At 65.1% G+C, this 57,519-nt stretch carries 44 protein-coding genes, 3 tRNA genes and 2 pseudogenes (2 of these 49 only partly in view); 28 read left to right on the top strand and 21 right to left on the bottom strand.

Annotated elements, in window-relative coordinates; all coding sequences use genetic code 11:
• Nucleotides 1-314: the 3' portion of a winged helix-turn-helix domain-containing protein gene (locus H681_RS15695; RefSeq protein ID WP_015477859.1), read on the top strand. It extends 904 nt beyond the left edge of the window; the window shows 314 of its 1,218 coding nt (coding positions 905-1,218); its start codon lies off the left edge, out of view; it ends in the stop codon at nt 312-314.
• 35 nt (nt 315-349) lie between these two features.
• Here the strand turns inward: H681_RS15695 and H681_RS15690 are convergent, their stop codons facing one another.
• Nucleotides 350-1,696, bottom strand: coding sequence for a class II 3-deoxy-7-phosphoheptulonate synthase (locus H681_RS15690; RefSeq protein ID WP_015477858.1), 1,347 nt, complete (start codon nt 1,694-1,696; stop codon nt 350-352).
• Nucleotides 1,697-1,765: 69 nt separating this feature from the next.
• Nucleotides 1,766-3,097, bottom strand: a complete 1,332-nt coding sequence (locus H681_RS15685) for a flavin-containing monooxygenase (protein ID WP_015477857.1) — start codon at nt 3,095-3,097, stop codon at nt 1,766-1,768.
• 194 nt (nt 3,098-3,291) lie between these two features.
• Between H681_RS15685 and H681_RS15680 the strand changes: the two genes are divergently transcribed.
• Nucleotides 3,292-4,038, top strand: a complete 747-nt coding sequence (locus tag H681_RS15680; protein ID WP_015477856.1) for a spermidine synthase — start codon at nt 3,292-3,294, stop codon at nt 4,036-4,038.
• 15 nt (nt 4,039-4,053) lie between these two features.
• Here the strand turns inward: H681_RS15680 and H681_RS15675 are convergent, their stop codons facing one another.
• From H681_RS15675 to H681_RS15665, 3 genes are all read right to left on the bottom strand, one after another.
• Entirely contained in the window at nt 4,054-5,721 is a 1,668-nt protein-coding gene (locus tag H681_RS15675; RefSeq protein WP_015477855.1) for a ShlB/FhaC/HecB family hemolysin secretion/activation protein, read from the bottom strand.
• Between the two features lie 83 nt (nt 5,722-5,804).
• Entirely contained in the window at nt 5,805-7,436 is a 1,632-nt protein-coding gene (locus H681_RS15670; protein ID WP_015477854.1) for a collagen-like triple helix repeat-containing protein, read from the bottom strand.
• A gap of 256 nt (nt 7,437-7,692) precedes the next feature.
• A complete protein-coding gene (locus H681_RS15665) occupies nt 7,693-8,484 on the bottom strand; it encodes a crotonase/enoyl-CoA hydratase family protein (protein WP_015477853.1) in 792 nt (263 codons plus the stop codon).
• Between the two features lie 305 nt (nt 8,485-8,789).
• Between H681_RS15665 and H681_RS15660 the strand changes: the two are divergent.
• From H681_RS15660 to H681_RS15655, 3 genes and pseudogenes are all read left to right on the top strand, one after another.
• Nucleotides 8,790-10,513: pseudogene (locus H681_RS15660) on the top strand (DEAD/DEAH box helicase).
• 315 nt (nt 10,514-10,828) lie between these two features.
• Nucleotides 10,829-10,891 (top strand): annotated as a pseudogene (locus tag H681_RS27255) (ESPR-type extended signal peptide-containing protein); the annotation flags it as partial.
• Between the two features lie 639 nt (nt 10,892-11,530).
• Nucleotides 11,531-16,003, top strand: a complete 4,473-nt coding sequence (locus H681_RS15655) for an autotransporter outer membrane beta-barrel domain-containing protein (RefSeq protein ID WP_162140824.1) — start codon at nt 11,531-11,533, stop codon at nt 16,001-16,003.
• 254 nt (nt 16,004-16,257) lie between these two features.
• Here H681_RS15655 and H681_RS15650 read toward each other — a convergent pair whose 3' ends face one another.
• Nucleotides 16,258-17,028: a DODA-type extradiol aromatic ring-opening family dioxygenase gene (locus H681_RS15650; protein ID WP_015477850.1), complete on the bottom strand. Its 771-nt coding sequence runs from the start codon at nt 17,026-17,028 to the stop codon at nt 16,258-16,260.
• Nucleotides 17,029-17,200: 172 nt separating this feature from the next.
• On the opposite strand from H681_RS15650, the gene H681_RS15645 reads away from it, so the two are divergent.
• On the top strand, nt 17,201-17,857 hold the full coding sequence (locus tag H681_RS15645) for a thiopurine S-methyltransferase (RefSeq protein WP_015477849.1): 657 nt from the start codon (nt 17,201-17,203) through the stop codon (nt 17,855-17,857).
• 54 nt (nt 17,858-17,911) lie between these two features.
• Here the strand turns inward: H681_RS15645 and htpX are convergent, their stop codons facing one another.
• The 3 genes from htpX to H681_RS15630 form a co-directional block, all read right to left on the bottom strand.
• Entirely contained in the window at nt 17,912-18,787 is an 876-nt protein-coding gene (gene htpX / locus H681_RS15640; RefSeq protein ID WP_015477848.1) for a protease HtpX, read from the bottom strand.
• Between the two features lie 150 nt (nt 18,788-18,937).
• Entirely contained in the window at nt 18,938-19,390 is a 453-nt protein-coding gene (locus H681_RS15635; protein ID WP_015477847.1) for a hypothetical protein, read from the bottom strand.
• 28 nt (nt 19,391-19,418) lie between these two features.
• Nucleotides 19,419-20,630, bottom strand: a complete 1,212-nt coding sequence (locus tag H681_RS15630; protein ID WP_015477846.1) for a pyridoxal phosphate-dependent aminotransferase — start codon at nt 20,628-20,630, stop codon at nt 19,419-19,421.
• Between the two features lie 291 nt (nt 20,631-20,921).
• Here H681_RS15630 and msrB point away from each other — a divergent pair, with 291 nt between their 5' ends.
• The 3 genes from msrB to H681_RS15615 all read left to right on the top strand — a co-directional run bounded on the left by msrB (nt 20,922) and on the right by H681_RS15615 (nt 22,503).
• Nucleotides 20,922-21,317: a peptide-methionine (R)-S-oxide reductase MsrB gene (gene msrB, locus H681_RS15625; RefSeq protein ID WP_015477845.1), complete on the top strand. Its 396-nt coding sequence runs from the start codon at nt 20,922-20,924 to the stop codon at nt 21,315-21,317.
• Between the two features lie 233 nt (nt 21,318-21,550).
• Nucleotides 21,551-22,033: a glutathione peroxidase gene (locus H681_RS15620; RefSeq protein WP_015477844.1), complete on the top strand. Its 483-nt coding sequence runs from the start codon at nt 21,551-21,553 to the stop codon at nt 22,031-22,033.
• Entirely contained in the window at nt 22,033-22,503 is a 471-nt protein-coding gene (locus H681_RS15615; protein WP_015477843.1) for a MarR family winged helix-turn-helix transcriptional regulator, read from the top strand. Before H681_RS15620 ends, H681_RS15615 begins: the two co-directional genes overlap by 1 nt.
• A 2-nt stretch (nt 22,504-22,505) precedes the next feature.
• Here the strand turns inward: H681_RS15615 and H681_RS15610 are convergent, their stop codons facing one another.
• Nucleotides 22,506-24,827 carry an ATP-binding protein gene (locus H681_RS15610; RefSeq protein ID WP_015477842.1) on the bottom strand — a complete coding sequence of 774 codons (2,322 nt, stop codon included), beginning with the start codon at nt 24,825-24,827 and terminating at the stop codon, nt 22,506-22,508.
• Between the two features lie 111 nt (nt 24,828-24,938).
• Here H681_RS15610 and H681_RS15605 point away from each other — a divergent pair, with 111 nt between their 5' ends.
• Together H681_RS15605 and H681_RS15600 are read left to right on the top strand one after the other, a co-directional pair.
• Entirely contained in the window at nt 24,939-25,835 is an 897-nt protein-coding gene (locus H681_RS15605) for an ATP-binding protein (RefSeq protein WP_015477841.1), read from the top strand.
• The gene (locus H681_RS15600; protein WP_015477840.1) at nt 25,832-26,314 is read left to right on the top strand and encodes a GAF domain-containing protein; all 483 of its coding nucleotides are present in this window, start codon (nt 25,832-25,834) and stop codon (nt 26,312-26,314) included. Before H681_RS15605 ends, H681_RS15600 begins: the two co-directional genes overlap by 4 nt.
• 205 nt (nt 26,315-26,519) lie before the next feature.
• Here the strand turns inward: H681_RS15600 and H681_RS15595 are convergent, their stop codons facing one another.
• Both H681_RS15595 and H681_RS15590 read right to left on the bottom strand, forming a co-directional pair.
• Nucleotides 26,520-27,182, bottom strand: a complete 663-nt coding sequence (locus tag H681_RS15595; RefSeq protein WP_015477839.1) for a glutathione S-transferase family protein — start codon at nt 27,180-27,182, stop codon at nt 26,520-26,522.
• A 37-nt stretch (nt 27,183-27,219) separates the two neighbouring features.
• Nucleotides 27,220-27,993, bottom strand: a complete 774-nt coding sequence (locus H681_RS15590) for a hypothetical protein (RefSeq protein WP_015477838.1) — start codon at nt 27,991-27,993, stop codon at nt 27,220-27,222.
• A 216-nt stretch (nt 27,994-28,209) separates the two neighbouring features.
• On the opposite strand from H681_RS15590, the gene H681_RS15585 reads away from it, so the two are divergent.
• The 7 genes from H681_RS15585 to H681_RS15555 all read left to right on the top strand — a co-directional run bounded on the left by H681_RS15585 (nt 28,210) and on the right by H681_RS15555 (nt 34,776).
• A tRNA-Glu gene (locus H681_RS15585) sits at nt 28,210-28,285 on the top strand.
• A 2-nt stretch (nt 28,286-28,287) separates the two neighbouring features.
• Nucleotides 28,288-28,363, top strand: a tRNA-Gly gene (locus H681_RS15580).
• Nucleotides 28,364-28,449: 86 nt separating this feature from the next.
• Nucleotides 28,450-28,525: transfer RNA gene (locus tag H681_RS15575), tRNA-Gly, on the top strand.
• 308 nt (nt 28,526-28,833) lie between these two features.
• Nucleotides 28,834-30,642, top strand: coding sequence for a type I secretion system permease/ATPase (locus tag H681_RS15570; RefSeq protein WP_041712068.1), 1,809 nt, complete (start codon nt 28,834-28,836; stop codon nt 30,640-30,642).
• On the top strand, nt 30,623-31,936 hold the full coding sequence (locus tag H681_RS15565; RefSeq protein WP_015477836.1) for an HlyD family type I secretion periplasmic adaptor subunit: 1,314 nt from the start codon (nt 30,623-30,625) through the stop codon (nt 31,934-31,936). The genes H681_RS15570 and H681_RS15565 overlap by 20 nt, the downstream gene beginning before the upstream one ends.
• A gap of 2 nt (nt 31,937-31,938) precedes the next feature.
• Nucleotides 31,939-33,318 carry a TolC family outer membrane protein gene (locus H681_RS15560; protein ID WP_015477835.1) on the top strand — a complete coding sequence of 460 codons (1,380 nt, stop codon included), beginning with the start codon at nt 31,939-31,941 and terminating at the stop codon, nt 33,316-33,318.
• 702 nt (nt 33,319-34,020) lie between these two features.
• The gene (locus H681_RS15555) at nt 34,021-34,776 is read left to right on the top strand and encodes a response regulator transcription factor (protein WP_041712065.1); all 756 of its coding nucleotides are present in this window, start codon (nt 34,021-34,023) and stop codon (nt 34,774-34,776) included.
• 201 nt (nt 34,777-34,977) lie between these two features.
• Here the strand turns inward: H681_RS15555 and H681_RS15550 are convergent, their stop codons facing one another.
• The 4 genes from H681_RS15550 to H681_RS15535 all read right to left on the bottom strand — a co-directional run bounded on the left by H681_RS15550 (nt 34,978) and on the right by H681_RS15535 (nt 45,121).
• Complete coding sequence (locus H681_RS15550) at nt 34,978-41,373, bottom strand: DUF5801 repeats-in-toxin domain-containing protein (RefSeq protein WP_015477833.1); 6,396 nt, start codon at nt 41,371-41,373, stop codon at nt 34,978-34,980.
• 281 nt (nt 41,374-41,654) lie between these two features.
• Nucleotides 41,655-42,065, bottom strand: a complete 411-nt coding sequence (locus H681_RS15545) for a PA2817 family protein (RefSeq protein WP_015477832.1) — start codon at nt 42,063-42,065, stop codon at nt 41,655-41,657.
• A 72-nt stretch (nt 42,066-42,137) separates the two neighbouring features.
• Nucleotides 42,138-42,557 carry a PA2816 family glutamine-rich protein gene (locus tag H681_RS15540; RefSeq protein ID WP_015477831.1) on the bottom strand — a complete coding sequence of 140 codons (420 nt, stop codon included), beginning with the start codon at nt 42,555-42,557 and terminating at the stop codon, nt 42,138-42,140.
• A 128-nt stretch (nt 42,558-42,685) separates the two neighbouring features.
• On the bottom strand, nt 42,686-45,121 hold the full coding sequence (locus H681_RS15535) for an acyl-CoA dehydrogenase (RefSeq protein ID WP_015477830.1): 2,436 nt from the start codon (nt 45,119-45,121) through the stop codon (nt 42,686-42,688).
• Nucleotides 45,122-45,342: 221 nt separating this feature from the next.
• Between H681_RS15535 and H681_RS15530 the strand changes: the two genes are divergently transcribed.
• From H681_RS15530 to H681_RS15515, 4 genes are all read left to right on the top strand, one after another.
• Entirely contained in the window at nt 45,343-46,014 is a 672-nt protein-coding gene (locus tag H681_RS15530; RefSeq protein ID WP_015477829.1) for a transglutaminase-like domain-containing protein, read from the top strand.
• 116 nt (nt 46,015-46,130) lie between these two features.
• Nucleotides 46,131-46,748: a glutathione S-transferase gene (locus H681_RS15525; RefSeq protein WP_015477828.1), complete on the top strand. Its 618-nt coding sequence runs from the start codon at nt 46,131-46,133 to the stop codon at nt 46,746-46,748.
• A 106-nt stretch (nt 46,749-46,854) separates the two neighbouring features.
• Entirely contained in the window at nt 46,855-47,787 is a 933-nt protein-coding gene (locus H681_RS15520; RefSeq protein WP_015477827.1) for an ABC transporter ATP-binding protein, read from the top strand.
• Nucleotides 47,784-48,563 carry an ABC transporter permease gene (locus H681_RS15515; RefSeq protein ID WP_015477826.1) on the top strand — a complete coding sequence of 260 codons (780 nt, stop codon included), beginning with the start codon at nt 47,784-47,786 and terminating at the stop codon, nt 48,561-48,563. The genes H681_RS15520 and H681_RS15515 overlap by 4 nt, the downstream gene beginning before the upstream one ends.
• Nucleotides 48,564-48,737: 174 nt before the next feature.
• On the opposite strand, the gene H681_RS15510 is transcribed toward H681_RS15515, so the two are convergent.
• Nucleotides 48,738-50,054 (bottom strand): heavy metal sensor histidine kinase, encoded by a 1,317-nt coding sequence (locus tag H681_RS15510; protein WP_015477825.1) that lies wholly within the window; start codon nt 50,052-50,054, stop codon nt 48,738-48,740.
• Nucleotides 50,051-50,731, bottom strand: coding sequence for a heavy metal response regulator transcription factor (locus tag H681_RS15505; RefSeq protein ID WP_015477824.1), 681 nt, complete (start codon nt 50,729-50,731; stop codon nt 50,051-50,053). Before H681_RS15505 ends, H681_RS15510 begins: the two co-directional genes overlap by 4 nt.
• Nucleotides 50,732-50,847: 116 nt before the next feature.
• Between H681_RS15505 and H681_RS27060 the strand changes: the two genes are divergently transcribed.
• The 5 genes from H681_RS27060 to queF all read left to right on the top strand — a co-directional run bounded on the left by H681_RS27060 (nt 50,848) and on the right by queF (nt 55,228).
• Nucleotides 50,848-50,979, top strand: a complete 132-nt coding sequence (locus H681_RS27060; protein ID WP_269078244.1) for a co-regulatory protein PtrA N-terminal domain-containing protein — start codon at nt 50,848-50,850, stop codon at nt 50,977-50,979.
• Between the two features lie 172 nt (nt 50,980-51,151).
• Nucleotides 51,152-51,703 (top strand): copper-resistant cuproprotein CopI, encoded by a 552-nt coding sequence (gene copI, locus H681_RS15500; protein ID WP_015477823.1) that lies wholly within the window; start codon nt 51,152-51,154, stop codon nt 51,701-51,703.
• Between the two features lie 15 nt (nt 51,704-51,718).
• Nucleotides 51,719-53,437, top strand: coding sequence for a copper resistance system multicopper oxidase (locus tag H681_RS15495; RefSeq protein ID WP_041712063.1), 1,719 nt, complete (start codon nt 51,719-51,721; stop codon nt 53,435-53,437).
• Nucleotides 53,438-53,446: 9 nt separating this feature from the next.
• On the top strand, nt 53,447-54,154 hold the full coding sequence (locus H681_RS15490; RefSeq protein ID WP_015477821.1) for a copper resistance protein B: 708 nt from the start codon (nt 53,447-53,449) through the stop codon (nt 54,152-54,154).
• Between the two features lie 243 nt (nt 54,155-54,397).
• Nucleotides 54,398-55,228, top strand: a complete 831-nt coding sequence (gene queF, locus H681_RS15485; protein ID WP_015477820.1) for an NADPH-dependent 7-cyano-7-deazaguanine reductase QueF — start codon at nt 54,398-54,400, stop codon at nt 55,226-55,228.
• A 66-nt stretch (nt 55,229-55,294) separates the two neighbouring features.
• Here the strand turns inward: queF and H681_RS15480 are convergent, their stop codons facing one another.
• The 3 genes from H681_RS15480 to H681_RS15470 form a co-directional block, all read right to left on the bottom strand.
• Nucleotides 55,295-55,558, bottom strand: a complete 264-nt coding sequence (locus H681_RS15480; RefSeq protein ID WP_015477819.1) for a DUF4404 family protein — start codon at nt 55,556-55,558, stop codon at nt 55,295-55,297.
• 76 nt (nt 55,559-55,634) lie between these two features.
• Nucleotides 55,635-56,216: a phosphonate degradation HD-domain oxygenase gene (locus H681_RS15475; RefSeq protein ID WP_015477818.1), complete on the bottom strand. Its 582-nt coding sequence runs from the start codon at nt 56,214-56,216 to the stop codon at nt 55,635-55,637.
• On the bottom strand, nt 56,213-56,956 hold the full coding sequence (locus tag H681_RS15470) for a phosphatase (protein WP_015477817.1): 744 nt from the start codon (nt 56,954-56,956) through the stop codon (nt 56,213-56,215). Before H681_RS15470 ends, H681_RS15475 begins: the two co-directional genes overlap by 4 nt.
• Nucleotides 56,957-57,067: 111 nt before the next feature.
• On the opposite strand from H681_RS15470, the gene H681_RS15465 reads away from it, so the two are divergent.
• Nucleotides 57,068-57,519, top strand: the 5' portion of a protein-coding gene (locus H681_RS15465) for a UTRA domain-containing protein (protein WP_015477816.1). The gene runs 265 nt beyond the window's last position; 452 of the gene's 717 nt are visible here — the first part of the coding sequence; the start codon lies at nt 57,068-57,070; the stop codon falls past the right edge of the window.

The following is a 57,519-nucleotide window of genomic DNA, read 5'->3' as shown; positions in this document are numbered from 1 at the left end:
AGCGGTTGTTCGACTTCCGTTACCGCCTGGAGATCTACACGCCGCAGCACAAGCGCGTCTATGGCTACTACGTGCTGCCGTTCCTCTTCGGCGAGCGCCTGGTGGCGCGGGTGGACCTGCGCGCCGAGCGGGCCGGGGGGCAACTGGTGGTGCATGCGGTGCACGACGAAACGCCGGGACCGGACGAGGCCGCCTGGAGCATGTTGGCCGAACGACTGGACGAGATGGCTGACTGGCTGGGCTTGCAGCGGGTGACGGTGCATTGCCGGCGGCCGTCGGGCGTGCGTCTGAAGGCGTTGCTGCGGGCGCGTTGAGGAAGGGCGAGCGGAGGCCGCTCGCCGATATCGCTCTAGCGGCGCACCTGCTTCAGGGTTTCCGCGATGAGGAAGGCCAGTTCCAGGGATTGGTCGGCATTCAGGCGCGGATCGCAGTGGGTGTGGTAGCGATCGCTCAGCCCGGCCTCGGTGATGGGGCGGGCACCGCCGATGCATTCGGTGACGTTCTGCCCGGTCATCTCGATGTGGATGCCGCCGGCGTAGCTGCCTTCGGCCCGATGCACCTCGAAGAACTGCCGCACCTCGGTGAGCACGCGCGCGAAGTCGCGGGTCTTGTAGCCGCTGGAAGCCTTGATGGTGTTGCCGTGCATGGGGTCGGAACTCCACAGCACCTGCCTGCCTTCGCGCTGTACGGTCTGGATCAGGCGCGGCAGGCCGTCGCCGACCCTGTCGGCGCCCATCCGTACGATGAGGTTGAGGCGGCCGGGCTCGTTGTCCGGGTTGAGGAGGTCGATCAGGCGGATCAGCTCCTCGCTGTCCATGCTCGGGCCGATCTTCACGCCGATGGGGTTGCCAACGCCGCGCAGCATTTCCACATGGGCGCCATCGAGCTGGCGGGTGCGGTCGCCGATCCACAGCATGTGTGCCGAGCAGTCGTACCAGTCGCCGGTCAGGCTATCGCGGCGGATGAAGGCTTCCTCGTAGTTCAGCAGCAGCGCTTCGTGGGCGGTGAAGAAACTGGTTTCGCGCAACTGCGGCGCGGTGTCCAGGCCGCAGGCGCGCATGAAGGCGAGGGTTTCGTCGATGCGGTCGGCGAGCTGCTGGTAGCGCTCGGACAGCGCCGAGTTGGCGATGAAATCCAGGTTCCACTGGTGCACCTGGTGCAGGTCGGCGAAGCCGCCGCCAGCGAAGGCGCGCAGCAGGTTCAGCGAGGCGGTGGACTGGTGGTAGGCCTGCAGCAGGCGCTCGGGGTCCGGCACGCGGCTTTTCTCGTCGAAGCCGATGCCGTTGACGATGTCGCCGCGGTAGGCCGGCAGCGTCACGCCGTCGACGGTTTCCTCGCCGGAAGAGCGCGGCTTGGCGAACTGCCCGGCCATGCGCCCGACCTTCACCACCGGGCAGCCGGCGGCGAAGGTCATCACCACGGCCATCTGCAACAGCACCTTGAAGGTGTCGCGAATCTTCGCCGCGGAGAACTCGGCGAAGCTCTCGGCGCAGTCGCCGCCCTGCAGCAGGAAGGCGCGGCCGGCGGTGACTTCGGCGAACTGCCGACGCAGCTCGCGGGCCTCACCGGCGAACACCAGCGGGGGAAAGCCGGCCAGGGCGCGTTCGACGTCGCTCAGGCGCGCGCTGTCGGGGTAGGTGGGTTGTTGCTGGATCGGCTTGCTTCTCCAGCTGTCGGGACTCCAGGGCAGGCTCATCGGTGGCTCGTTCGCGGTTAGGGGCGGTGATCGCTCATGGTATCAGCTCGCCCTGTGCGCAGCGCGCCTTCAGTGTACCGGCAGCGGTGCGAGCGGCGCGGTGCCGGGCAGGTCGCGGCGCAGTTCGGCGATGTGCTCGCGTACGGTGCGGCGATAGCTGTCCTTGTCCACGTAATAGGCCATGCGTTCGAGCGGCAGGTACTGGTAGCCGCCGTCGATGCGTTGGCCGGCAAGCATCCGTTTCAATTGGCGGAAACGCTCGGCGACCGGGTTGCCCGCGGCCAACTGGCGGATGTAGAGCGCGACCAGTTCGGCCTGCTCGGCGCGCCCCTGCCAGCCAAGGCCCGAGGCCTCCAGCATGCCGAGCATGAACAGGTCGTCGTACTGCGGGTGGAAGGCGTTGAGGTACAGCTGCGGCGCGGCGCAGTCGTTGGGCCAGTTGAGCTGCGCGCGGTCGATGAAGGGGTAGTCCAGGCGGTAGCCGGTGGCGAGCAGGATCAGGTCGTAGTCCTGGCGTTCGCCATCGCTGAACACTACGCGTTGACCTTCCAGGCTACGTACGTCGCGGCGCGCGCGGATGTCGCCGTGGGCGAGGTGGTGCAGCACCAGCGAGTTCACCACCGGGTGCGATTCGTACAGGCGGTGGTCGGGATCGGGCAGTCCGTAGTCCGACGGACGACCGATCAGCAGGCGCAGCAGTGCCGCGTCGAGCCGTTGCTTGAGCGGACGCGGCAGGCGGACCAGGTTGCCGAAGGTGTCGATTGGCCGGCCCAGGCAGAACTTGGGCAGGAAGTGGTAGCCGCGACGCACCGAAAGGTCCACGGAGCGTGCGCGGTGCACGGCGTCCACTGCGATGTCGCAGGCGGAGTTGCCGCAGCCGACGATCAGCACGCGCTTGTCGGCGAAGCAATCGGCGTTGCGGTACTGGCTGGCATGGAGGATTTCGCCGCTGAAGTCGCCCGGCAGCTCTGGCTGGTTGGGTGTATGCAGGGCGCCGTTGGCGATCAGCACGCCGTCGAACAGTCCTTCGTGCACCGTGCCGTCGCGCTCGCAGCGCAGCCGCCAGCCGCGCTCCTGGCGGAGCAGGGCGGTGACCCGTGTATTGAAGCGGTAGTGGCTGCGCAGGCCGTAGTGCCGCGCGTAGGCATGGAAGTAGTGGAGCACCTGCGTGTGGTGCGGATAAGGGGGGACGTCCATGTCCATTGGAAACTCGTCGAACTGGGTCGTGCCCTTGGAGGAAATCAGGTGGGCGGAGTGGTACAGGGTGCTGTGGGGATTGCCGATGTCCCACAGACCACCGACATCGCCGTGCAGTTCGAAGCCAGTGAAGGGGATACCGTACTTCTGCAACTGGCGGGCGGCGGCGAGGCCGGCCGGACCCGCGCCGATAATGGCATACATGCTGGGTTGTGCCTCTTGGGCTGTTATTCTTGCGGCTTTCGGGCCTGGCAGTCGGTTCCTGGCTGCTCGGGTTGTCCATGCCTGTTTTTGAAGGATTATCACGTGCTTCAGCCCTCGCTGTTCAATGGCAAACCGCGCCGTCTGTGCATCCTGGCGGACCGCAATGTCACAGTCGCCTTCCGGGAGGAACGCGCATGAGCGAGGAACGCCTGATCGTCGAGGAGCGCGATGCGTTCGGGGTGATCCGGGTCGTGGAGAGCGGCGACTTCCGCTACCTGGAGTTCGGCGACGAGGTCGAGCAGAGCTGTGTGCTGATGCAGGATCCCTGCTGGCTGGAGTACGACTACTCGCGGGCCATGCTGCTCGGCGGGTTGTGCCATGCGCACCCGCGCCGTGCCCTGTTCCTGGGCTTCGGTGCCGGTAGCCTGACTCAGGCCTGCTTGAAGTACCTGCCGCTGGAGGAGGTGGAGGCCATCGAGCTGCGCCCGTCGATTCCCCGGCTGGCTCGCGAGCACCTGGGGCTGGGCGATGATCCGCGCCTGCACCTGCGCGTGGGGGACGCGGTGGAGGAGCTGGCGAACTGCGAGCCGGCGGACCTGATCTTCCTCGACCTCTATACCGACACCGGTCCCGCGCCTGCGCACATCGCCTGGGACTTCCTCGGCGCCTGCCGCGAGCGCCTGCGTCCCGGCGGCTGGCTGGTGATCAACCAGTGGAGCACCGACGATGGCCGTCCGCTGGGCGCCGCGCTGTTGCGCGGGCGCTTCCACCGTCATTACTGGGAGTGTCCGGTGCCGGAGGGCAACGTGATCGTCTTCGTGCCCGCCGAGCTGGACCAGGAGCTCAACCTGCGGGCCCTGAAGAAGCGCGTTGCGAGCCTGGAACCCAGGCTCGGTTATTCGCTGCGCGGTTACATCGACTCGCTGTGCCCGGCGCAGTGAACCGGGTGCGACTGCCTAGGGGATCTGATAGCTGAAGGCGAAGTTGAGGCGCGGACTGCGCTGGTTGTTGTCCAGTGCGCGATCGCCGAACGGCTTGGCCACCTCCATCGACACCAGGTAGTGCTTGCGGTTGGACAGGCGTATGCCGACGGCCGCCGAGCCGAGCTGGGCATTGGGCAGGCCATCCTGGGTGTAGTGGGTGCGGGCGGTGTCCACCACCAGGTAGGGCTGGATCTGGTTGAGCACCGCGCTCTGGCGCAGGAATGAGTAGTTCACCTCGTAGGCGGCGCCCCAGCCCTTGTCGCCGCTGGCCTGGTCGTCGGGGTAGCCGCGACCGAAGTTGTTGCCGCCATAGGTGACCTGTTCCGAGTCGGGCAGCACGTCATCGGTCCACTGGAAGCCGGCGCTGACGACGCCTTGCCAGCGTTCGCCGAACTGGTCCTGCTGGGCGCCGTAGCCGAGCACGCGGGTGAAGTCCTTGCGGATGGGTTTCTCGGTTTCCGCGCCCATTCCGTTCAATCCCTGGTAGACCGCCAGGCTCCCGGCGCGCACGCGCTTGCTGGCGAACTGCTGGACCACCGTGTCCACGCCGACGACTCGCAGCTTGCTCTTCTGTTCGACGCGGTAGGGGATGTTCGGGTAGACCAGGTCGTAGCGGCTGGTGTCGTTCACCGTGTAGCCCCGCACGTTCACGTCCCAGGTCAGGTCGCGGCGCAGCAGCACGGGAATCCCGAGGCCGGCGCTGATCCGCTCGTTCTGCCGCTTGCGCGCGAACTCCAGGCCGTCGGCCAGGCGCAGGTTGTCGTCCGGGCGCGAGTTGTACTTGCTGTAGCCGGCCTGCAATTGCAGGCCGTTGTCGCCCAGCAGTTGGCTGTAGTTCCAGGCGCGGTAGTGCTCCTCGTCGTCGCCCGGCGGGTAGAGGTAGTTGAATTGCAGTTGCTCGCCCCAGCCGAGCAGGGACATCACTTGTGCGTTGAACAGGCCGCGCTGTTCGCCACGGCGCGAGTCGAGGTTCATGCCGGTGTTGAAGCGCTTGCTCTGGCCGGCCAGTTCCAGCACCGCGCCGCCGTCATTGGTGGTGGGCGGTTTGAGTGCCATTGCCAGTTGCAGGCCCGGTACGCGGTTCATTAGTACGCTGAAGCGCTCGAAGCTCGCGCGGGTCAGCGGTCGCTCGCTTTTCAGGCGGGCGATCCAGCGGTCCACGCGGGCCTGGTGCGCGCCCAGGTCGCCATTGCCGCGCACTTCCCTGATGTGGCCCTCCACCAGCACGATGCGCGCGCCGCCGCCACGAAAGTCCTGGTTGGGCACGTAGGCGAAGGAAATGAAGAAGCCGTCGTTCTGGTAGCGCTGGGTGATGGCCTTGGCCGCCGCTACCAGTTCGCTGACCTGGATCGGCCGCTGGGTCAGGGGCTCCAGCAGCGGGCGCCAGGTGTTCAGCGGGTAGTGGCCGCCGCCGGCGATCTCGATGCGCTTGAGCTGGATGCGTTGCTGCAGTATCTGGCCGGGTTGCCGGGCCGACGGCGCGGGTGCGCTGACCTTGGGCGCCGTCGGGCGAAGTTCGCCGCCTGGCACGTTGGGGCGGGGCAGGGTCTGTTCGATATCGGACCCCGGGAGCTGGATCGGACGCTCCGCCCACGCGAAAGGACTGGCCAGCAACAGGGTGAGGGTGGCGAGTGTGCGCATCTGGCTCCTCCGTGAGTCCGACTTCAGCGATGGCCAGGAGCCGCTCGTGGCTCCTGGCTACTGCGGTGTGGGTGAGATCAGGGTTATTGCCGGGGAGCCCCGATGCCAACTCCAAGACCCGCGCCCAGGCCGCCGAGCGCGCCGCCAACCGTGCCGAGCAGACCGCCCTGGGTCGTGCCGCCGCTGGTGGTGCCGACACCTGCGCCTACCGCAACGCCCGCGCCCTGCTCGGAGGTGCCTGCGCCGACGCCGGCCCCCGCCACCAGACCGCCCGTACCGAGCGCGCTGGTGACGCCACCCACCGCGCCGGTCACGCCGTTGAGCAGCCCGCCCACCGGGTTGCTGCTGCCCGTCGCGCCGCCCAGGCTACCGGTGACACTGCCGACCGCGCCGGTCACGCCGCCGACCAGCCCGCCCACCGGGTTGCTGCCGCCCGTCGCGCCGCCCAGGCTGCCGGTGACACTGCCGACCGCGCCGGTCACGCCGCCGACCAGCCCGCCCACCGGGTTGCTGCCGCCTGTCGCACCGCCCAGGGCGCCAGTGACAGTACCCACGGTGCTGGTGACGCCGCCGATGAGCCCGCCGACCGGGTTGCTGCCCGTCGTGCTGCCGCTGACCAGGCCGCCCGCATCGGTGACCACCTGCCCCGTATTGCTGACGATTCCGCCGACCGGGGCCAGCGCCGGGCTCTGGGCGGAGAGCTGATCGCCAGTCTGGGTCACCGCCGTGCCGACAGTGGTCAGCAGGTTGTTCACTGGCGCGCCCAGGCCGGTGGTTGTGCCGATGGTCTTGGTGGTGTTCTCCACGGTGCCCAACAGGTTCGTGGTGGTGCCGCTGAGCTGGGTGGTCAACTGGCTCAGCGGACCGGTGGTGACTGCTCCGGTGAGGGAGTCGCCGAGCATGGTGATCTTGCCGCCGACGCCGTCTACTACGCCACCCAGTTGCCCGGTGACGCCGTTGAGCGGGGTATTGGTCAGCAACGGGCCGTCGCCGATGGCGGCCACGGTATCTCCGAGGCTGCTGACAGCCTCGCCGGTGTGGCTGACCAGGTTGGTTGGGCCGGCCAGGGTGGTGCCGATGGCGTTGGGATTGTTGGCCAGGTTGCCCAGGCCGTCGGTGATGCCGTCGCCGACGTGATCCACGCCTGCGGCAAGCTGCTGGATGACGCCGCCGGTACCGTCGGTTACGCCGCTGCCGAGCAGCGGGACGTCGACGTTCTGGACCACGCCGCCGACGGTGCCGAGGGTGCCGCCGACGCTGGACACCACCTCGCCCGTTTCGCTCAGGATATTGCTGGTGGTGAGGTTAGGGGTGGTAGTGCCGCCGCCGGTGCCGCCGTCTCCACCGCCGGTGCCGCCGTCTCCACCGCCGGTGCCTCCAGTGCCACCGCCCGTGCCGCCAGTTCCACCGGTACCACCGCCGGTACCGCCCGTGCCGCCAGTCCCACCGGTACCGCCGCCGGTGCCGCCGGTGCCACCGCCGGTGCCGCCCGTTCCACCGGTACCGCCGCCCGTTCCACCCGTGCCACCGGTACCGCCGTCAGTACCGCCGTCGCCGCTGCCTCCCGAGCCGCCGTCGCCGGAGCCCGCGCCGCCGTCCTGGCCGCTGTCGCTCGCGGAGCGATGATGACTACTGCCGCCATGACTGCTGCATCCCTGCAGCGACAGGGCAACGACCAGAAGAGAAAGTGCGAAGACGCGAATCGGGCCTGACATGCGAGTTCCTCCATGAAGGATTAGATCCAGCGGAGGCTCGAACGGTACTTCCGACGAGTCACTGCGCTGCGCTCGATGTCAGTTGTAGAGATTTGTTTTCAATCGCGTAATTGGAACTTGTATATAGTCGTTTTGTTGTTATCAACTTATTGATTATAAAGGATAATATTTTAACTTGAATGCTTGCTTCGAGTGTTCTTAATACCTTGGATATAGTGCTTTTGATGCGGGCTCTGGAGTGAACTTACACGTTCATTCATTTTGCGCTGAAGCGGGCCTCGCGCTTTTCCTGCATGGCCCTGAAGCCTTCCTGGGCGTCTTCGCTGGAGAGCAGGCGGCTGGCCGTTGCCGGCAACTCGCGCGCGGCGGCCAGTTCTCCCTCGTCCAGGCACTGGCGGGCCGATGCCAGGGTGGCGCGGATGCCCAGTGGCGCCTGGGCAGCGACCCGCTGGGCCATCCACAAGGCACGGGGCATCAGTTCCTCGGGCGCGGTGACTTCCTGCACCAGCCCCAGGCGGCAGGCTTCGTGTGCATCGAACTGGTCGCCGGTGAGCAGCCAGCGCATGGCGTTGCCCCAACCGGCTACCTGGGGCAGGCGCAAGGTCGCGCCGCCGAAGGGGAAGATGCCGCGCTGTACTTCCAGTTGGGCGAAGCGTGCGTTGCTGGCGCACAGGTTGATATCGGCGGCGAGCATCAACTCGATGCCGAGGGTGAAGCAGTAGCCTTGGGCGGCGACCAGCAACGGCTTGCTCAGTCGGGGCCCGCCGAAGGTGCCCCAGGGATCCACGGCGCCGCTGGGCAATTGCCAGCCCGCCCGGAAGGTGTCGCTGACATCGGCCAGGTCGAGCCCGGCGGTGAAGTGCTCGCCGTGGGCGAACACCAGGGCGCAGCGCAGCCGGTCGTCACGCTCGTATTCGCCCAGGGCGAGCACCAGTTGATTGAGCATGTCCAGGTCGAATGCGTTGCGCTTTTCTACCCGGTTCAGGCCGAGCAGCAGAACGTGGTCGCGGTGCTCTCGGGTGATGCGGGGCTCGCGGCTGGGCTTCATCGATGGCCTCCGGCGGGAAGGGGCCTGCTCGGTATAGTCGGCCTTGCCGAGCTCGTCCAGGTGGCGACCGTTCGCCGGGGCTTGTCTGAAAAGACGCACATGGCACAGGATTTTCCGGTATGATGCGCGCCGGCCAAGCTAAGGCCTCGTTTCGGACCCCGCATTTTTCCGCAGCTTTCACGCTCGGTCTGTGCGTCCGCTGTGCGGACTTCCTTGACGTATTCTTCCAATCTTCATTTCGCAAATCCCCGCTTCCAGCTGCCTGGGTGACTTCATTGTCGTACAGGGCATGCGCAGCTCGGCTCTTGGGTCTTTGCGGATGTATTTAGAGGCAAAACCCATGACCCAGGAAACCGGCGGCTTCGCCGCGCTCGGCATTCATCCCAATATCCTCGCGGCCATCGCCGCCGTCGGCTATGAAGAGCCGTCCCCGATCCAGGCCCAGTCGATCCCGGTGATCCTCGAAGGCCACGACATGATCGGCCAGGCCCAGACCGGTACCGGCAAGACCGCCGCCTTCGCGCTGCCGCTGCTGTCGAAGATCGAACCGAGCCGCCGCGTTCCGCAGGTGCTGGTACTGGTACCGACTCGCGAGCTGGCCCTGCAGGTCGCTACCGCGTGCGAAACCTACTCCAAGCAGATGCCGGGCGTTGGCGTCGTTGCCGTCTACGGTGGCGCGCCGATGGGCCCGCAGCTCAAGGCCCTGCGCCAGGGCGCCCAGGTCCTGGTGGCCACTCCGGGCCGCCTGTGCGACCACCTGCGTCGCGACGAGAACCTGCTCTCCACCGTCGAGCGCCTGGTCCTCGACGAAGCGGACGAAATGCTCAAGCTCGGCTTCATGGATGACCTCGAAGTGATCTTCGAGGCCATGCCGGCCAGCCGCCAGACCGTACTGTTCTCCGCGACCCTGCCGGCTTCGATCCGCAGCATCGCCGAACGTCACCTGAAAGAGCCCAAGCACGTCCGCATCGCCGCCAAGACCCAGACCGTCGCCCGCATCGAGCAGGTGCACCTGATGGTCCACGCCGACCAGAAGCCGGCCTCGATCCTGCGTCTGCTGGAAGTCGAGCAGTTCGACGCGCTGATCGGCTTCGTCCGTACCAAACAGGCCACCCTGGACATCGCCGAGCTGCTCGAGCGCCAGGGCTACCGTGCCGCCGCGCTGAACGGCGACATGCCGCAGGCCCAGCGTGAGCGCGTGATCGAGTCGCTGAAGGACGGCTCGCTGGACATCGTCATCGCCACCGACGTTGCCGCCCGTGGCCTCGACGTGGCGCGCATCACCCACGTACTGAACGTGGACATGCCGTACGACCCGGAATCCTACGTACACCGCATCGGCCGTACCGGCCGTGCCGGTCGTGAAGGTCGTGCGCTGCTGCTGGTGACCCCGCGCGAGCGCCGCATGCTGCAGGTGATCGAGCGTGTGACCGGTCAGAAGGTCGGCGAAGTTCGCCTGCCGGACGCCGACACCGTCCTTGAAGCCCGTCTGAACCGCCTGGCCACCGGCCTGCAGCCGCTGCTGGCCAACGCTGTTGCCAGCCGTGGCGCCGTGCGTGACGAGCTGTGCCGCCGCCTGGGTACCGACATGGACACCCTGGCTGCCGTGCTGCTGGCCAAGCTGACCGAAGGCAAGGCGCTGGACCTGGAATCGGTCCGCCGCGAGCAACCTCTGACTCCGGCCGCCCCGCGTGAGCGCAGCGACCGTTACGAGCGTGGCGATCGCGCCGAGCGCGGTGACCGTCCGGAACGCAGCGGCGAGCGTCGCCCGATGGCGCCGCCGTCGGAGGGCAAGTCCCGCTGCCGTACCGCCCTGGGCGCCCGCGATGGCGTGCAGGCGAAGAACCTGCTGGGCGCCATCCTCAACGAGGGCGGCCTGTCCCGCGAGGCCATCGGCCGCATCCAGATCCGCGAGACCTTCAGCCTGATCGAGCTGCCGGACGAGAACCTCGACCGTCTGCTGACCAAGCTCAAGGACACCCGCGTCGCCGGCAAGGCCCTGCGCCTGCGCCGTTACCGCGAAGACTGAGTCCCGCTTCCATGAAAAACCCCGCTGGTGCGGGGTTTTTTCTTTGTGCGTCATCGGTCCCTTTCGCATAACCCGGCCCAACCTGAGTTCGGGTTTCGTTGGTTGGGCTTCGTTGAATTCAGCCCAACCAACACCTGCAGGACACACTGCAGCAGCGTTTTCGGAATTGCAGAAATTTCCTACAGGTTCGCATCGTAATTACGGAAATGCCTGATATCTCCGTGTTTGTGACGCAAGCGACGATATGCCCGAATTTTCAGAAGGGGATTGCGTGATCTAGCAATCCCGCTCGTGGGCATATCGGGGTTTTGGTTCATGAACAGGGTTTATCGTGTCGTACGCAATGCGGCAACCGGCCAGTGGGTGGTTGCTTCCGAACTGGCTAAAGGCCACACCAAGTGTGCCAAGCACCCTGCGCTTCTCTCGTCATTATTGTTGTTGTCACTCAGCGCCGGCGACGCTTTCGCCAGCAACTGTGGGCTCAATATGGTGGCATCTGGCGGCACCTGCCAACTGCAGAACATCAACCCGGCCGACAACGATGGCCAATCTAGTGGCGCGCTCGCTAATGGTGGTGAGGCGCTTACGGTTAAGGGTCTGGCTACTGCTATTCGGTCAGGCATGTATGGTGGAGGGAGTCGTCCTCTCAGTGATTTCAATCCGAGCGCATCGAACTATGAGCGATTGAACCTGAGTGCCAAGTCGCAAGGTATTTCCACGCCAGACCCGGCAACAGGCGGCAAAATTATTGTGGCTACTTACACATCCAGTGGTATCAGTACCTCTGATTGGGGCCAGTATCCAGTCACGGGTGCCAGCAACATTGGCGACAACCAGTACATAGGTACGGTGCTGGCCACCGCACAGGGCGGCAGCGTGACGATGAACATCGGCGACGCAGCCGCGGCGCCATCGGCGGGTAGCAACAAGTTTGTGATGTATGCGAAAAACACTGTGCTCGGCCTCGCCGATGGTGCAGGAAGCACGTTGGAGTGGGCATCGCGCAATCACATCGAAATGAGTGGCATATACACGGCACCGGGAACCAGTACTTCGACCATCACCGCTACGGTGCCACTCTACGCCGGCAGCTTCACCGGGTTCGATGGGAGGAGCTATACCGTCACCAATGCCGCCGATTTGCGCGCCTACAACGATGTCCTGATCGATGCCCTGAAGTCGGGCAAGATCAGCTCGCAGGCCGGGTATGACGCAGCCTTCAATGCTGCGGTGACCTTTCAAAATAAGCCGATTCCATACACTCAGACGGTCGACCCGGATGACGATGTCGCGGTCAAGAGCGACTACACCCGCTCGCTGCGTGTACAAGGTGCGGGCGCGGAGGGCTATATCCGCGCAGGTGCGCAGATTGATCAGCGCGGGGCGGCTGTCGAAGCGCGAAATGGCGGCTACTTGGAGATAGAAAAGGGCGCGCAGCTATCGGGTCATTTCACCAGCCTGTACGTCAATACCGCTGGTACGGCAGTGAACAATGGCGTTATGTCGGGCGGGTATTTCGCCGAGAACGGCTGGGATACGACCAAGGCTGGCAACTACAGCAATACGGGCAAGTACGTCGAAGCCAACGTCGCCTGGATCACCAATGCCGGCAGTGAGTTCACCAGCAACGGCATCATGAACGTCGCAGGGTTCGATTACTCCAATAGTGCGGGCACCGAGCAATTCGCGGTCTACACCTCCAACAAGGCCACTGCGATCAACAACGGCATCATCAATGTCGGCGTGACCAACACCGCCCTGAACGGTTCGGTCATTGGCACCAAGGTAGCCGATGCCAGCTTCGTTAATAGCGAGCAGGGCGAGATTTATCTTGGCCGCGCCGCGCAGTACAACGTCGATACCCCTGAAGCCGTGGTTGATACCGCCAGCTCCATCGCGATGAGTGGTATCCGCGTGATCAACGATGGTCAGGTCGAGAACCAGGGGAAGATCACCATCGGAACGAAGGTGCAGAATGCCGATGGCATCTTCGTGAGTAGCCCGGGTAAGGCTGCCTCGACCGTGGTCAACAGCGGCACCATCAATATCAATGGTGCGGCCAGCGATTCTCCGATCGCCAACACCGGCATCCGGGCACGCGATACCGACTCCACCACTATCCGCAACTCCGGCACCATCAACGTCAATGGCGTGAACGGCATCGGTCTGAAGGCCGAGCGAGTGACCAGCACGGCGGCGACCATCACCAATACCGGCACGATCAATGTCAACGGCAGCACCGATCCTACTTCGGGTACGCGCAACTACGGCGCGTGGGCCGAGGGCAAGGGTGCCAAGGTGGTGATCGCCGGTGGTGCGGTTAACCTCGCCGGTGACGGCGCCATCGGCGTGCACGCACGCGGCAGCGGCAACATCACGGTGTCCGGCGGCACCGTCAATTTCGTCTCCGGTGCACAGCAACTCGGCTTCTTCGCTTACGGCACCGGCTCCTCGGTGGACATCAACAGCGCACCGGCCGCAGGGCTGAACGTATCCACCGATGGTTCGACGCTGTTCCGCATCGAGGATGGCGCCAAGGTCAACAACAGCGCCGGGGCCAAGTTGATCGCCTCGGGCAAGGACTCGACCGCGCTGCAGGTCACGGGCGTGGGCTCCACGGCCAACCTCGATGGCATGGACATCACCGTCTCCGGTGACGGCGCCACTGCGCTGAAAGTGGAGGGCGGGGCGACGGGGCAGATGTCGGGTGCAGCCAAACTGACCCTCAAGGACGGCGCCACGGCCGTGGTGGTGGACAACACCAAGTACGACCTGGCCGGCCAGGCGACCGGTTCGGCGCAATCGACCTTCACCAACAACGCCGCGGTCAACGTGCTCGACGCGCGCGACGTCACCGCGTTCGTGGTGAAGAACGGCGCCCGGCTGGTCAACACCGGCGATATTCACCTGTCCCACGGCACCGCCATCGAAGTGGCGGGCCCGGGTTCCACCGTGGTCGCCGATGCCAGCGGCAAGCGCGGCGCCATCACCGTGGACGACGGCAAGGCCGGCATCTACGTGCACGGCGGCGCCACACTGACCACGGCCGACACCATCACCGTCGACCACGGTGCCAGCGGCGTGCTGGTTGCCGAGGATGCCGGCCAGGTGGTCATCGCCCAGGACGCGCGTATTACCGGCAAGGGCTCCTCCTACGGCAACCTGATCACCAACCAGTCGGCGGCCGGCAATGTGCGGGTCGACGGTGCGACGCTGGAGATGCAGGGTTCCGGTGCGGCGCTGCTTTCGGAGCACAACCTCGACGCCGCCTCGCACGGCCACGTGATCGTCAGCAGCTATGTCGGCGGCAAGGGCATTGCTCTGTCAAACGCCGACGGCAGCCTTGTCGACGACAACCTGGAGCTGGGCCCGAACTGGCAGATAGACGTCACTGGCAATGGGGCGGGGGTGCATGCCAATACCCGCGGTGATCTGACCCTGGCGGGCACGCAGATACACATCAGCGGCCCGGGCAGGGGCGTGCAGGCCGATGCGGCCGGCACGGTGCGGATCGCCAGCGGCACCCAGATCAGCGCCTCGGATGCCGACGCCGTGCTGGTGGCCGGCAATCCGACGACCCTGATCAACGAAGGTAGCCTGCAGGCGGCCAACGCGAGCGCCACCGCTGTGCGCCTGGGTGCCGGCGACAGTGTCTTCGCCAATCTCAACGGCGGCCAGATCACCGGCGGCGTCGACCTGGGCGCGGGCAACGACTCGGCCCTGCTGGAAGACAGCGTGCTCGATGGCGCGCTGCTGGGCGGGGGCGGCGACGACCTGATCACCGTGCGCGGCAACGCCGTCACCCACGGCATGCTCGACGGCGGCCTGAGCGGTTTCGACACGCTGGTCTTCGATGGCCACGACTACACCGCCGATGCCGGCAACTCCGACCAGTTGCGCAACTTCGAGCAGTTCGACCTGATCAACGCCAGCCATCTCGAGCTGCGGCGCGACCTGGCGCTGGGCGATGGCGACAATGGCCAGGGTACCCTGGCCATCGATCCGACCAGCCTCCTCGCCATGAACACCGGCGCCTACACCCTCAAGGGCAACCTGGCCAACGCCGGCCTGGTCACCCTGAGCAACGGACAGCCGGGCAACACCCTGACCGTCGACGGCAACTACACCGGCCACGGTGGCACGCTGGAGATATCCACCGTGCTCGGCGACGATCGCTCGCCCACCGACAAGCTGGTGGTGAAGGGCGACACCGCGGGCAGCAGCTTCGTGAAGGTCAACGCCACCGCGGATACTGGCGCCTACACCCAGCAGGACGGCATCCAGGTGGTGCAGGTGGACGGAGCTTCCGCTGGCACCTTTACCCTGAAAAATCGCGTGGTGGCCGGTGCGCGGGAATACCTGCTGGTGCAGGGTGGCAAGAGCAACCCGGCCGATGGCGACTGGTACCTGCGCTCCGAAGCGCCGCCGCCGCCGCCGCCGCCGCCGCCTCCGCCGCCACCGCCGCCACCGCTGCCGCCGCCACCGCTGCCGCCGCCGCCGCCGCCGCCGCCGCCACCGCCGCCGCATCTCTACCGGCCGGAAGTCGGCGCCTACCTGGGCAATCAGTTGGCTGCCTTGGGCATGTTCCAGCACACCCTGCATGACCGCCTGGGTGAAGTGGACTTCACCGAGCGTCAGCGCAGCGAGGAGGGAGGCAAGGACCACCAGGCCGTCTGGACGCGCGTGGTCGGCCGCGGCTTCGACAGCTCGACCGGAGCGGATCAGGTGCACTCGACCACCCGTACCCAACTGATGCAGATCGGCGCGGAACTGGGCCAGTGGACACTGGATGACAGCCGCACCCACTTCGGCGTGATGGTCGGTGCGGGACAGGCCGACACCAATGTCAGCTCCAAGTTGATCGACGCCAAGTCCAAGGGCGCAGTGGATGGCTACAGCGTAGGGATTTATGGCACCTGGTTCGCCGACGCCTCCAGGCCCACTGGCCTATACGTCGACAGCTGGCTGCAGTACGGCTGGTACGACAACACCGTGCGCGGCGACGGCCTGGGCGAGGAACACTACAAATCGCACACCCTCTCGGCGTCGGTGGAAACCGGCTATGCCGTCGACATCGGCCACAGTGCCAAGAACGCCTGGTATCTGGAGCCGCAAGCGCAGGTGATCGTCAGCCAATACAAAGCGCCCAAGCACGTGGAAAGCAACGGCACCGAAGTAGAGGTCAATCAGGGCAACGGCGTTACCACCCGCCTGGGCGCCCGGGCCTTCACCCGCCCGCTGGACGCGAGCCAGAAGCGCATCCAGCCGTTCGTGGAGATGAACTGGTGGCACAACGGCGGCACCCAGTCCATGTCCTTCAACGGCGAGAACCAGAGCGCCAATCTGGCTTCGGATATATACGAACTGAAGATCGGTGCGCAGGCGGAGCTGGCCCAGGGGTGGACGGCCTGGGGACATGTCGGTGGCCAGCAGACCCGAGACGATCAGCATCAGGCGGAGGCGCAGATGGGGATCAAGTACAGCTGGTGATCTGCCTGGTTGTTTGCTGGACGTGGAATGCGATGTCCACCTGCGTCCGGAGCGGTTCCTGTAGGAGTCTCAGCTTGCTGGCGAAACGTTCGCGAGCAAGCTCGCTCCTACAGGTCTGGCATTCTGGCGATCCGTATGCACATTGGCGTGTCGCTTCCCCTCATCCTCTTGCGTGGGGCGCGCAGCCAGGGGCGGAGGGGAGCCCCAAACGCCAGAACCATCCGTAGGAGCGGGCTATGCCCGCGACAGCTCAATCAACCGAAGCGGTAGATGTCCATGCCCAGCGCGCCGAGGGTGAAGCCGGCGTGCTCCACGGTCATGGGCGCGCCGCCGGCGGCGCGTGCGAAGTACAGCGGCAGCAGGTGCTCATCGCTGGGGTGGTTGCGCATGGCCCAGGGCGCCTGCTGGCGATAGTCGAACAGGGCCGCGTCGTCATTGGCGGCCAGGCGTTCGGCCATCCAGTCGCGGAAGGCCTTGGCCCAGGGTTCGATGACGTCCGGCCCGGCGCGCCAGTCCAGCTCGCCGAGGTTGTGGGTAATGCTGCCCGAGCCGATCAGCAGAATGCCTTCCTTGCGCAGCGCACGCAGGGCCTTGCCGATACGATCCTGCATCGACGGGCCGAGGCGGCTGGGCAATGACAGCTGCACCAGCGGAATGTTCGCGTCCGGGTACATCAGGCTCAGCGGCACCCAGGCGCCGTGGTCCAGCGGGCGCTCGGCATCGAGGATGGCGGGCAAACTGTCTTCGGCGAGCAGCTCGACGACGCGCGCCGCCAGCTCCGGCGAGCCGGGGGCGGGGTACTGCACGGCATAGAGTTCCGCCGGGAAGCCGTAGAAGTCGTGCCAGGTCGCCGGCCGGGCGGCGGCGGTGACGCGCAGGTCCGGGGTTTCCCAGTGGGCGGAGACCACCAGGATCGCCTTCGGCGTCGGCAGCTCGCCGGCCAGGCGCTTGAGTGGAGCCTCGCTGGCGCCGGGGGCCAGGGCCAGCATGGGAGAACCGTGAGAGATGAACAGGGTAGGGAGCATGGTGAACCTCGCTACAGGGATACCGCTATGTTCGCCCCTGGACTGATCGATAACCAGTATGGGTTTTTGACGATTTCGATCGAATTTGTCGATATCCGCCGTGGGGTGGCTGGCGCGGGGCGGGCCGATTGCGGATCATGTGGGACAACGCTTCTGGAATCGGGTCTTTCCCATGCAACACGACTTCTGGCAGGCGCGCTGGGCGCGCAATGAAATCGGCTTCCATCAGAACGAGGTGAACTCCGGGCTTGCGCGTCACTGGCCGGCGTTGCGATTGCCCGAGGGGGCGCAGGTGCTGGTGCCGCTGTGTGGCAAGAGCCTGGACATGCTCTGGCTGGTGCAACAGGGGTACCGCGTGCTCGGTGTGGAGCTGGCGGAGCGCGCGGTACTCGACTTCTTCGCCGGGCTGGGCGTCGAACCCCAGGTGACCGAGGAGGGACAGGTTCGGCGCTATCGTCACGAGCGGCTGGAGATCCTCCAGGGGGATTTCTTCGACACCACCGCCGAGCAGTTGGGCGGGTGTGCAGCGCTGTATGATCGCGCCGCGTTGATCGCGCTGCCGCAGGATATGCGTCCGGACTACGTGGCTCATCTGCAACGCAATCTGCCGCCGCAGGTGCGCGGGCTGTTGGTGACGCTGGAGTACCCGCAGGCGGAAATGGACGGCCCGCCGTTCGCCGTCCTGGCCGATGAGGTACGCACGCATTTCGCCGAAGGCTGGCAACTGGTGGAGCGGGATCGCCTCGACGTGCTGGCGGAGAATCCCAAGTTCCTCAAGCGCGGCGTCAGCCGCTTGGACGAGGTGGTGTTCGACCTGCGACGCGGTTGAATCGCGGGCATGAAAAAGGGCGGCCCGAGGGTCGCCCTTTTTGCGTCTTGCGCCTTAGCGAGCCGCGGCGCGCAGGGCTTCGATGCGGTCTTCCAGCGGCGGGTGGCTCATGAACAGACCGGCCAGGCCGTGCTTGAGGCTGCCGTTGATGCCGAAGGCCTGCAGCGAGTCGGGCATCTGCACCGGCACGCCTTGTTCGGCGCGCAGGCGTTGCAGGGCGGCGATCATCGCGCCGCTGCCGGCCAGGTGGGCGCCGGCTTCGTCCGCGCGGTATTCGCGTTTGCGCGAGAACCACATGACGATGATGCTGGCGAGGATACCCAGGACCAGTTCGGCGAAGATGGTCGCGACGAAGTAACCGATGCCCGGGCCGTCTTCGTTCTTCAGGATGGCCTTGTCGACGAAGTTGCCGAAGATGCGCGCGAAGAACATCACGAAGGTGTTCACCACGCCCTGGATCAGCGCCAGGGTGACCATGTCGCCGTTGGCCACGTGGCCGATCTCGTGGGCCAGCACGGCTTTCACTTCCTCAGGGGAGAAGCGCTCCAGCAGGCCCTGGCTGACGGCGACCAGTGCGTCGTTCTTGTTCCAGCCGGTGGCGAAGGCGTTGGCTTCGTAGGCGGGGAAGATGCCCACTTCCGGCATCTTGATGCCGGCTTCGCGGGACAGTTCTTCCACGGTCTGCAGCAGCCACTGTTCATGACGGGTACGCGGTTGGCTGATGATCTCGGTGCCGGTGCTCATCTTCGCCATCCATTTGGAGATGAACAGCGAAACCAGGGAGCCGGCGAAGCCGAACACTGCACAGAAAACCAGCAGGCTGCCGTAATTCTGGCCCGTGAATCGGTCCACGCCGAGCAGTTTCAGGGTGATGCTGGCGATCACCAGAACTGCCAGGTTGGTGGCCAGGAACAACAGGATGCGCATCATGGCGTAAAGCTTCTCCTCACGGCTGGATTAGGGGAAAACCGCTTGGGAGCGCGGCTTTCCGGATCGCCGGGCACAGCAGGGCCCAGGATCGCTGAATAGTATGCGGGGTATATACGGTTGCCCCCGAGGTGATTCAACTCGGGGACTATTTCAAACTGTGTCGCTTGGGCGCCCGAGGTCACTTTCGAAGAGTAGACGGGTCAAGCGGGCGATGCGGTCACTGTGACGACTGGCGAGGGCTTCGCGCAGCTGGTTGGCCAGGGAAGCCTGGTCGCGGCGCACGCTGGGCGGCAGGTCGTCGCTGGGTCGTACCGCGTGGGGGACGATGCGGGTCAGGCGGAGGAAGGCTTTTTCGCTGAGTACGGCCTGGTCCAGCGCTTCGTAACGAATGGTTGCGTCGAAGCGCAGGTAGCCTTCCTCGGCCAGCCACAGCAACGCGCCCAGGCAACTCTGGTGGCGGGTGCTGGGCAGGCCGAACTCGTCGGGCTCTTCCCGGCCGATCAGGTCCTCGATGTAGAGGGCGATCTTGCGCGGGAAGGCCTGGTAGAGCATCAGCAGGCCGGAAGCGGCATCCTTGTAGAAGTCGTCGATCTGCAGGTCCATTTATGCGCTGGGATTCACTGGCGATGATTTATTGGCGGTAGGCTTTCAGGAAGTTGCCGATGCGTCCGATGGCCTGTTCCAGGTCATCGAGACGGGGCAGGGTAACCACCCGGAAGTGATCCGGCCAGGGCCAGTTGAAGGCGGTTCCCTGAACGATGAGCAGCTTCTCGGAAAGCAGCAGGTCGAGGACGAATTTCTCGTCGTTGTGGATCGGGCAGACCTTCGGGTCGATGCGCGGAAACGCATAGAGCGCGCCCATCGGTTTCACACAACTGACGCCGGGGATGTCGTTGAGCAGCTCCCAGGCGCGGTTGCGCTGTTCCAGCAGGCGCCCGCCGGGCAGGACCAGGTCGTTGATGCTCTGGTAGCCGCCCAGCGCAGTCTGGATCGCGTGCTGGCTCGGCACGTTGGCGCACAGGCGCATGTTGGCCAGGATATCCAGGCCCTCGATGTAGCTCTGCGCCTTGTGCTTGGGGCCGGAAATGGCGATCCAGCCGGAACGGAAGCCGGCCACGCGGTAGGACTTGGACAGGCCGTTGAAGGTCAGGCAGAGCACGTCGGGCGCCAGGGAGGCGGTGGAGATGTGCTGGGCCTCGTCGTAAAGGATCTTGTCGTAGATCTCGTCGGAGAAGATCACCAGGTTGTGCTGGCGCGCCAGTTCGACGATGTCCTGCAGCACTTCCTTCGAATAGACCGCGCCGGTCGGGTTGTTCGGGTTGATCAGCACCAGGGCCTTGGTGTTGCTGGTGATCTTCGCCTTCATGTCGGCGATGTCGGGGAACCAGCCGGCCTGCTCGTCGCACAGGTAGTGCACCGGCTTGCCGCCAGCCAGGGCCACGGAGGCGGTCCACAGCGGGTAGTCGGGCGCCGGGATCAGCACTTCGTCGCCGTTGTTGAGCAGCGCCTGCAGGGCCATCACGATCAGCTCGGACACGCCGTTGCCCAGGTAGATGTCCTCGATGCCGACGCCTTCCACCTGCTTCTGCTGGTAGTACTGCATGACCGCCTTGCGCGCGCTGAACAGGCCCTTGGAGTCGCTGTAGCCCTGGGCGGTCGGCAGGTTGCGGATGACGTCCTGAAGGATTTCGTCCGGCGCCTCGAAACCGAACGGCGCCGGGTTGCCGATGTTCAGCTTGAGGATGCGGTGGCCTTCCTCTTCCAGGCGCTTGGCGTGCTTGAGCACGGGCCCGCGAATGTCGTAGCAGACGTTGGCGAGCTTGTTCGATTTGGTGACCTGCATGATCTGGGATTCCAAAATAGTCCGCGGCCGGCGACTTGGCAGGCTGTAACGCGGGTGACAGACTGGCGTCAAATGATCGGTTCGGAAGTGCTTTTCCCTGGCGTCGACACTAAAAATCGACAGGAAAACAGTGGATTTCTCGAAAAAGTAGAGTTTTTAAGGCTTTTATATCGCGAGAATGTCTCTGTGCGGCAGATTCTGAACCTGACGTTAACCACGCGCATCATACGTGCGGCCCGATTCGCGGAAAAGAGCGGGATCGGGCATTTTTTCGTTTATGGAGGCAGATCGATGGAAAAGCTGGAAAAGCCCCTGGATTCCTGGCGTGACGAGCTCACCGACGAGCAGTTTCATATCTGCCGCCTGGGCGGTACCGAGCGCGCCTTCACCGGCGAATACCACGACACCAAGACTCCCGGCATCTACCACTGCGTGTGCTGCGGCACCGCGTTGTTCGACTCCGACGCCAAATACGACTCGGGCAGCGGCTGGCCAAGCTACTTCCAGCCGGTGAACGGCGAGGTGGTCAAGGAGCTGGAAGACTTCAGCCACGGCATGCAGCGCATCGAAGTGCGCTGCGGCAAGTGCGATGCGCACCTGGGCCACGTCTTTCCCGACGGCCCGCGGCCGACCGGGCTGCGCTACTGCATCAATTCGGCATCCTTGAAGCTGGTACCCAAGGAGTGACCCCAAGGCCCGCCACCGAGCGGGCCTGTTCTTGGGGCTCTTCGTAGGAGCGAGCTTGCTCGCGAACAGCCCAGCTCCGTTATCCCCGGGAACCTTGTTCGCGAGCAAGCTCGCTCCTGCAGGAGATCCCTGATGTGTCGCCATTCACTGGATGATTCGCGACCAATTGAATTGTGCACAATTCAATTGGTCACTATTCTTTGAGTTCCCACTTTCCGCCGGAGCCATTCACGATGAGCGACGCACTGCTGAACATTCCCGTGACCACCATCAAGGGCGAACGGAAAACCCTCGCCGATTTCGGCGGCAAGGCGCTGCTGGTGGTGAACACCGCCAGCCAGTGCGGCTTCACTCCGCAGTACCAGGGGCTGGAAACGCTGTGGCGCCGCTACAAGGACAAGGGCCTGGTGGTGCTTGGCTTTCCCTGCAACCAGTTCGGCAAGCAGGAGCCGGGCAATGAAGGGGAGATCTCGCAGTTCTGCGAGCTGAACTTCGGCGTCAGCTTCCCGCTGTTCAAGAAGATCGACGTCAACGGCGCCGCCGCCCATCCGCTCTACGTGCAACTCAAGCAACGCGCGCCGGGCCTGCTGGGTAGCCAGGGCATCAAGTGGAACTTCACCAAGTTCCTGATCGGCAAGGACGGCAAGGTCATCAAGCGCTTCGCCCCGACCACCAAGCCGGAACAGCTCTGCGCCGAGATCGAAGCGCTGCTGTGATGAAGGATTCGGCAGTTCTGCAGCCGGAGCTGTTGCTGGACAACCAGCTGTGCTTCCGCCTGTACGCGGTGTCGCGCGCGGTGATCCGTGGCTACCGGCCGATGCTCGAGGCGCTTGGCCTGACCTACCCGCAGTACCTGGCGATGCTGGTGCTCTGGGAGTGGCAGGCCGAGCCGCCGGAGCAACCCTCGGTGAAGGCGCTGGGCGAGCGGCTGATGCTCGATTCCGGCACCCTGACGCCGTTGCTCAAGCGCCTGGAGCAGTTGGGACTGGTCGAGCGCCGCCGGGCGCGGCACGACGAGCGGGAAGTGCACCTTCGGCTGACCCCGGCGGGCGACGCACTGCGTGACAAGGTGCTGCCGTTGCGTGAAGACCTGCTGTGCCGCAGCGGCTTGGATCTGAGCGCCTCCGACGGCCTGCGCGAGCAACTGGATTCATTGCTGTTGCAGTTGGCGAGGCTGGACGGCTGAGCTCAACCGCGCGGGCGGTGATCCACCCAGCGCTCCAGGATTTCCGCCAGTTCGTCACGGTGGAAGGGTTTGGCCAGGTAGTCGTCCATGCCGGCGGCGCGGCAGCGCTCGCGTTCGTCCGGCAGGGCGTTGGCGGTCAGGGCGATGATCGGCAGACCCGGCCAGCGCCCGCTTTCGCGGATCGCCTGGGTGGCCTGGTAGCCATCCAGTACCGGCATGTTGCAGTCCATCAGTACCAGATCGAAGGTGCCATCGCCCAGTTGGGCGAGCGCCTCTTCCCCGTTGGCGGCGACGGCCACGACGCAGCCGAGCTTCTGCAGCAGCCCCTTGGCCACCAGTTGGTTGACCGGGTTGTCCTCCACCAGCAGCACCCGCGCCGAGAACTGCTCCGCGCGTGTGGCGTCGGCCTCGCTGGAGGCCGGCAGCGGCTGATGCTCGAACGCCTGTCTGAGCGCCTGGTAGAGCACCGTCCGTGACAGCGGCCGGGCCAGTTGGCGCAGGGGCGCCAGGCGTTGCGCCAGCGGCTGTTCGAGGAAGTTGCCGTAGGCGGTGACCAGCAGGACCGGCTTGGCCAGGTGCCGGCGCAGGGTGATCAGGCAGTCCGGGCAGTCCGAAAGCAGCGCATCCAGTTCCATGCCGGCCAGGCTCGCGTCGATGTCCAGGCGCCGGTACTCGATATTCCAGTGCGGCAGCCAGCGTTCCAGCAGTGCGGCCAGGCCGCTGCTGGCGGCGCATTGCACGATCAGCCGGCCGCTCAGGGGCGGTGGCGGCGGGGCGGGCTCCAGCGCCGGAAGGGGCAGGGTAGCGATGAACTCGCTGCCAAACCCGGGTTCGGACTTGACCACCAGCTCGCCCTTCATGGCGTCGCACAGCTTGCGTGTCAGCGCCAGGCCAAGGCCGGTGCCGCCATACTGGCGGGCGATGCCGGCGTCGGCCTGGGTGAAGGGTTGGAAAATCTTCTGCAGGGCCTCGGGCGCGATACCGATGCCGGTGTCGCGCACGCTGATGCGTACGCCATCGCCATGCGGCTCGACATTGACATCGACGCGGCCCAGGCGGGTGAACTTGAGGGCATTGGACAGCAGGTTGCTGACCACCTGGCGCACCCGCGTCGGGTCGCCCGAAAGCTGCGCCGGCAAGCGCGGGCTGACCAGGCAGGTGAGTTCCACCGCGGGCGAGGCGTTCTGCGACAGCAGGCTGGCGGTGTCCTCCACCAGGGTGCCCAGGTCGAAGGGGATCTGCTCCAGCTCCAACTGGCCGGCCTCGAACTTGGACAGGTCGAGCACGTCGTTGAGCAATTCCAGCAGCACCTTGCCCGAGTCATGGGCGATGGACAGCTGCTGGCGCTGTTCGGTGGTCAGCGGGCCGTCCAGCGCCAGGCCGAGCATGCCCAGCAGGCCGTTGAGCGGGGTGCGGATCTCATGGCTCATGTTGGCGAGGAAGCTGCCGCGCGCCTGGGCCATCGCCAGGGCGGTCTGCCGGGCCTGCTCCAGCTCCTGGTTGGACAGGGTGAGGCGTGCGTTCGCCGCCTTCAGCTCGGCGGTACGGGCGGCGACGATGCTTTCCAGTTCTTCCAGGTACTGGGTCAACCGGTCCTCGGCCTCGCGGCGCTGCTCCATTTCCACCGAGATACGGTTGAGCTGGCGGTTGGTGACCTCCACCAGCACGCCGATCTCGTCGCGTTCGTGGCCGTGTGGATAGGGCAGGCGCAGGCGCGAGGGCGAACGCGGGTCGTGGCGGCTGAGGACGTCGATCAGGCTCACCAGCGGCTTGGTCAGCAGCGCGTAGAACAGCACCAGCAGGATCAGCGACAGCAGCAGGCTGCGGATGAAGCCGGAAATGAAGGTCATGCCGGCGCGGCGCAGGAAGTCGTTGCCGAACACGAAGGTGTCGATCTCCAGGCGCAGCACGCCGAGGGATTCGCTGGGGGCGTGATCGACGAACAGCGGCTCTTCGTAACTGCGCTGTTCGCCGAAGAGGAAGTCGCTCAACTCGCGCAGATGGCTTTCGGCAAGCGGCCGGCTGGCACTGGCCAGGGGCGTGCCGGCGTTGTCGATGATCTCGGCGCGGATCACCGCCGGCGAGCGCAGCAGGCCGACCACCAGTTCCTGGGCCAGTTCGGCGTCGATGTTGTAGGCGATGCGCGCGGCGGGGTTGTGGCTGACGTCCAACAGGGCGCGCACTTCGCGGTTGATGGAGGCGTCCTGGCTGGCATAATCGACGGCAACCTGGACAAGGCTGAGCAGCGTCCCCAGCAGGAACGCCACCAGCACGGTCAGGCTGGCCTGCTTGAACGAGAGGCGATGGGTAAGCGCAATATCCATGGAGTGCGGAGCGTCGCCTCGCGAGAGCTTTTCTGCGGCGTAGCATAGCCCATCGGCACCGTCTGTCGGCATGGCCTGCCGCCCAACTTCGAACGATCCGTGGAGATCAGCGTGGATTCCCGTCTGAACGATTTTCTCGCGCGCGCCGAATCGGTGCTTGCGCGTCTGGAGCCTTTGTTGCCGGCCTTGCGCGCGCCGGTCGACTGGCAGCGCAGCCTGGCCGCGCGCTGGCACCGCGATGGGCGCAGCGGGTACCTGCAGCCGCTGGAGGTCAGCCTCGACCTGCGCCTGGGCGACTTGCTGGGTGTCGACACCCAACGTGACCAACTGGCGCGCAACACTCGCCAGTTCGTGGCCGGCAGGCCGGCCAACCACGCCTTGCTGTGGGGCGCGCGAGGTACCGGCAAGTCCTCGCTGGTGCGGGCGCTGCTGGCCGAGCTGGCCGGCGAGGGACTGCGCCTGATCGAGATCGAGCGCGATCACCTGGCCGACCTGCCGCGGGTGGTCGAACAACTGCACGGTCTGCCGCAGCGCTTCGTGCTGTTCTGCGACGACCTGTCGTTCGACGCCGGCGAGGGCGACTACCGCGTGCTCAAGAGCGTGCTCGACGGCTCGCTGGAGCAGGCGCCGGACAACGTGCTGCTGTATGCCACCTCGAACCGCCGTCACCTGGTCTCGGAAAAACAGAGCGACAACGAGAACTGGCAGATAATCGACGGCGAGCTGCATCCCAACGAAGCGGTGGAGGACAAGATCGCCCTGTCCGACCGTTTCGGTCTTTGGCTCTCTTTCTATCCCTTCACCCAGGAGCACTTCCTGAGCGTGGTCCGCCACTGGATCGATGCGCTGGCGCAGAAATCCGGCCTGGTCTACTGGCACTGGGATGATGCACTGGAGAAAGAGGCCATCCGCTGGGCACTCGGACGCGGCAACCGCAATGGCCGCTGTGCCTATCAATTCGCCCGCTACTGGGTGGGCCGCCAATTGCTGGAAGGAGAAACCCCATGATCGATCTGCAGCAGGCCGGCGCCGGCCTCGATGGATATGCGCTGCTGGCCGCGCAAGCGGAGTCGCTGTTCGCCGACGAGCGCGATTTCATCGCCAACGCCGCGCAGTTCTCGGCATTCCTGTTCAACGAACTGACGGACCTTAACTGGGCCGGCTTCTACCTCAACCGCAACGAGGAACTGGTGCTCGGCCCGTTCCAGGGCAAGGTCGCCTGCGTGCGTATCCCGTTCAGCAAGGGCGTGTGCGGTGCGGCGGCGCGTACTCGGGAGAGCCAGCGGGTCGAGGACGTGCATGCCTTCCCCGGCCATATCGCCTGTGACAGCGCCTCCAGCAGCGAGCTGGTGGTGCCGCTGGTGAAGGACGGTCGGTTGATCGGTGTGCTGGACCTGGACAGCCCGAAGGTCGGTCGCTTCAGCGAAGCCGACCAGGCTGGCATCGAGCGTCTGGTGGCGATTTTTCTGCGGCTGACGGACTGCTGATCCCCGGTCCAACGAAAAAGCCCCGCAATGGCGTTTTTTTCGTTTCCGAGGGCCGGGTTCGCGAGCAAGCTCGCTCCTACGAAGAGCGCTGCCAGTTTCCTCCTGTGCTCGCGAATCGACCCCACGCCGGCCTGACCGGTGAATATATCCGCCATGATGGGTGTCGCTTCGCTCCACGCCACCCTACGGGCTTGCCAGGGATGGATCAGCGCTTGGCCAGGATCTTGGCGATGATCTGCTGCTCGCCTTCAAGGATGGCCGCCAGGGTGGGACGGCTGGCGATGCGCTCGAAGTGCGCCGCCAGTGCCGGCCAGCGCTGGGTATCCAGTTTCTCGCCGCCGTGGCCCATGTTCACCAGTTGGCTGGCAATGGCGATGTCGGCGAGGCTGAAGCGGTTGTCGATGAAGTAGTCGTTCGCGGCCAGGCATTTTTCCAGGTAGTCGAAATGCTCCGGCAGTTTTTCCTGCATGGCGCCCTTTACCGCGTCTTCATCGCAGGGCTTGCCCATCAGCGGCTTGAGCAGGCGGTTGCGGAAGACGGTGAAGGTGGCCAGCGGCGCGACTTCGTAGTCGGCGTACTTCTCCAGCCAGCGGATGCGGGCCTTTGCCTGCGGAGTCTCGCCGCACAGCGCGGTGCGTTGCGGGTCGCGGTCTTCCAGGTAATGGCAGATGACGCTGGAGTCGGCGAGGGTGAAGTCGCCATCGCGGATCGCCGGTACCCGGCGCAGCGGATTGAGCTCGCGATACCAGTCGGGCTGGTTGAACGGATTGACGTTCTCCAACTGGTAGTCCAGGCCTTTCTCGGCACAGAACAGGCGGACTTTGCGAACGAACGGGGAGAGCGGGGCGCCGAAGACTACGAGGCTCATGGTGGGCTCCTGGGGCGAGGTATGCAGATTCGACGTGTCAGTCGTCGTAAAGGTTCTTCTTCTTCCACAGATCGTCGTCGTCGAGGGCCTTGAGGCCATCGTTCAGCGCGCTGTTCTCGTCGGCGGCGGGCTGGGTATTTTCCAGCACCATCGCGTTGGCGCGGGCCAACTGGTTCTCCATCTGTTGCAACTGAGCCTGGTAGCGGCCGATGTCCTGCTGTTTGCGCAGGTATTGGGCGCCGCGCTCGAAGGCCAGTCGCGCCTGCCCCGGCTGGCCCTGCTGCAGGGCTTGCTGGCCGAGGTTGCCGAAGAACTCTATATGGAGGAGTGCAAGCAGGTGGCGGATCTCCTTCACCCACTGCTGGGCTTCGTTGCGCGGCAGCAGGCCGTCCTGGGCGCAGCGGGTGAGCTGGGCGTGCAGCGCTTCGAACAGGAAGCGGACGTCCTTGGCCTTGGCTTCGGTGAGGATGGCCTGCGGCGCATTGCGCACGGGAATGGATTCGCCCTGGGCGATGAGCGGGCGCAGTTCGGCGATCCGTTCCTTTATCTGGGTATTCTGCTTGTCGACGGTCAGCAGGCGTTCACCCAGGCTCAGCTCGAAACGACTGAGCAGCAGCTTCAACGCCGGCGACATGAACTGGCCGGGCATGGACTCGGAAATATCGGCACAGCGCCGGCAGCGGTCGAGCAGGTCGGCCTTCTGCCGGGCCTGTTCCAGCTTGCGGTTCTCGACCAGATGGTTGATATAGCCGATGGCAACCAGCAGGGCGATGCCGACGAGGACCAGGACGGTAATGACGAGTGGCGACACCTGGAAAGCTCCCCAAGGTTTTTTCGCGAGTGTAATGTCTTAGTGCTACCGCTGATAGCAGTCGCTCGCTTTTTAGCCAGAAGTCTTTGATTTAAAAAAATTTTCTTCTGAGGGTTGACGACCCCTCAAAGGCTCCATAGAATGCGCGCCACTTCGACGCGAAACGCTGAAACAGCAAGGCGGCGAAGTCGGAAAGATGTTGAAGTTCCGGGCCGCGTCCCCTTCGTCTAGTGGCCTAGGACACCGCCCTTTCACGGCGGTAACAGGGGTTCGAGTCCCCTAGGGGACGCCATTGCGGGAATAGCTCAGTTGGTAGAGCACGACCTTGCCAAGGTCGGGGTCGCGAGTTCGAGTCTCGTTTCCCGCTCCAAATTCTCGATTGTCGCCGAATGGCGATGACCGAAAAATGAAATGGCGTTACTCTTCGGCGAAAGCTGAAGGTTGCAATAAGTTGATGCGGGAATAGCTCAGTTGGTAGAGCACGACCTTGCCAAGGTCGGGGTCGCGAGTTCGAGTCTCGTTTCCCGCTCCAAAATCGAAACACCGCCCTTTGGGGCGGTGTTTTCGTTTGTGCGGCAGAAAAATCCGTGCCTTTGACAAAGCCCGCTCGCAGCGGGCTTTTTCGTTTCCGGGCCCAGCGCTTCCGGACGCATCGCTCGGCGGCGACCGCGGACCCATGCCGCGTGCTCGGGCTTCGAATCGCAGTCGCTTCGAGTGCTCGCCGTCGGGCTGTTGTCACGCGGTATACCGGCTGTCCGGGAGTGTCTGGCCATTTGCTACACAGAGTCTTTCGGCGTGATCTAAGCTCCACGAAGGTTGGCCTCTCGAGCAGAGGTTTCCATGCGAAGCACACCTGAAGACAGTCTCAAAAACGCGTTGAAAGCCTGCCGCGAGAGCTTCTTTTTTGTTGGCTTTTTCAGCTTATTCATCAATGCGCTAATGCTCGTTCCAACCTTCTATATGCTGCAGGTGTATGGACGAGTGATAACCAGCGGAAGCCTGACGACCCTGTCCATGCTGACGTTGATCATGACCGTGCTGGTGATCACGCTCGGCTCCCTGGAGTGGATTCGCTCGCGCATCATGGTTCGGGTCAGCACCCGGCTGGATGTGTTGCTGAGTCGTCAGGTCTACAAGGCCAGTTTCAAGCGGGCCCTGGACAGTGGTGGCATGGATGCCTCGGCGCAGTCGCTCAACGATCTGACGGGTTTGAGGCAGTTCCTTACCGGCAGCGGGCTGTTCGCCTTCTTCGACGCGCCCTGGTTGCCGATCTATATCGCCGTGATGTTCCTGTTTCACCCCTGGTTCGGCTGGGTGGCGACGGGCAGCGCCCTGGTGTTGCTGGTGCTCGCGTTCGTCAACGAGAAGCTGACGGCGCCGGCACTGGCCCAGGCCAACAAGGAACATATCGGGGCGACGCTCTACACCACGAAGAACCTGCGCAACGCGGAAGTCATCGAATCGATGGGCATGCTGGAAACCCTGATGGATCGCTGGGGGAGCCGGCAACGGAACGTTCTGCTGCTGCAGTCCCTGGCGAGCGATAAAGGGGCGATGATCACGACGCTTTCCCGGACCTTCCGGCTCCTCGTGCAATCCCTGGTGCTGGGGTTGGGGGCGTACCTGGCGGTGGACCATCAGGTGGGGGCGGGCATGGTGTTCGCCGGAGCCGTGCTGCTGGGCCGTGCCCTGGCTCCCATCGATCTGCTCATCGGCAGCTGGAAGGGCTTCATTTCGGCGCGTTCGCAGTACGGCCGCCTGAATGAGGTGCTGGGCAAGCTGCAGGCGCAACCCGAGCGCATGCCGTTGCCGGCGCCCCTGGGGCACATGCAGATCGAGAACCTGGTTGTCGCGGCGCCGGGCTCGACGATTCCGATCATCCGAAACATCAGTTTCAGCGTACCCGCCGGCTGCGTGGTGGGCATCATCGGCCCCAGTGCCGCGGGCAAGTCGACCCTGGTCAGGGCGCTGCTGGGAGTCTGGGCGCCGCAGCGTGGGGTGGTCCGCCTGGATGGTGCGGACATCAGCACCTGGGACAAGCATGCGCTCGGTCCGCATGTCGGCTATCTGCCCCAGGATATCGAACTGTTCGAAGGCAGCATCGGCGAGAACATTGCCCGTTTCGCCGAGGTCGATCCGGAGAAGGTCATCCAGGCGGCCAGGATGGCGGGCGTGCACGAAATGATTCTGCTATTGCCCGATGGCTACGACACCGTGATTGGCAGTGAGGGCATCATGCTATCGGGCGGGCAGCGCCAGCGCATCGGGCTTGCCCGTGCCTTGTATGGCAATCCGCGGCTGATCGTTCTCGACGAGCCCAACTCCAACCTCGACGACGTTGGCGACCGTGCCCTGGCGGTGGCCATCCAGCAGCTCAAGCAGACCGGTGCGACGCTGTTCGTCATTACCCACCGCACCAACATCGTGTCGCAACTCGACCGGCTCCTGCTGATGAACGATGGAATGGTCACGCTCTACGGATCCCGCGACCAGGTGCTGGCCGAACTCAACGCGAAGCAGTTGCAGGTTCAACAGCAGGCGCAGCAACAGGCCCGGCAGCAGGTGCATCAGCGGGTCATGCCGGCGGGCGCCAGTATCGCTCCGGTGGACACCGGCAAGGACGACTGCGATGTCCAGTCGTCAAATTGAAAGTTTCGTCGACCTGCCGATCTCGGACCGCAAGATCCGTCGGCTGGGCCTTGTCATCGTCGGGGTGACCTTCGGCCTGTTCGGCACCTGGGCGGCGTTCGCCCCGCTCGATGGTGCCGTCTACGCGCCCGGAGTGGTCACCGTGCAGACCTACCGCAAAACGGTCCAGCACCTTGAGGGCGGCATCGTCAAGGAGGTGCTGGTCCACGACGGCGACATCGTCAAGCGCGACGATCCGCTGATCGTTCTCGATGATGCCCAGTTGCGCTTCGAATACGAGATGACCCGGAACCAGCTTGTCGCGACCGTGGCGATGGAGGCACGCCTCAAGGCCGAACGCGACGCGCTGTCGGCGATCGGTTTTGGGGAGTCCGCCGATCTCGCCAGCCCGCGAGGCATGGAGGCGCGCCAGAGCGAGACTCAGGTGTTCAATGCCCGGCAGGGCTCACGGCTGGGACAGATCGCGGTGCTGCGCGAGCGCATCGGCCAGTTGAATCAACAGATCAGCGGGCTGGAGGCGGTGATCGATGCCAAGCTTCAGCTCGAGCGATCCTATCGCGGTGAAATCGGTGAGCTGTCCGATCTGCTGAGGCAGGGGTTCGTCGACAAGCAACGGCTGGTCGAGCAGGAACGCAAGCTGGGGATGCTCCGCTCCGAGGTGGCGGATCATCGCTCCACGATCAACCGGGCCCGCCTGCAGATCAACGAGACACAATTGCAGATCCTGCAGGTCGACAAGGATTTCAACTCCGATGTCGCCAAACAGTTGGCCGAGGTTCAGACCAGGATCTATGACCTGCGGGAGAAAGCCTCGGCGCTGGAAGACCGGCTCAGCCGCATCATCATCCGCGCGCCCGACACGGGCATGGTCATTGGCATGACCGTGCACACCGTGGGCGGCGTCGTGCATCCGGGGACGCCGCTGCTGGACATCGTTCCATCGGTTTCCGAGCTGGTCATAGAGGCTCAGGTGCCGCCGATGGATATCGATCGCATCGCCGTCGGCAAGCGTGCCGACATCCGTTTCAGCGCGTTCAATAGCGCGACCACTCCGGTGATTGAAGGCGAGGTCAGCAATGTCTCGGCTGATCGGCTGATCAACGAAAAGAGCGGGACTGCCTATTACCTGGCGCGGGTCCGGGTCACCGAGCACGGCGTGCGCACCCTGGGTGAGCGCAAGCTGGTGCCGGGGATGCCGGCGGACGTGTTGATCATTACCGGGCAGCGCACGCTGTTGCAGTACCTGATGCAGCCGGCCCGCAACGCCCTGTCTCAATCGATGATCGAGGAGTGATCATGGGCCCATCGGCGGTTCTGCTGGCGGGTGCGTTCATGCTTGCGGCGGGAGGCGCCCTGGCGCAAACCGTTGCGGCAACGCCGGCTGGCGTCAGTGTTTCGACGGATTCCACCGACCTCATGCAGCTGTATCGCGAGGCGCGGCTGGAGGATCCGAAAGTCCTCGCATCCTTTGCGCAAGCGCAGGCGGGCCGGGAACATCAGCGCGAGGCAATGGGCGCGTTGCTGCCGCAGGTATCGCTCAACGCCGGGACAAACCGGATTCACCAGGAAAGCGACCTGGTGCAGGACAGTTACGATAGCGAGAGCTACAGCCTGGTGCTGCGCCAGTACCTCTACAACAAGGCCGCGTGGGAGAACTATCAGAAGTTCAAGAGCCTGGCCCGGCAGACCGAATCGGCGGCGCTGGATGCCCAGGCGGAGGCCACCGTGGAGTTGGCGCGGCGTTATTTCACGGCATTGGCGGCCGAGGATGAGCTGGAACTGGTGAGGGCGGAGCGGCAAACCACGCAGGAAAGCCTGGATCGGGTCAACGCGTTGTACGAGAAGCAGCTGGCGCTGATTACCGACCAGCTCGACCTCAAGGCCAGGGTGGACTTGCTGGCGGCGCAGGAACTGGAGGCTGGCAACCAGGCCATCATCAGTCGCGAGGCGCTGGCGGAGATCGTCGGGCGACCGGTCAAGGAGCGGCTCAGTCGGGTGCGCGATGACGTGCATCTGCGGGTTTCGGCGCAGAGTCTGGAAAACTGGGTTCGCGAAGGCATCGCGCAGAACCCGGCGCTCAAGGCCAGTGAAAGCGGCGTCGAAGCCGCGGGCGCGGCGTTGCGCAGCGGCAAGGGCGGGCACTACCCGACCCTGAGCCTGAGCCTGAGCGCACAGCAGACCAACGAGGGCTACAACAATGCCCTGGCGCCGCGCACGGACAGTTACGTCGCCGGAGTCGGCATTCAGGTGCCGATCTACAGCGGCGGCTCGACGTCGGCGCGGGTCCGTGGGCTCTACCAGGATCAACTGGCCGCCGAGGAGCAGTTGGAGGAGATCCGTCGCCGGGTGGTCAAGGAGATCACCAGCGCTTACCTGACCGCCAATTCCAATGGCGAAAAGATCGAGGCGAACCGGCTGGCCCTGTCCTCGGCGCAACTGTCACGGGTGGCGGCGGAGAAAGGGCTGAGCTACGGCATGGTCAATGCCGTCGACGTACTGGCCGCCGTACGCAACGAGTTCCGCGCTCGGCGGGACCTGCTCAAGACGCAATACGAATTTCTCAGCAATGTATTCACCCTCAATCGCTGGGCGGGAAAACCACCGGTCGAAAGCGTCGAAAGCGTGAATGGTTGGCTGAGTCCCGGCGTTCCCCGCCAGGCCTTCCAGCATCCCTGAGCCTGCCGGGCCGGTTGCATGCGGCCCGGTAGCCGATCCTCGCTCCCTTGCGCCTGTAGGCGCGGCCTGCTCTCGCCTGGGGTCTGCTCGCTCACCCTCATCCGCGTTGCCGGGCGGGTCGCTGACTTCGTCAGGATTCGGCTGTGTGTGATGCGGCGAAGCAGGGTTAGACGATAATTTGACGTAATCGTCATTCTGTGCTTTTTTTGATCGCCTTTCGTCGTTTAATTGACGATCTACGCCGGGGTCAAGTGCGAGCAGCAAGGCCTCCAAGGTGCATCCAAGACCTTGATTTCAGGGGCTTAACGCCATTCTTCGAGCGGATTGGCAGAGGCGACTGGCGCGAGGTTCGAGCCGACCTCAGGTGGAGAGGCTGATCGGTAGCCCACTGGGCTGGCCTAGACTCAGTTGACCGATTCGAGGGAGCACGGCATCGCTGGGCAAGTGATAGCGGTTCCTGTCCGTGTTGTCTCGACGGCTCTGTCCGGCTGCTGGAAACGTCCGCTGCCTCTGCCGGTACAGCGGGTGGACGTCCCCCCAGAGCCGGCAGAAACCCTGGTTGTCCACACCCGGACGGCCTTGGTCAAGGCCTGTCGACGCTGGTACCTGTCCTTCGATCACGCAGGCCAGGCGAGCGAATCGTTGATCCCGAAAGGCCCGCGGGTGGAGGTCATCGTTCATTTTTCAAGGAGGTCAGAGAAAATGCCTGACCACAGAAAACCGATACGTGTGATGCTGATTGACTGTCGTCCCCTCGTTCTGATGGGCCTGCACGACTTGATCAATGCCAGGAAGCCCCGGATGGAAGTGGGCGGCCAGGCCACCACCTATACCTACGCGCTGGACCTTGCGGACCGGTCGCGTCCCGATGTGATTTTCTTCAGTTTCTTCCCCGATGTGCTGAACCCGCTGGAGGTCATCGCGGAACTCACCCGCAGCGCCGAAATGAAAGTGCTGGTCCTCAAGGGGTTGTACGAAGCCGTACCCGTTGCCCACGCGATAGAGGCGGGGGCGCGTGGCGTGGTGCTGGCGGAGGATCCGACGGAGTCGATCATCCAGGCCATCATCAACGTTCACCATCGCGATATCGGGCTGGACAGAGCCTGGGCCGGGGGGCTTTCCGGTTATGCCGCGAGCGGGCACGTTCCCTTGAAATGCAACCTGGAGCAGGCGAAACAGGCGCGGCTGACGCTGCGCGAGCGAGAGCTGATTCGCGCCATCGTGGAGAAACCGTCCGCCAAGTACATGAGCATCGCCGAGCGCCTGGGCATCAGCGAACACACGGTGCACAACCACCTCAGCAGCATTTATCAGAAGCTCGACCTCATCAATCGCATCGACTTGCTGATGTATGCGCTCAAGCACGGGCTCACCAGCAGCGAAAATCCGCCCGAGTCCACCTGGGTGGAACTGGATCGACTCGCACGCCAGAACACCCCTCACCTTCGGGGCGCCTAGCGCGCCACCGCCCCAGGTGGAGCGTGATGCCATTCCCGCGGTTCTCGCCGTGTGAACGGGTATGTCTCCACCGCGTTCTTTAAGCCTCAGGGTGCCCGGACGTTCGTCGCGGAGGCGCTGGCGCGGAGCTCATCCCGGCAGCGCAAAAAATGCGAGGGTGGTTTTCACGCCACCCTCGCATTCATTCGCTCAGGCGATGTTTCAGACACTGCCATGAACGATGTCGGTATTCAGGATGTCGACTCCGACCAGGGTGATGGTCGTGACTTGTCCGCCCGACTCGGTAACCGTCACGACACTGTTCGCGCCGCTGGTGTCGATCGAATCGACCACGGCGTTCTGGTCGCCATTGAGCACCAGGGTGTCCCGCTGGCCCGCGGTCACATCGAAGCCGGTGACCTCATACTTGCCCTCGGTACGGGACAGGTCGACGTTGAAGGCCTCCTGCGTACCGGCGATGCCCGCCAGCGTGAAGTCGAAGGTCGAGCCCGCCTTCTCGTTGGCGAACAGGTTGGCGGTAAATGCACTGGTTGCCGTATCACCGTCCTTGTCGGTGACCGTGGCGTTGAACGACAGCTGGATGTCACTGGCGAGGTTTTCGACCTGCTGGGTGAACTCGATTACCGGGATCTTGACCGCGCCCTTGCCCATCGTGAGCTGGACTGCGTCGATCATCTTCCCGCTGGCCGCCTGGATGGTGAAGGACTGCTGGTTCCCGGCCTCCGCGGTCAGGTCTCCGGCCAGCACCTTGGTCGGCGCACCGGAAATCGTGTCGTCGGAGTAGTAGATCGTGTAGTACAGCTCCTCCGTGGCCGGGTTGTAGCCCTGCAGCGAGTTGTCGATGAAGACCTTCATGGAGGTCAGCAAGGTCTCGGGATTGACGACGAAGCTCTCGTCACCGGCATTGATGCCGGTCGTGTTGTTGCCTTCGAAGTTGTTGTTGGCGATACCGATGCCCGACGTACTGACGTTCATCGCGGCCGTGCCGATGTACGAGGGCAGGGGATCGGTCTGCAGTTGCGTTTCGGTGAGGTCGTCCTCCCCGGATCCGATGCCGATCTGGATGCTCTCCGGCAGTGCCGTCGGGACTGCGGCAAAGAAGACGACATGTTCGGTGCCGATCGTCAGTGTGCGTACCGGGTCCGGACCGCCCGCATCAAGCGAGCCGTTGGCACTGCTGAGGGTGTGCGTCGAGCTGAAGCCTTCCAGCAGGTCCAGTGTGTAGGTGCCATCGGCGAAGGCTGTCAGCGTGTAGTGGACGGCGGGGTCCGTGGTGCCGTCGTTGTTGAAGTCGGCCGTCAAGGTTCCGTCGAAATGGAATGCGCCGTTAGCGTCCGGTGAGGGTGACTGCTCGGTGAGCGTACCGCTCCCGGTCGCGGTCGAGTTGTCGGGCCTGACGAGGGTGAACTGGTCATTCACCAACGAGATATCCAGGCCGGCCGCGCCCAGTCCGTCGGTCCCGTACGACTTGTCCCAGTATCCCAACTGCGGAAGGACACTGCCGGTGCCGACCAGATTGCCGAAGGCAAGCGAGGGGCCGTCATCTTCGAACCGGAAGGCACTGCCGATATCACGGGATACCGACGCGGTGTCGCCGTCGCCGTCAGTGATGGTGGCTGTCAGCGTGATCAGATTGGCTGCTGCCAGGCCAGCGGCGGAGGCGCCGGCTTCAACCGGATCCAGTGGATCGTTGTGCATCACCGAGTTGTTCTGCGTCAGCGTCACGGCGCCCGTATTGGCGGCGACCGTGATCATGAGCGCCACGTCTCCCGCTGGATCGGCCATGTTGCCTGCGGTTCCGACCCGACCCAGGACCGCGCCGTTCTGCAGGTAGAGGTAGATCTTGTGACCCGACTGCGAATCCACCAGGCCGCTGTCCACGCCACCGTCGGCGCTGACTCCGAGGGAGTAGGTAACCGCGTCGGCGTCCTGGACATTATCGTCGTCGGCATCCTTGAAGCCATCCTTGCCGAAGTCCGGGTTGAACAGGTCGGCGAAGCTGGTAGGGCCTGCGCTGTCCGGGATATGGGTGTCGTCGGTGGTCAGCGTGGGTACCGAGGCTTCACTCGGGGTGATCGACGGGCCATCGTCCTCGAACTTGAAGGCGTCGCCGATATCCCGTGAGGTCGAGGCAGTGTCGCCGTCACCGTCAGTGATGGTGGCTGTCAGTGTGACCAGATTGGCCGCTGCCAGGCCCGCAGCGGAGGTACCGGTTTCAGCTGGATCCTGCGGATCGTCGTGTACCACCGAGTTGTTTTGCGTCAGCGTCACGGCGCCGGTATTGCTATCGACGGCAATCGTGAGGGCGATGTCTCCGGTGGGATCGGCCTGGCCAGCGGCGGTGCCAACCCGGCCTACAACGGAGCCGTTTTCCAGGAACAGGTAGATCTTGTCGCCCGACAGGGTGTCTACGAGACCGCTGTCCACGCCATTGTCGGCGCTTACGCCGAGGGAGTAGCTGATTGCATCGGCATCCTGGGCGTTGTCGTCATCGGCATCCTTGAAGCCATCCTTGCCGAAGTCCGGGTTGAACAGGTCGGCGAAGCTGGTGGGGCCTGCGCTATCCGGGATATGGGTGTCGTCGGTAGTTAGCGTGGGCGCGGAGGCTTCACTCGGGGTGATCGACGGGCCGTCGTCCTCGAACTTGAAGGCATCGCCGATATCCCGTGAGGTCGAGGCAGTGTCGCCGTCGCCGTCAGTGATGGTGACTGTCAGTGTGACCAGATTGGCCGCTGCCAGGCCCGCAGCGGAGGTACCGGTTTCAGCTGGATCCTGCGGATCGTCGTGTACCACCGAGTTGTTTTGCGTCAGCGTCACGGCGCCGGTATTGGCATCGACGGCAATCGTGAGGGCGATATCTCCGGTGGGATCGGCCTGGCCAGCAGCGGTGCCAACCCGGCCCACGACCGTGCCGTTTTCCAGGTAGAGGTAGATCTTGTCGCCCGACAGGGTGTCTACGAGGCCGCTGTCCACGCCATTGTCGGCGCTTACGCCGAGGGCGTAGGTAACGGCGTCGGCGTCCTGGACGTTATCGTCATCGGCATCCTTGAAGCCATCCATACCGAAGTCCGGGCTGAACAGGTCGGCGAAGCTGGTGGGGCCGTCGCTGTCCGGGATATGGGTGTCATCGGTGGTCAGGGTGGGTACCGAGGCTTCGCTCGGGGTGATCGACGGGCCGTCGTCCTCGAACTTGAAGGCATCGCCGATATCCCGTGAGGTCGAGGCAGTGTCGCCGTCGCCGTCAGTGATGGTGGCTGTCAGTGTGACCAGATTGGCCGCTGCCAGGCCCGCAGCGGAGGTACCGGTTTCAGCTGGATCCTGCGGATCGTCATGCACGACCGAGTTGTTTTGCGTCAGCGTCACGGTGCCGGTATTGGCATCGACGGCAATCGTGAGGGCGATGTCTCCGGCAGGATCGGCCTGGCCAGTAGAGGTGCCAACCCGGCCTACAACGGAGCCGTTTTCCAGGAACAGGTAGATCTTGTCGCCCGATAGGGTGTCTACGAGGCCGCTGTCCACGCCATTGTCGGCGCTTACGCCGAGGGAGTAGCTGATTGCATCGGCATCCTGGGCGTTGTCGTCATCGGCATCCTTGAAGCCATCCTTGCCGAAGTCCGGGTTGAACAGGTCGGCGAAGCTGGTGGGGCCTGCGCTGTCCGGGATATGGGTGTCATCGGTGGTCAGCGTGGGTACCGAGGCTTCACTCGGGGTGATCGACGGGCCGTCGTCCTCGAACTTGAAGGCGTCGCCGATATCCCGTGAGGTCGAGGCAGTGTCGCCGTCGCCATCGGTAATGGTGGCTGTCAGTGTGACCAGATTGGCCGCTGCCAGGCCCGCAGCGGAGCTACTGGTTTCAGCTGGATCCAGTGGATCGTCGTGTACCACCGAGTTGTTTTGCGTCAGCGTCACGGCGCCGGTATTGGCATCGACGGCAATCGTGAGGGCGATATCTCCGGTGGGATCGGCCTGGCCAGCGGCGGTGCCAACCCGGCCTACAACGGAACCGTTTTCCAGGAACAGGTAGATCTTGTCGCCCGACAGGGTATCCACGAGACCGCTGTCCACGCCATTGTCGGCGCTTACGCCGAGGGCGTAGGTAACGGCGTCGGCGTCCTGGACGTTATCGTCATCGGCATCCTTGAAGCCATCCTTGCCGAAGTCCGGGTTGAACAGGTCGGCGAAGCTGGTGGGGCCGTCGCTGTCCGGGATATGGGTGTCATCGGTGGTCAGCGTGGGTACCGAGGCTTCGCTCGGGGTGATCGACGGGCCGTCGTCCTCGAACTTGAAGGCATCGCCGATATCCCGTGAGGTCGAGGCAGTGTCGCCGTCGCCGTCAGTGATGGTGGCTGTCAGTGTGACCAGATTGGCCGCTGCCAGGCCCGCAGCGGAGGTACCGGTTTCAGCTGGATCCTGCGGATCGTCATGCACGACCGAGTTGTTTTGCGTCAGCGTCACGGCGCCGGTATTGCTATCGACGGCAATCGTGAGGGCGATGTCTCCGGTGGGATCGGCCTGGCCAGCAGCGGTGCCAACCCGGCCTACAACGGAGCCGTTTTCCAGGAACAGGTAGATCTTGTCGCCCGATAGGGTGTCTACGAGGCCGCTGTCCACGCCATTGTCGGCGCTTACGCCGAGGGAGTAGGTGATCGCATCCGCGTCCTGGATATGATCGTGGTCGGTGTCCTTGAAGCCATCCGTACCGAAGTTCGATGTGAACAGATTGGCCAGGCTGGTTGGGCCTGCGCTGTCCGGGATATGGGTGTCGTCGGTGGTCAGCGTGGGCGCGGAGGCTTCGCTCGGAGCGATCGATGGCCCATCGTCTTCGAAGATCATCCTGGAGCCGATTTCGGCATGGTCAGCCGCGACCTGGACCAGCATGAAGCCGCCGATGTCGAAGTCGGCATGGGTGTTGCCCGTGGCGTTGAGCGCGGCGCCGTTCTCGACGAGCACGCGGTTGTGGTCTCCCTGTGTGGTGTATTCGATCTTGTAGCCGGCCTTCACGCCGGTGATCGTAGCTATCCCGGAAGCAATCGTGATCACGATGCTCCCATCGTTCACCGAGCCGTCCGAGTTTTCGATCACCTGCCCGGTGCTCTTGTTGATGACGCGGACGCTGGTGATTTCGACGGCACTGTCGTCGGAATAGCCGTTGACGAAGTCCACGCCGGATTCTTTATCGGTGGTGAATGCGCTGATCTTTACGACGGCACTCTTGCCGCTTTGCAACTGCACCACGTCAAAACTGGCCGCCTTCGCATCGAAGAGGCCGGTAAAGTCGATGTTGGCTTCAACATCGGCTTCATTCTGATCCAGGTTGGGGATGGTCACGCTCTGCTTGGCGCCGGTGACGAAGGTAAAGCGGATGCCCTCCTGCTCCACGATCATCTGGTTGTTGGTGCCGAAGGTGGTTGGACCACCCCCCTGGCTGGTATTGATCGTGTCACCGCTGGTGATGTTGGCGCCGGCCGACTGGTCCGCGGGGTTCTTGCCCGTGGCGATGATGGCGGGGCTCGAGATCCTCACGGTGTTGCCGTCGAGGTATGTTTGCGGGCTCGCCGTCGTGTACATCAGGAAGAGGTTCTGCCCGGAGGGGGCGTTTTCCAGGCTGAATGTCAGGTCCTGGCTGGCGCCGATGAACACGGTGTCGTGCAGGTCGAGAGCGTCGTCGGGGTCGGTGGCGTCGGAATGCTGGATCGGTTGGTATTCCACGGTCCAGATCTTGCCGCCGGTGGGCGGCGATTGGGGCGAGTCCTTTATCTCCTCGATATAGGCGGCGAAGACTATCGCGCCGTTTTCCCCGGCGCGGCCCAGCAGGATGTTGTTGTCCGTATCCGTGTAGAGAAGGATGCTGGTGCCGTCGAGGGTCAGCAGCCCGCTGTCATCGCCATCGAGCGGTTTACCATCGACGCCGACGAAGCTGACATCTGTGATGTTCGCTCCGGAGAGGCTGAACGCCGTGCTGCCCGTGTCGCCCACGGCACCCGTATAGCCACTCAGGGCCGCGCCCATTGCGGTACCTGCCTCCAGTTCCGCCAGCCGGTCGGAGAAGGTCGTGGGTAGACGGCTCAGCAGGATGTCGTTGTCGTCAGCATCTCCAGAAGTGCCCGACGAGGCGATGGCGTTCTGCAGTTCGGTGGTTTCGTCCAGGGTAACGAGCACTCCGGGCGTCACGGTGATCAGGCCGCTGTCGGTGAACGATGCCATCGCCAGCGTGTCGTCGGCGGTGCCGAAGGTCTGATCGGCGCCGGTCGAGGCCGCGCTGAGCTGGAAGGTCGCGCCGGCCGAGTCGTCGGGGTTCACGTACCAGGAGGTGATGACGCTGCCATTGGTTTTACCGTCGAGATCGCCGGCGCCGCCATCGGTTACGTACCAGGGCGCGTGTCCTGCGCCGGCGTTGCCATCGAGCACGTCGTCGGGCGTGCCCCACGTTCCATCCGGGCCGGCGCTCGTGGCGTGGCGTACCTGGAACATCACGGTGCTGCCGGCGGCGAAGCCGTTGGCCGTGATGCTGGCAGTGCTACCGGGGGCATAGTCTTGCTGGTCGGTACTGACAGAGGCGTCGCTCGTGGACGAGGCGTTTTTCTTGTGGGTAGCCATGAACATTCTCCCTTGCAGTTCCATTCGTTGAGGCCGGGCTGCTGGCCTTTTACTGCCACATGCCACAACTATGGGGATGCGTCGGGGGGCTGCGCATCGGCTGATACTCCCAGGCGGGGTGGGAGTTTCAGCCTATGGAGGCGAGGGTGGCGAGGGAGGCGCCGCGACGTCGCTTCGCGGGTGCCCGGCGGCCGTGGCGTCTGATCGAAACGCTTCGAATGTCAGGGTATCGCCCATGAAAAAGCCCGCATCGTGCGGGCTTTTCTCGTTTTCAGATGCCGTCAGTGCTTCGGCGCGTCGTCCGGCAGGGCGAGTATCTGCTTCTCGCGGTTCCAGTCGAAAGACTCGCCGTTCTCTTCGGCTTCGAAGCGGCGCTCGTCAAGTTGCTGATACATCTGCAGCTCTTCGTCGGGCATGAAGTGCAGGCAGTCGCCGCCAAAGAACCACAGCAGGTCGCGCGGGACCAGGTGGGCGATCTGCGGGTAGCGGTGGAAGACCTGGCTGATCAGATCCTGGCCCAGATACTGGGCGCCTTCCGGGTCACGGGGCAGTTCGCTCATCAGTTCATCGAAGCGTTCGAGGAACAGGCCGTGGTTTTCTTCCGGCACCTGCTCGGCTTCGCCCAGGGCGCCAAGGATGGTGCGCAGGTGGTTGAGCAGGGCGAGGTGGTGGTCGAGATAGGCGTTGGCCATGATGCTTCCTCTGGGACAGCGTTGAAACGGCTGCGAAGTATATCGACATCGGGTTTCGCCGGCACTGCCGGACTATCGGCGCAGCGGTTGCGACTGGATTTGCCGGCGGCGGTTGTCGATCTGCTGTTGCTGCATGTCGAGCTGGCGTTGCTGCTGGTCCAGGCGCCATTGCTGCTGGTCGTACTGCTGGCGCTGGATCACCTGGTCCTGCAACTGGCGACGCTGCTCCTGCAGCCGCTGGTTATTCTGCTGGCGCCTGAGGTTTTCCTGCTCCAGTTGCAGCCGTTGGCTTTCGTACTGCAGGCGCTGGCGGTCCAGTTCGTTCTGGCGCGTCTCGCTCTGCCGTTGCAGGCTGTCCTGCTGTCGCTGGATGGGATCGATGACCGGCGTGGGCGGTGCGACCGGCCGTGGCCGGCTGGGATAGAGCCAAGGGTCGGCCTGGGCGCCGCCGGCGAGCAGGATCGCCAGCAGCAGGGGGATGCTTCGGCGCATGGCGCATTCTCCATGACGGGGATAGTAGCAGTGTGCACCCTGCGGCCGGCGGTGGCACTGCTGTGTGTCGGTAAAGACGCACATCGAAAAGGGGCGCCCGCAGGCGCCCCGAGTCGTCGCCGGGTGCTTCAGTCGGCCTTGCCCTGCAGTTCCTCCGGAGAGAAGTCGTCCACGTCGATCACGGCGCGGCGCGCGCGTTCGGCTTCGTGCAGGGCTTGCGCCTCGCTGGCGTCGAGCACGCCGGCGTCGCGCGCAGCGTCGATGGGCGACTGGCCGGCGGCGGGGACGATGCGGCCGTCGCGCAGCGCCTGGCGCAATTTCTCCTGCAGCGGCGCCGTCTCGGCGAGCCGGTCGTAGGCCACGCCGAGCTTGCCGACCGGGTCCTGCGGGTCGTCGGGCAGGAAGGCGCCGGCGAGGATCGCCTGCAGCGCCGGGTCGTCCTGCGGTCCGCCGAGGATGGCGGCGATCTCCGCATCCAGGGCGTCGCCAGGGCCGCGATGGCGGCGGCCCAGCGGCAGCACCAGCACGCGCAGCAGGCAGGCGAAGGGGCGGCTGGGGAAGTTGTCGATCAACCCGGCCAGCGCCGCTTCGGCCTTGCACAGGTTTTCCTCCAGCGCCCAGCGCAGCAGCGGTTGCAGGTATTCCGGGTTGTCCAGGTCGTGGTAGCGCTTGAGCGCCGCCGAGCCCAGGTACAGGTGGCTGAGCGCATCGCCCAGGCGCGCCGACAAGCGTTCGCGGCGTTTCAGTTCGCCGCCGAGCAACATCATGCTGACGTCGGCGAGCAGGGCGAAGGCTGCGGCCAGGCGGTTGAGCGCGCGGTAGTACGGGCGGCTGACGCGGTCGCCCGGCACCTGGTCGAAGCTGCCCAGGCCAAGGCCCAGCAACAGGCTGCTGGCGGCGTTGCTGACGGCGAAGCCGGTGTGCCGCAGCAGCAGGTCGTCGAACTCGCGCTCGGCCTGGTCCTGGTCGTCGCGGCTCGCCAGTTCCATTTCCTTGAGCACGTACGGATGGCAGCGGATGGCGCCCTGGCCGAAGATCATCAGGTTGCGCGAGAGAATGTTGGCGCCCTCGACGGTGATGAAGATCGGCGCCGACTGCCAGGTGCGTCCCAGGTAGTTGTTCGGGCCCATGATGATGCCCTTGCCACCGTGGATGTCCATCGCATGGGCGATGCACTCGCGGCCGCGCTCGGTGAGGTGGTACTTGAGGATGGCCGAGAGCACCGAGGGCTTCTCGCCCAGGTCCACCGCGCTGGCGGTGAGGATGCGCGCGCTGTCCATCATCCAGGCGTTGCCGCCGATGCGCGCGAGGGCTTCCTGGATGCCTTCGAAGGCCGCCAGCGGCACGTTGAACTGCTCGCGGATGCGCGCGTAGCGGCCGCTGACGTAGCTGCCGGTCTTGGCCACGCTGGTGCCCACCGCCGGCAGGGAGATGGAGCGACCCACCGACAGGCAGTTCATCAGCATCATCCAGCCTTTGCCGATCATGTCCGCACCGCCAATGATGCAGTCTAGCGGCACGAACACGTCCTTGCCGGCGTTGGGGCCGTTCATGAAGGCGGCGCCCAGCGGTACGTGACGGCGGCCGATCTGCACGCCGGGCGTGTCGGTGGGGATCAGCGCCAGGGTGATGCCCAGGTCTTCTTCCTCGCCCAGCAGGTGGTCCGGGTCATGGCACTTGAAGGCCAGGCCGAGGAGGGTGGCCACCGGGCCGAGGGTGATGTAGCGCTTTTCCCAGGTCAGGCGCAGGCCGAGAACTTCCTCGCCGTTCCACTGGCCTTTGCAGACGATGCCGATGTCGGTCATGCCGCCGGCATCGGAGCCGGCCTGCGGGCTGGTGAGGGCGAAGCAGGGGATTTCCTCGCCGCTGGCCAGGCGCGGCAGGTAGCGCTGGCGTTGCGCGTCGGTGCCGTAGTGCAGCAGCAGTTCGGCCGGGCCCAGGGAGTTGGGTACCATCACGGTGGAGGCGAGATCGCCGCTGCGGCTGGCGAGCTTCATCACCACCTGCGAGTGGGCGAAGGCGGAGAAGCCCTTGCCGCCGTATTCCTTCGGGATGATCAGGCCGAAGAAGCCCTGCGCCTTGATGAACGCCCAGGCTTCCGGCGGCAGGTCCATGCGCTGGCCGATGTCATGGTCGCTGACCAGGGCGCAGAGTTGTTCGGTGGGGCCGTCGACGAAGGCCTGCTCTTCCTCGGTCAGCTGCGCGCGCGGATAGCCGAGCAGGGTGCCCCAGTCCGGGCGGCCGCTGAACAACTGGCCGTCCCACCAGACCGTGCCGGCCTCGATGGCCTCGCGCTCGGTGTCCGACATCGGCGGCAGGGTCTTCTTGAACCAGGCGAACAGCCGCGAGGTGAACAGGCTGCGGCGCAGGTCGGCAGCGAGGATGGTCATTGCCGCCACCGCCCACAGCAGCCAGAACAGCACCATCCAGCCGTGGGCGCGGCTGAGCAGGCTCATCAGCACCAGGTAGCCGGCGACCAGGCCGAGGGCCTTGAGTGGCGCGGTACGTCGATGGGCCAGCCAGGCGACCCCGAGAATCAGGACGAGCAACCAGAGCAACAGCATGGGGATTCCTCCATGACAGTCCGCCACGACAACAGGCCGCGGCGGGCTTGATGACGAATGGTGCGCGGGCAGGGCGCGGGGTACCTGCCGCAATGCCCCGCAAGCTTAGCCCGTCGAACAGGATCAATGGCTGCTTGGCCGGACAGCTTGGCCGGATTGCCGTGCCTGCCGGGCGCGCCGGCTGGTTAGACTGACGGGACAGGCATCGCGGAGACAGCTTTATGCAGGAATACCTCAAGCCCAGCCGCTTCGTGGATAGTGACCACCCCGGGGTGATCGAGTTCGCGGAAAATCACCGGGGCCAGGGCGGCACGCCGCTGGAGCAGGCGGTAGCGCTCTACTACGCGGTGCGCGACCGGATCCGCTACAACCCCTACGTGTTCAGCCTCGACCCGCAGACCCTGTGCGGCAGCCACGCGCTGCAGGCCGGGCAGTCCTACTGCGTGCCCAAGGCCACCCTGCTGGCGGCCTGCGCCCGGCATTGCGGGATTCCCGCGCGGATCGGCCTGGCCGACGTGAAGAACCACCTGGCCACGCCGCGCCTGCTGGAACTGCTGCGCAGCGAAGTGTTCGCCATGCACGGCTATACCGAGCTGTTCCTCGACGGCCGCTGGGTCAAGGCCACGCCGGCCTTCGACATCGGCCTGTGCGAGGCTTTCGGTGTGCTGCCGCTGGAGTTCGATGGCCGCAGCGACAGCGTGTTCCATCCGTTCAATCGCGAGGGGGCGCGGCATATGGAATACCTGCGCAGCCACGGCCAGTTCGCCGATGTGCCGGAGGCGTTCTTCTTCGGCTACCTGCAGCAGTGCTACCCGCACCTGTTCGCCGGGACACAGGAGCCGCTGGCAGGCGATATGCGTGCCGAGGCGGCCAAGCATGAAAGCAATCGATAGTCATCATCAGTACAGACGCCTTTTTTCCTAGCGCCCGAGCCGGTAGGGTGCCGTCATCCAAAGTCGCGTCCAGCGGACGCGGCACCATCGAATGACGAGAACAAGAGAGGCGCAGCATGCTCAAGATCTGGGGCCGGAAAAATTCCTCCAACGTGCGCAAGGCGCTCTGGTGCGCGGAGGAGGCCGGCCTGGCCTATGAGCGGATCGACGCCGGCGGCGCGTTCGGCCTGGTCAACGAGGCGCCGTACCGTGCGCTGAACCCCAACGGCGTGGTGCCGACCCTGGACGACGACGGCTTCATCCTCTGGGAATCCAACACTATCGTCCGCTACCTCGCCGCGCGCTACGCGCCGGCGCTGTACCCGCAGGACCCGCAGCAGCGCGCCAGCGCCGAAAAGTGGATGGACTGGACCACCTCGTCCTTCGCCGGACCGTTCCGCACGCTGTTCTGGGGTACCCTGCGCACGCCGCCGGAGCAGCGCGACCATGCGGCGATCCAGGCGGCGCTCGAGACCTGCGCGCAGCTGCTGGACATCCCGGCACAGGCACTGGCCAAGCAGCCGTACCTCTCTGGCGAACAATTCGGCATGGGTGACATTCCGCTGGGCAGCTTCATCTATGCTTGGTTCGAGATGCCCATCGAGCGCCCTTCGCAGCCGTACCTGGAGGCCTGGTACGCACGCCTGAAGGCGCGCCCGGCCTACCGCGAAGCGGTCATGACCGAACTGACCTGAGCCACTGCGCGCGCAGCAGAGGTTGCAATCCGCGCGGCGGACCTTTATCAAGCAGGCCTTTTTCCAAAGACTTGCGACTTTCCAAAGACTTGCAACGGGAATCCCCATGAGTTCCGCGCTGTCCATCCGTCAACTGACGAAGACTTACGGCAACGGCTTCCAGGCCCTCAAGGGCATCGATCTGGACGTCGCCGAAGGCGATTTCTTCGCCTTGCTCGGCCCCAACGGCGCCGGCAAATCCACCACCATCGGCATCCTCTCCACCCTGGTGAACAAGACCGGCGGCACGGTCAACGTATTCGGCCACGACCTGGACAAGGACCCGTATGGCCTCAAGCGCTGCCTGGGCGTGGTGCCCCAGGAGTTCAACTTCAACCAGTTCGAGAAGGTGTTCGACATCGTCGTCACCCAGGCCGGCTACTACGGCATCCCGATGAGCGTGGCCAAGGGCCGTGCCGAGAAGTACCTGACCCAGCTGGGCCTGTGGGACAAGCGCAATTCCGCCTCCCGCGAGTTGTCCGGCGGCATGAAGCGCCGGCTGATGATCGCCCGCGCGCTGATCCATGAACCGCGCCTGCTGATCCTCGACGAACCCACCGCCGGTGTGGACATCGAACTGCGCCGCTCGATGTGGAACTTCCTCACCGAGCTCAACCAGGACGGCATCAGCATCATCCTCACCACGCACTACCTGGAGGAGGCCGAGCAGCTCTGCCGCAACATCGCGATCATCGACCACGGCACCATCGTGGAGAACACCAGCATGCGCAAGCTGCTGAGCAAGCTGCACGTGGAAACCTTCTACCTCGACCTGAAGGCGACCCTGAGCGAGGCGCCGAAGCTCGACGGCTACCCGGTGCGCCTGGTGGACGACCATACCCTGGAGGTCCAGGTGGACAAGTCCAAGGGCATCAACGGCCTGTTCGCCCAGCTCAACGCCCAGGGCCTGGAGGTGCTGAGCCTGCGTAACAAGAGCAACCGCCTGGAGGAGCTGTTCGTGTCGCTGGTGGAGAAGAATCTGTCGAAGGTGGCGGTATGAGTCACGAGTTGCGCGCCAACTGGGTCGCCCTCAACACCATCGTCTACCGCGAGGTTCGCCGCTTCCTGCGCATCTGGCCGCAAACCCTGCTGCCGCCGGCGATCACGATGGTTCTGTACTTCGTGATCTTCGGCAACCTGATCGGCCGGCAGATCGGCGACATGGGCGGCTTCACCTACATGCAGTACATCGTGCCGGGCCTGATCATGATGTCGGTGATCACCAACTCCTACGGCAACGTGGTGTCGAGCTTCTTCGGCAGCAAGTTCCAGCGCAACATCGAGGAACTGCTGGTGTCGCCGGTGTCGCCGCACACCATCCTCCTGGGCTTCGTCTGCGGTGGTGTGCTGCGCGGGCTGGCGGTGGGCCTGATCGTCACTCTGCTGTCGCTGTTCTTCACCGACCTGCAGATCCACCACATCGGCATCACCGTGCTGGTGGTGGTGCTGACGGCGGCGATCTTCTCGATGGGCGGCTTCGTCAACGCGGTGTTCGCCCGCAATTTCGACGACATCTCGATCATCCCGACCTTCGTGCTGACGCCGCTGACCTACCTGGGCGGGGTGTTCTACTCGATCACGCTGCTGCCGCCGTTCTGGCAGACCGTGTCGCTGGCCAACCCGATCCTGCACATGGTCAACGCCTTCCGCTACGGCATCCTCGGCGTGTCGGACATCCGCATCGGTACGGCGGTGATCTTCATGCTGGTGGCGACCGTGCTGCTCTACGTGTTCTGCATTCGCCTGCTGGTGAGCGGGCGCGGCATGCGGCAGTGAGCGGCGCGTTGCGTTGATGACAAAGGCCCCGGTTGGGGCCTTTTCTTTTTCGGAGTATTGGGTGCGTTACCGCCGGGGGCATTTGATCTTGCAGGAGCGAGCTTGCTCGCGAACCGCCCCCCGCCGGAGTTACGGGTAACTCTGTTCGCGAGCAAGCTCGCTCCTACAAAAGCGCTATCGCGGGAATTCGATGACGAACCGCGTCCAGCCATCCGCCGATTCGCAGCGAATATCCCCGCCGTGGGCCCGAACGATGGACCGGCAGATCGCCAGCCCCAGCCCGGCGTGCTCGCCCTGGCCCTCCCGGCGAGCGGGATCGGCACGGTAGAAACGGTCGAACAGGCGTGGCAGGCGCTCGGCGGGAATCTCCCGGCCGGGGTTCTCCACGCTTATCCGGCCGGGCTCCAGGCGCACACGGACGGTACCGTTCTCGGCGGTGAAGCGCAGGGCGTTGTCGAGCAGGTTGGCCAGCACGCGGCGCAGCAGCGGGCGGTCGCCCTGGATCTGCAGCTCCCCCTGGCGCTCCAGGCGGATGCCGCGTTCCTCGGCCAGCGGTGCGTAGAACTCCAGCAACGCGTCCACCTCCCCGGCCAGCGCCAGTTTCTGCCGGTGCGGCGCCAGCAGGCCGTGGTCGGCCTTGGCCAGGAACAGCATGTCGTTGACCATCGCGGTCAGCCGCTCCAGCTCTTCCAGATTGCCGTGCAGCGCCTCGCGATAGTCTTCCAGGTCGCGCGAGCGCGACAGCACCACCTGGGTCTGGGTCAGAAGCCCGGTGAGCGGGGTGCGCAGTTCATGGGCGATATCGGCGGAGAATGCCGACAGGCGCTGGAAGGCCTCTTCCAGGCGGGCCAGCATGGCGTTCAGTTCGCCGGCCAGGCCGCGCAGCTCCTGCGGCATCTGGCTGGCGTCGAGGCGGGTGGTCAGCGAGTGCGCCGAAACCCTGGCGGCGACCTCGCTCATGCGCCGCAACGGGCGCAGGCTGCTGCGCGCCGCCCAGGCGCCGAGCAGTGCGGTGGCCAGCGCGGAAAGGCTCATGGTCAGCCAGATCAACTGCTGCATGCGTTGCAGGAAGTGCTGGTGGTGGGTGATGTCGAGCACCAGGGTCAGTTGCGGGCCGCTCGGCGCCTTGGCGTCCAGCGGCGCCTGCAGTTCGCGGAAAGCGGGTGGGCTGTCGGGCATGACCCGCGCCGGCATCTGTTCGAACCAGGCCCGGCCGTCGGCGCCGTTGAGCCGCAGGCCCAGGTCGGGATGGCGCTCCAGTTCGCGGCGCAGCTCGGCGGTGTGCGGCTGCAGTTGGGCCGGGTCGGCGACGTTGCCGAGGATGTCGCGGAAGATCGCCAGCTTGCCGGCCATCACCTGGAGGTCCAGCTCGACGAAATGCGCCTCGCTGGCACGGCTGAAGACGATGCCCGCCAGCAGCGAGACGGCGGCGGTGCAGGCGGCGAACAGCAGGCTCAGGCGTACGCCCAGGGAGAGGCGGGCGGCCATCATGCGTCGCGCTCTTCCAGCACGTAGCCCATGCCGCGCACGGTGTGGATCAGGCGCTGCGGAAACTCGTCGTCGACCTTGGCGCGCAGGCGGCGGATGGCGACCTCGATGACGTTGGTGTCGCTGTCGAAGTTCATGTCCCAGACCTGCGAGGCGATCAGCGACTTGGGCAGCACTTCGCCGCTGCGCCGCAGCAGCAGCTCCAGCAGGGCGAACTCCTTGGCGGTCAGGTCGATGCGCTTGCCGGCGCGCTGTACCCGGCGGCGCAGCAGGTCCAATTCCAGGTCGGCCAGTTGCAGGGTGGTTTCCTGCAACTGCTGGCCACCCCGCCGCAGCAGGGTGCGTACCCGCGCCAGCAATTCGACGAAGGCGAAGGGCTTCACCAGGTAGTCGTCGGCGCCTTGCTCCAGCCCGCGCACGCGGTCTTCCACCGCATCGCGCGCGGTGAGGAACAGCACCGGCACCGCGCTGCCGGTCTGGCGCACGGCCTGGAGGATCTGCCAGCCGTCGCGGCCGGGCAGCATGACATCGAGGATCAGCAGGTCGTGTTCGCCGGAGAGCGCCAGTTGCAGGCCTTCGTCGCCGTCCTGGCAGAGGTCCACGGCGAAGCCGGCTTCGTTCAGGCCCTGCCGCAGGTACTGGCCGATGCGGGGTTCGTCTTCGACGATCAGGAGTTTCATTTCGGGGGTATCCATTCAGGCGCCAGCGGCGCAGCTGTCGATAGGGTAATCACTGTGTCAGCGCTCTGACAGCCTGGTCCGCGCAGACTGCGGGTACATCTTCCAGGAGACCCACCATGCACCTGTTCATCGCCACGCTGTTCTCCGTCCTGTTGTTCCCCGTCCCCCCTGCGCTGGCCGATGGGGGCGGGGATATCACCTTCCAGCGCATGCAGGAGCGCGCCGCCGACGTCAGTCGTCATGGCTGAAACCTGTTCATCGAGAGGTTCCTCGCCCGCCACCCGGCGGGCTTTTTTTCGTCGTCTTTATAAACCCGCCAGCGGCGAAGGGTGCGAAGCTGACAGAACTGTAATCTTCCTGACAGCCAGGCGGCAGGCGGGGAGGGCGAGGATGAGCCAAACCCAATCGAGGAGTTGCGATATGTCCCTGCGTCATCTGTTCTGCGCTTCCGCCCTGGCCATCGCCGCGAGCTTCAGCCTGTCGGCCCTGGCCGATGCCGGGCATGCCTACGACTTCGGCAAGCCGGGCAAGGCCGCCCAGGCCACCCGCACCGTGGAAATCAAGCTGGGGGAAATGTACTTCGACCCGGAAAACATCGACGTCAAGGCCGGTGAAACCGTGCGCTTCGTCATCCACAACACCGGCAGCCTGTTGCACGAGTTCAACCTCGGCAGCGCGGCGATGCATGCCGGCCACCAGAAGGAAATGCAGCAGATGATGGATGCCGGGATGCTGACTCCCACCGGCATGCAGCACGACATGAGCAAGATGGACCACAGCAAGATGGGCCACGGCAACATGCCGATGGGCCAGATGATGAAGCATGACGACCCCAACAGCGTGCTGGTCGAGCCGGGCAAGACCGCCGAACTCACCTGGACCTTCAGCAAGGCCACCAGCCTGGAGTTCGCCTGCAACATCCCGGGGCACTACCAGGCCGGCATGGTCGGCAAGCTGACCGTCAAGCCCTGAGCCGGGAGTGCCAAGATGATCCGCGCAAGGAATTGGGCGTTGGGCGCGCTGCTGCTGATGCCGCTGGCGGCGCAGGCGGGCGTGTATGAGCTGACCATCGGCGAGGGCAAGCTGAAACTCTCCGACGGTGCGCGCAAGGCGTTGACGGTGAACGGGCAGACACCCGCGCCGGAGCTGCGTTTCAAGGAGGGTGAGGACGTCGAGCTGCGCGTCACCAATACCCTCGACCGCGACACCTCGCTGCACTGGCACGGGCTGATCCTGCCCTACACCCAGGACGGCGTGCCGGGTATCAGCTTCCCCGGCATCAAGCCCGGCGAAACCTTCACCTACCGTTTCACGGTGAAGCAGTCCGGCACCTACTGGTATCACGCCCACAGCGACTTCCAGGAGATCGAGGGGCTCTACGGCCCGCTGGTGATCGAACCCAGGCAGCGCGAGCCGTACCGCTACGACCGCGAATACACCCTGCTGCTGGCCGACTGGCATGACACCAGGCCGGAAACCGTGTTCGCCAACCTGAAGAAGCAGAGCGACTACTACAACCGCAACCAGCGCACCCTCGGTGACTTCATCGCCGACTCCAGCGCCAATGGACTACTCGCGACCTTGCGCGATCGCCTGGACTGGGGCGGCATGCGCATGACGCCGACGGACATCGCCGACATCGCCGGCTTCCGCTTCCTGGTCAACGGCCAGGACGCCGAGCAGAACTGGAGCGGGTTGTTCAAGCCGGGCGAGCGGGTGCGCCTGCGCATCATCAACGGCTCGGGCATGAGCTACTTCGACCTGCGCATCCCCGGCCTGAAGATGACCGTGGTGCAGGCCGACGGCAACGACGTGCAGCCGGTGACGGTGGACGAGTTGCGCATCGCGGTGGCCGAAACCTACGACGTGATCGTGCAGCCGCAGGAAGACCGCGCCTACACCTTCTTCGCTGAAGCGATGGACCGCAGCGGCTACGCCCGCGCGACCCTGGCACCGCGCGCCGGGATGCGGGGCGAGATACCGCCGCTGCGCGAGCGTCCGTTGCTGACGATGGCGGACATGGGCATGGCCCACGGCGGCATGGACCACGGCAGCATGGCGATGCCGCAGCAGGACGGGGCGATGGATCACTCCAGCATGGCCGGCATGGACCATTCGGCGATGCAGGGCCAGGAGGCTTCAGGCATGGCCGGCATGGATCATTCGCAGATGGCCGGCATGGATCACGCGTCCATGAGCGCCGCCCCCGCGTCGAAGTCCGACTACGCCCCCGGCAGCGGCCTCACGCCGCAACCGGCCGAACCGGGCAACCGCCTGCTGGTCTACGCGGACCTCAAGGCCATGCGCCCCTTCGCCGATTACCGCGCGCCGGACCGCACCATCGAGTTCCGCCTGACCGGCAACATGGAGCGTTACTTCTGGTCCATCGACGGCAAGAAGTACTCCGAGGCCGAGCCGATCCGCCTGACCTACGGCGAGCGGGTGCGCATCCGCTTCATCAACGACACCATGATGACCCACCCCATGCACCTGCATGGCATGTGGATGCAACTGGACAAGGGCAACGGCCGCTTCAACCCACTCAAGCACGTGGTCAGCGTGGCGCCGGGCAGCACCCTGGACGTCGACGTGCCTGCCGACGCCCTGGGCGAATGGGCCTTCCACTGCCACCTGATCTACCACATGGCCGCCGGCATGATGCGCAAGGTCATCGTCGAGCCGGCACCTGCCGCCGCCAGCCTCTGAGGAGTCGTCATGAAACGCATAGCAACGGTGGCCTGCGCGGCGACCCTGGGCCTGGCATTGCCCGCGCAAAGTGCCGAGATGGACGATATGCCGATGGGATCGCTGCTGATCCAGCGCCTGGAAAGCCGCTTCCACGGCAACGATCAGGCGCTGGGCTGGGAGGCCCAGGGCTGGTACGGCACCGATTACCAGAAACTGCGCCTGAAACTGGAGGGCGAGCGTGACGCCGGTGGCCCGACCACCGACAACGAAGTGCAACTGCTCTACCAGCGCATGGTCGCCGACTTCTGGGACTGGCAGGTGGGCGTGCGCTACGACGACCAGCCGGGACCGTCGCGCACCTACGCCGTACTCGGCATCCAGGGACTGGCGCCGCAGTGGTTCGAAGTGGACGCCAACCTCTTCCTCAGCGAGAACGGCGACCCGTCGCTGCGCCTGGAAACCGAGTACGAACTGCTGCTTACCCAGCAACTGATCCTGGAGCCGTCGCTGGAGTACAACCTAGCGCTGGCCGATGACCGCGACATCGGTGTCGGCGCGGGGGGCAGCGAGCTGGAGGCCGGCCTGCGCCTGCGCTACGAAGTGCGCCGCGAGTTCGCACCGTACTTTGGTTACGTCTGGAACAAGACCTACGGCCGCAGCGGCGACATCGCCCGCGCGGAAGGCGAGGTCGACGAGGAGGGCTACTGGGTCGCCGGCGTGCGGATGTGGTTCTGACGCTCGACCTGCTCTTCGCAGGAGCGAGCTTGCTCGCGAACGGGTCACCCGGCAGCCCCGCCGTCTGGACTGTTCGCGAGCAAGCTCGCTCCTACAAGGCCATGTGCGCCCCGGACACCTTTGTAGTCAGCGGAGTTCGTCCTCCATCCGGCTCGTCCGCCGGCTGCTGAAAGGACCGGCGGATTTGTATACACTCGCCGCCTCGCGTCACCGCCCGCATCGCCGATCCAGCAGGTCCTCCTCATGCACCATCCCGCCGAACACTCGCCCCTGGGCAAATCCAGCGAATACGTTTCCACCTATGCGCCGGAGCTGCTGTTCCCGATTTCCCGCACCACCAAGTGGGCCGAGCTGGGCCTGACGGCCGAAACCCTGCCGTACCGGGGCGTGGACATCTGGAACTGCTACGAGCTGTCCTGGCTGACCGCATCGGGCAAGCCGGTGGTGGCCATTGGCGAGTTCGCCATTCCGGCACAGTCGCCGAACATCATCGAGTCCAAGTCGTTCAAGCTCTACCTCAATTCGCTGAACCAGACCGCCTTCGACAGCGCCGACGCCGTGCGCACGCTGATGGAGCGTGACTTGTCCGCCGCCGCCGGCGCGCCGGTGCGCGTGCGCGTGCGCAGCCTGGATGACGTGGCGGGCGAGGGCATGGCCCTGATCGAAGGCACCTGCATCGACGGCCTGGACCTGGCGGTGGACAGCTACGATCGCCCGCGCCCGGAACTGTTGCGCTGCGACGACACCCGTCGCGTCGACGAAGTGCTCTACAGCCATCTGCTCAAATCCAACTGCCCGGTCACCGGCCAGCCGGACTGGGGCACGCTGGTGGTCGAATACACCGGTCCGGCGCTGGATGCCGCGAGCCTGCTGGCCTACGTGGTGTCCTTCCGGCAGCACCAGGACTTCCACGAACAGTGCGTCGAGCGCATCTACCTCGACCTGCAGCGCCTGCTGCAGCCGGCCCGCCTGACCGTCTACGCGCGCTACGTACGCCGCGGTGGGCTGGACATCAATCCCTACCGCAGCAGCGAGGCCGTACAGCCGGACAATCGCCGGCTGGTGCGCCAGTAAAGCGCGGATACAAAAAACCCGGCCTGGGCCGGGTTTTTTCATGCGTTGGTATCACGAAGCCGGGGTTCAGATGCCCATGTTCGCCAGGCTCTGCATGATCGAGCGCAGGGTGCCGGCCAGGGTCGGGTGGCTCGCCTCGAAACGTTCCACGGCCAGGTTGATGCTGTCGGTCAGGGTTTCGTCGGCCAGCGCCTCTTCGTTGGCCAGCTGCATCTCAATGTCCTTGATCAGGGCCCGCAGCGCGGCGCGGTCATCCTCGGTCAGCGGCGGCTGGCGCTCCAGTTGCTCGCGCAGGGCCTGGAGTTCTTGCTGGAGGCGTTGTGTCGGCATGGTGGTGTCCTTCTGCGGTACGTGCCCAAGATGGACCTGCCCGGTAGGGGAAAGGTCCATCGCCATGTCTTTGAGCTTAACTCGCCGCGCGCACCCCTGCCTGATGCCGATCAACATGCAGCAGGCGTTCGAGCAGCGGGAAGAAGTGTTCCAGCTCCGGCGTGCGCATGGATGGGTCCTTGCCCAGGTCGTCCAGGCGACGCAGGGTGATGGCGTCCTGGGCATAGGGGGCGCTGACGAAGGCGCTGGCGGCGCGCTCGTCGAAGGCGCCGCCCTGCAGCGCCAGGCTCTGCCGCGAGGCCCAGGACAGGCCGGCCTGGTAGGCCGGATCCACGGCGCACAGGTAGCGCTTGGCGGCGACGTGCAGGCGCACCGGCTGCCAGACCGACTCGGGCAGCAGCTCGCGCAGCAGGTTGGCGCCGAACTCTTCGTGGCGCAGGTCCCGGGTTTCCAGCACGGCCGGGTCTTCGTAGAGATGGCCGATGTCGTGGAGCAGGGCGGCGATCACCAGGCTGTCGGCGCAGCCGGCGCGTTCGGCCAGGGTCGCGCATTGCAGGGCGTGCTCGGCCTGGCTGATGGCTTCGCCATACGGCTCCGCGCCGTGGCTGGCGAAGCGTTCGGCCAGTTCGTCGATGAAGCGATGGCGAGCGGGCTTCATGGTTTCTCTCCTTTCAGGCGGCGGCTGGTGATGTCCTGCAGGCAGGAATCCAGCTCGCCCAGGTGATCGATGACCGAATGCACGCCGAGGCGGTACAGGCCGAGGGTCGCCTGGGCGCGCAGGCGGTCGCGCTCCAGGTTCGCCAGGGCGTCCCAGTCGCCCGGGGCATGTCCGCAGAGTGGGCCGCTGGCGGCCAGGCCGATGGTCCAGAGCCCGGCGTTCAGGCCGGCCTGCAGCAACCGTGGCTGGCTGCTGACCAGCACGCAGCCGTCCAGGCGCGGGCTGTCCAGGCGCATCAGCGCTTGCCAGCAGGCATCCGGCGCCGGCCATTGGCGGCCGCCGACTTCCAGTCCGGCGGCCAGTCGTTCGTCCAGCGCGGTGGCCAGGCGAAGCGTGGTGGGGGCGGGCAGCTCATCGAGCCAGGCGCAGGGAACGCCGTGCTCGTGCAACGCCTGCAGGGCATCCAGGGCGCCGGGCGTGGCCTCGGCGTGGGCCTGGGCGGCTTCGTCCAGGGCGGACTGGAAGCGGCTGCGCTCCTGCGTATCGGCACTGCGTCCCAGGGCATGCTCGAGGGCATCCTGCGGGGGCAGGACGAGGGCGTCGGCCAGGCGCTCCGGCGGACAGTCGGGACAGGTGCGCCGCAGGGCCACCGGCAGCGTCCTTGCGCCGAAATCCACCAGATCACCGGACAGCCCGAACAACAGGGTGGTGAAGCGCGGAAGGTCGGCAGTGGCAGGCATGGCGGGCTTTCTGATAATTGGTCTAGGCCAGACTAGCGGGCCAATGTGACGGTCCGATGAAGTCGAGGCGGCTGCCGTTATAATCGCCGCGCATTTTTCGGAGACAGCCGCATGCCGGTCGAACCCATGCCTCATTACCTGCGGATCCGCGACCAACTGGCCCGTGACATCGCCGAGTCGACCCTGGGGCCGCGCCTGCCACCCGAGCGCGAACTGGCCGAGCGCTTCGGCTGCACCCGCGTGACCCTGCGCGAGGCGCTACAGCAGCTGGAAACCGAGGGCGTGCTGTACCGCGAGAACCGTCGCGGCTGGTTCGTTTCACCGCCCCGGATTCGCTACAACCCGACGCGCACCACGGGGTTCATGGACTATGTCCAGGCCCAGGGGCGTACGCCGCGCACCGAGGTGCTGTCGGCCGAGCGTTGCGCCGCCGGCCCCCTGCTGGCCCGGCGGATGGGCCTGGCGGACGACGCCGAGGTGTTCCGGGTCCGTCGCCGCCGCTGGGTCGATGAGCGTCCGGTGATGCTGGAGGAGATCGTGCTGGACGCCGGCTGGTGTCCCGG

The organism is Pseudomonas sp. ATCC 13867, assembly GCF_000349845.1.
Classification (GTDB): domain Bacteria; phylum Pseudomonadota; class Gammaproteobacteria; order Pseudomonadales; family Pseudomonadaceae; genus Pseudomonas.
Note: the sequence above shows the minus strand (reverse complement) of the source record. Positions and strands in the feature narration are given on the sequence as shown.

Coding starts and splice junctions, on each gene's coding strand:
- H681_RS15620 (WP_015477844.1), top strand. CDS start 21,551: ATGAGCGACGCACTGCTGAACATTCCCGTGACCACCATCAAGGGCGAA.
- H681_RS15520 (WP_015477827.1), top strand. CDS start 46,855: ATGAGTTCCGCGCTGTCCATCCGTCAACTGACGAAGACTTACGGCAAC.
- H681_RS15510 (WP_015477825.1), bottom strand. CDS start 50,054: ATGATGGCCGCCCGCCTCTCCCTGGGCGTACGCCTGAGCCTGCTGTTC.
- H681_RS15490 (WP_015477821.1), top strand. CDS start 53,447: ATGAAACGCATAGCAACGGTGGCCTGCGCGGCGACCCTGGGCCTGGCA.
- H681_RS15665 (WP_015477853.1), bottom strand. CDS start 8,484: ATGAAGCCCAGCCGCGAGCCCCGCATCACCCGAGAGCACCGCGACCAC.
- msrB (WP_015477845.1), top strand. CDS start 20,922: ATGGAAAAGCTGGAAAAGCCCCTGGATTCCTGGCGTGACGAGCTCACC.
- H681_RS15600 (WP_015477840.1), top strand. CDS start 25,832: ATGATCGATCTGCAGCAGGCCGGCGCCGGCCTCGATGGATATGCGCTG.
- H681_RS15670 (WP_015477854.1), bottom strand. CDS start 7,436: ATGTCAGGCCCGATTCGCGTCTTCGCACTTTCTCTTCTGGTCGTTGCC.
- H681_RS15550 (WP_015477833.1), bottom strand. CDS start 41,373: ATGGCTACCCACAAGAAAAACGCCTCGTCCACGAGCGACGCCTCTGTC.
- H681_RS15525 (WP_015477828.1), top strand. CDS start 46,131: ATGCTCAAGATCTGGGGCCGGAAAAATTCCTCCAACGTGCGCAAGGCG.
- H681_RS15540 (WP_015477831.1), bottom strand. CDS start 42,557: ATGCGCCGAAGCATCCCCCTGCTGCTGGCGATCCTGCTCGCCGGCGGC.
- H681_RS15495 (WP_041712063.1), top strand. CDS start 51,719: ATGATCCGCGCAAGGAATTGGGCGTTGGGCGCGCTGCTGCTGATGCCG.
- H681_RS15530 (WP_015477829.1), top strand. CDS start 45,343: ATGCAGGAATACCTCAAGCCCAGCCGCTTCGTGGATAGTGACCACCCC.
- H681_RS27060 (WP_269078244.1), top strand. CDS start 50,848: ATGCACCTGTTCATCGCCACGCTGTTCTCCGTCCTGTTGTTCCCCGTC.
- H681_RS15690 (WP_015477858.1), bottom strand. CDS start 1,696: ATGAGCCTGCCCTGGAGTCCCGACAGCTGGAGAAGCAAGCCGATCCAG.
- H681_RS15515 (WP_015477826.1), top strand. CDS start 47,784: ATGAGTCACGAGTTGCGCGCCAACTGGGTCGCCCTCAACACCATCGTC.
- htpX (WP_015477848.1), bottom strand. CDS start 18,787: ATGATGCGCATCCTGTTGTTCCTGGCCACCAACCTGGCAGTTCTGGTG.
- H681_RS15505 (WP_015477824.1), bottom strand. CDS start 50,731: ATGAAACTCCTGATCGTCGAAGACGAACCCCGCATCGGCCAGTACCTG.
- H681_RS15545 (WP_015477832.1), bottom strand. CDS start 42,065: ATGGCCAACGCCTATCTCGACCACCACCTCGCCCTGCTCAACCACCTG.
- copI (WP_015477823.1), top strand. CDS start 51,152: ATGTCCCTGCGTCATCTGTTCTGCGCTTCCGCCCTGGCCATCGCCGCG.
- H681_RS15560 (WP_015477835.1), top strand. CDS start 31,939: ATGGGCCCATCGGCGGTTCTGCTGGCGGGTGCGTTCATGCTTGCGGCG.
- H681_RS15570 (WP_041712068.1), top strand. CDS start 28,834: ATGCGAAGCACACCTGAAGACAGTCTCAAAAACGCGTTGAAAGCCTGC.
- H681_RS15680 (WP_015477856.1), top strand. CDS start 3,292: ATGAGCGAGGAACGCCTGATCGTCGAGGAGCGCGATGCGTTCGGGGTG.
- H681_RS15555 (WP_041712065.1), top strand. CDS start 34,021: ATGCCTGACCACAGAAAACCGATACGTGTGATGCTGATTGACTGTCGT.
- H681_RS15675 (WP_015477855.1), bottom strand. CDS start 5,721: ATGCGCACACTCGCCACCCTCACCCTGTTGCTGGCCAGTCCTTTCGCG.
- H681_RS15650 (WP_015477850.1), bottom strand. CDS start 17,028: ATGCTCCCTACCCTGTTCATCTCTCACGGTTCTCCCATGCTGGCCCTG.
- H681_RS15470 (WP_015477817.1), bottom strand. CDS start 56,956: ATGCCTGCCACTGCCGACCTTCCGCGCTTCACCACCCTGTTGTTCGGG.
- H681_RS15615 (WP_015477843.1), top strand. CDS start 22,033: ATGAAGGATTCGGCAGTTCTGCAGCCGGAGCTGTTGCTGGACAACCAG.
- H681_RS15685 (WP_015477857.1), bottom strand. CDS start 3,097: ATGTATGCCATTATCGGCGCGGGTCCGGCCGGCCTCGCCGCCGCCCGC.
- H681_RS15610 (WP_015477842.1), bottom strand. CDS start 24,827: ATGGATATTGCGCTTACCCATCGCCTCTCGTTCAAGCAGGCCAGCCTG.
- H681_RS15630 (WP_015477846.1), bottom strand. CDS start 20,630: ATGCAGGTCACCAAATCGAACAAGCTCGCCAACGTCTGCTACGACATT.
- H681_RS15475 (WP_015477818.1), bottom strand. CDS start 56,216: ATGAAGCCCGCTCGCCATCGCTTCATCGACGAACTGGCCGAACGCTTC.
- H681_RS15480 (WP_015477819.1), bottom strand. CDS start 55,558: ATGCCGACACAACGCCTCCAGCAAGAACTCCAGGCCCTGCGCGAGCAA.
- H681_RS15645 (WP_015477849.1), top strand. CDS start 17,201: ATGCAACACGACTTCTGGCAGGCGCGCTGGGCGCGCAATGAAATCGGC.
- H681_RS15655 (WP_162140824.1), top strand. CDS start 11,531: ATGAGTGGCATATACACGGCACCGGGAACCAGTACTTCGACCATCACC.
- H681_RS15595 (WP_015477839.1), bottom strand. CDS start 27,182: ATGAGCCTCGTAGTCTTCGGCGCCCCGCTCTCCCCGTTCGTTCGCAAA.
- H681_RS15565 (WP_015477836.1), top strand. CDS start 30,623: ATGTCCAGTCGTCAAATTGAAAGTTTCGTCGACCTGCCGATCTCGGAC.
- H681_RS15535 (WP_015477830.1), bottom strand. CDS start 45,121: ATGCTGTTGCTCTGGTTGCTCGTCCTGATTCTCGGGGTCGCCTGGCTG.
- H681_RS15635 (WP_015477847.1), bottom strand. CDS start 19,390: ATGGACCTGCAGATCGACGACTTCTACAAGGATGCCGCTTCCGGCCTG.
- queF (WP_015477820.1), top strand. CDS start 54,398: ATGCACCATCCCGCCGAACACTCGCCCCTGGGCAAATCCAGCGAATAC.